This is a genomic window from Lentzea flava, assembly GCF_014648475.1.
Lineage (GTDB): Bacteria > Actinomycetota > Actinomycetes > Mycobacteriales > Pseudonocardiaceae > Lentzea > Lentzea flava.
The window spans coordinates 1-57,671 of the sequence record NZ_BMRE01000005.1 but is presented as its reverse complement, the minus strand read 5'-3'; the positions used below and the strand labels follow the sequence as shown (position 1 = coordinate 57,671).

37 protein-coding genes (1 of these 37 running past the window's edge) are annotated in these 57,671 nt (G+C 71.4%); 25 read left to right on the top strand and 12 right to left on the bottom strand.

What is annotated here, in order from left to right; translation table 11 throughout:
• The 14 genes in view from IEZ09_RS09740 to IEZ09_RS09675 are tightly spaced (at most 9 nt apart) and all read left to right on the top strand, a layout consistent with a single transcriptional unit that may run on beyond the window.
• On the top strand, positions 1–149 hold the 3' end of the coding sequence (locus tag IEZ09_RS09740; RefSeq protein ID WP_189253299.1) for an amino acid adenylation domain-containing protein. Its footprint begins 3,187 nt before the window's first position; the window shows 149 of its 3,336 coding nt (coding positions 3,188–3,336); its start codon lies off the left edge, out of view; the stop codon is at positions 147–149.
• On the top strand, positions 146–3,139 hold the full coding sequence (locus IEZ09_RS09735) for a non-ribosomal peptide synthetase (RefSeq protein WP_189253298.1): 2,994 nt from the start codon (positions 146–148) through the stop codon (positions 3,137–3,139). Before IEZ09_RS09740 ends, IEZ09_RS09735 begins: the two co-directional genes overlap by 4 nt.
• Positions 3,136–4,125 (top strand): 3-methyl-L-tyrosine peroxygenase-related protein, encoded by a 990-nt coding sequence (locus IEZ09_RS09730; protein WP_189253297.1) that lies wholly within the window; start codon positions 3,136–3,138, stop codon positions 4,123–4,125. The genes IEZ09_RS09735 and IEZ09_RS09730 overlap by 4 nt, the downstream gene beginning before the upstream one ends.
• On the top strand, positions 4,122–9,098 hold the full coding sequence (locus IEZ09_RS09725; RefSeq protein WP_189253296.1) for a non-ribosomal peptide synthetase: 4,977 nt from the start codon (positions 4,122–4,124) through the stop codon (positions 9,096–9,098). Before IEZ09_RS09730 ends, IEZ09_RS09725 begins: the two co-directional genes overlap by 4 nt.
• Entirely contained in the window at positions 9,095–17,767 is an 8,673-nt protein-coding gene (locus IEZ09_RS09720; RefSeq protein ID WP_189253295.1) for a non-ribosomal peptide synthetase, read from the top strand. Before IEZ09_RS09725 ends, IEZ09_RS09720 begins: the two co-directional genes overlap by 4 nt.
• A complete protein-coding gene (locus IEZ09_RS09715; protein WP_189253294.1) occupies positions 17,764–19,353 on the top strand; it encodes a condensation domain-containing protein in 1,590 nt (529 codons plus the stop codon). The genes IEZ09_RS09720 and IEZ09_RS09715 overlap by 4 nt, the downstream gene beginning before the upstream one ends.
• The gene (locus IEZ09_RS09710) at positions 19,350–21,938 is read left to right on the top strand and encodes a penicillin acylase family protein (protein WP_189253293.1); all 2,589 of its coding nucleotides are present in this window, start codon (positions 19,350–19,352) and stop codon (positions 21,936–21,938) included. The genes IEZ09_RS09715 and IEZ09_RS09710 overlap by 4 nt, the downstream gene beginning before the upstream one ends.
• The gene (locus IEZ09_RS09705; protein ID WP_189253292.1) at positions 21,935–22,333 is read left to right on the top strand and encodes a hypothetical protein; all 399 of its coding nucleotides are present in this window, start codon (positions 21,935–21,937) and stop codon (positions 22,331–22,333) included. Before IEZ09_RS09710 ends, IEZ09_RS09705 begins: the two co-directional genes overlap by 4 nt.
• On the top strand, positions 22,326–22,523 hold the full coding sequence (locus tag IEZ09_RS09700) for an MbtH family protein (RefSeq protein ID WP_189253291.1): 198 nt from the start codon (positions 22,326–22,328) through the stop codon (positions 22,521–22,523). The genes IEZ09_RS09705 and IEZ09_RS09700 overlap by 8 nt, the downstream gene beginning before the upstream one ends.
• A 1-nt stretch (position 22,524) precedes the next feature.
• The gene (locus IEZ09_RS09695) at positions 22,525–23,736 is read left to right on the top strand and encodes an MFS transporter (RefSeq protein WP_189253290.1); all 1,212 of its coding nucleotides are present in this window, start codon (positions 22,525–22,527) and stop codon (positions 23,734–23,736) included.
• 9 nt (positions 23,737–23,745) lie between these two features.
• Positions 23,746–25,542 carry a GNAT family N-acetyltransferase gene (locus tag IEZ09_RS09690; RefSeq protein WP_189253289.1) on the top strand — a complete coding sequence of 599 codons (1,797 nt, stop codon included), beginning with the start codon at positions 23,746–23,748 and terminating at the stop codon, positions 25,540–25,542.
• The gene (locus tag IEZ09_RS09685; RefSeq protein WP_189253288.1) at positions 25,539–26,537 is read left to right on the top strand and encodes a 3-oxoacyl-ACP synthase III family protein; all 999 of its coding nucleotides are present in this window, start codon (positions 25,539–25,541) and stop codon (positions 26,535–26,537) included. The genes IEZ09_RS09690 and IEZ09_RS09685 overlap by 4 nt, the downstream gene beginning before the upstream one ends.
• Before the next feature lie 2 nt (positions 26,538–26,539).
• The gene (locus IEZ09_RS09680) at positions 26,540–28,210 is read left to right on the top strand and encodes an HAD-IIIC family phosphatase (protein ID WP_189253287.1); all 1,671 of its coding nucleotides are present in this window, start codon (positions 26,540–26,542) and stop codon (positions 28,208–28,210) included.
• Positions 28,203–28,448 carry an acyl carrier protein gene (locus IEZ09_RS09675; RefSeq protein WP_189253286.1) on the top strand — a complete coding sequence of 82 codons (246 nt, stop codon included), beginning with the start codon at positions 28,203–28,205 and terminating at the stop codon, positions 28,446–28,448. Before IEZ09_RS09680 ends, IEZ09_RS09675 begins: the two co-directional genes overlap by 8 nt.
• Here the strand turns inward: IEZ09_RS09675 and IEZ09_RS09670 are convergent.
• Together IEZ09_RS09670 and IEZ09_RS09665 are read right to left on the bottom strand one after the other, a co-directional pair.
• A complete protein-coding gene (locus IEZ09_RS09670) occupies positions 28,435–28,947 on the bottom strand; it encodes a class I SAM-dependent methyltransferase (protein ID WP_189253285.1) in 513 nt (170 codons plus the stop codon). The genes IEZ09_RS09675 and IEZ09_RS09670 overlap by 14 nt on opposite strands.
• 4 nt (positions 28,948–28,951) lie before the next feature.
• Entirely contained in the window at positions 28,952–32,974 is a 4,023-nt protein-coding gene (locus tag IEZ09_RS09665; protein WP_189253284.1) for a non-ribosomal peptide synthetase, read from the bottom strand.
• 184 nt (positions 32,975–33,158) lie between these two features.
• Between IEZ09_RS09665 and IEZ09_RS09660 the strand changes: the two genes are divergently transcribed.
• Both IEZ09_RS09660 and IEZ09_RS09655 read left to right on the top strand, forming a co-directional pair.
• Positions 33,159–36,890 carry a non-ribosomal peptide synthetase gene (locus IEZ09_RS09660; protein ID WP_189253283.1) on the top strand — a complete coding sequence of 1,244 codons (3,732 nt, stop codon included), beginning with the start codon at positions 33,159–33,161 and terminating at the stop codon, positions 36,888–36,890.
• 191 nt (positions 36,891–37,081) lie between these two features.
• Positions 37,082–39,448 (top strand): AfsR/SARP family transcriptional regulator, encoded by a 2,367-nt coding sequence (locus tag IEZ09_RS09655; protein ID WP_189253282.1) that lies wholly within the window; start codon positions 37,082–37,084, stop codon positions 39,446–39,448.
• Position 39,449: 1 nt separating this feature from the next.
• Here the strand turns inward: IEZ09_RS09655 and IEZ09_RS09650 are convergent, their stop codons facing one another.
• Complete coding sequence (locus tag IEZ09_RS09650) at positions 39,450–39,884, bottom strand: hypothetical protein (protein ID WP_189253281.1); 435 nt, start codon at positions 39,882–39,884, stop codon at positions 39,450–39,452.
• A gap of 141 nt (positions 39,885–40,025) precedes the next feature.
• Between IEZ09_RS09650 and IEZ09_RS09645 the strand changes: the two genes are divergently transcribed.
• From IEZ09_RS09645 to IEZ09_RS09625, 5 genes are all read left to right on the top strand, one after another.
• Complete coding sequence (locus tag IEZ09_RS09645; protein WP_189253280.1) at positions 40,026–40,892, top strand: DUF4394 domain-containing protein; 867 nt, start codon at positions 40,026–40,028, stop codon at positions 40,890–40,892.
• Positions 40,893–41,022: 130 nt separating this feature from the next.
• Entirely contained in the window at positions 41,023–41,883 is an 861-nt protein-coding gene (locus IEZ09_RS09640; RefSeq protein ID WP_189253279.1) for a DUF4394 domain-containing protein, read from the top strand.
• A 77-nt stretch (positions 41,884–41,960) separates the two neighbouring features.
• Positions 41,961–42,395, top strand: coding sequence for a GNAT family N-acetyltransferase (locus IEZ09_RS09635; RefSeq protein ID WP_229812400.1), 435 nt, complete (start codon positions 41,961–41,963; stop codon positions 42,393–42,395).
• A 19-nt stretch (positions 42,396–42,414) separates the two neighbouring features.
• On the top strand, positions 42,415–43,581 hold the full coding sequence (locus IEZ09_RS09630) for a glycosyltransferase (protein ID WP_189253278.1): 1,167 nt from the start codon (positions 42,415–42,417) through the stop codon (positions 43,579–43,581).
• Positions 43,578–44,201, top strand: coding sequence for a class I SAM-dependent methyltransferase (locus IEZ09_RS09625; RefSeq protein ID WP_189253277.1), 624 nt, complete (start codon positions 43,578–43,580; stop codon positions 44,199–44,201). Before IEZ09_RS09630 ends, IEZ09_RS09625 begins: the two co-directional genes overlap by 4 nt.
• Before the next feature lie 12 nt (positions 44,202–44,213).
• On the opposite strand, the gene IEZ09_RS09620 is transcribed toward IEZ09_RS09625, so the two are convergent.
• Positions 44,214–46,073 (bottom strand): heavy metal translocating P-type ATPase, encoded by a 1,860-nt coding sequence (locus IEZ09_RS09620; protein WP_189253276.1) that lies wholly within the window; start codon positions 46,071–46,073, stop codon positions 44,214–44,216.
• A 50-nt stretch (positions 46,074–46,123) separates the two neighbouring features.
• Between IEZ09_RS09620 and IEZ09_RS09615 the strand changes: the two genes are divergently transcribed.
• Positions 46,124–46,480 carry an ArsR/SmtB family transcription factor gene (locus IEZ09_RS09615; RefSeq protein WP_189253275.1) on the top strand — a complete coding sequence of 119 codons (357 nt, stop codon included), beginning with the start codon at positions 46,124–46,126 and terminating at the stop codon, positions 46,478–46,480.
• Here IEZ09_RS09615 and IEZ09_RS09610 read toward each other — a convergent pair.
• The 3 genes from IEZ09_RS09610 to mrf all read right to left on the bottom strand — a co-directional run bounded on the left by IEZ09_RS09610 (position 46,458) and on the right by mrf (position 49,581).
• The gene (locus IEZ09_RS09610) at positions 46,458–47,276 is read right to left on the bottom strand and encodes a class I SAM-dependent methyltransferase (RefSeq protein WP_189253274.1); all 819 of its coding nucleotides are present in this window, start codon (positions 47,274–47,276) and stop codon (positions 46,458–46,460) included. The two genes, IEZ09_RS09615 and IEZ09_RS09610, sit on opposite strands and share 23 nt — an antisense overlap.
• A 95-nt stretch (positions 47,277–47,371) precedes the next feature.
• Positions 47,372–48,499, bottom strand: a complete 1,128-nt coding sequence (locus tag IEZ09_RS09605; protein WP_189253273.1) for a GTP-binding protein — start codon at positions 48,497–48,499, stop codon at positions 47,372–47,374.
• Positions 48,499–49,581 (bottom strand): ribosome hibernation factor-recruiting GTPase MRF, encoded by a 1,083-nt coding sequence (gene mrf, locus IEZ09_RS09600; protein ID WP_189253272.1) that lies wholly within the window; start codon positions 49,579–49,581, stop codon positions 48,499–48,501. Before mrf ends, IEZ09_RS09605 begins: the two co-directional genes overlap by 1 nt.
• Before the next feature lie 87 nt (positions 49,582–49,668).
• Between mrf and IEZ09_RS09595 the strand changes: the two genes are divergently transcribed.
• Positions 49,669–50,145 (top strand): winged helix-turn-helix transcriptional regulator, encoded by a 477-nt coding sequence (locus IEZ09_RS09595; protein WP_189253271.1) that lies wholly within the window; start codon positions 49,669–49,671, stop codon positions 50,143–50,145.
• Here IEZ09_RS09595 and IEZ09_RS09590 read toward each other — a convergent pair.
• From IEZ09_RS09590 to IEZ09_RS09570, 5 genes are read right to left on the bottom strand one after another with little or no spacing between them, the layout of a single operon-like run.
• Positions 50,129–50,614 carry a PaaI family thioesterase gene (locus IEZ09_RS09590; RefSeq protein WP_229812398.1) on the bottom strand — a complete coding sequence of 162 codons (486 nt, stop codon included), beginning with the start codon at positions 50,612–50,614 and terminating at the stop codon, positions 50,129–50,131. The genes IEZ09_RS09595 and IEZ09_RS09590 overlap by 17 nt on opposite strands.
• Positions 50,615–50,616: 2 nt before the next feature.
• On the bottom strand, positions 50,617–51,789 hold the full coding sequence (locus tag IEZ09_RS09585; RefSeq protein ID WP_189253270.1) for a thiolase family protein: 1,173 nt from the start codon (positions 51,787–51,789) through the stop codon (positions 50,617–50,619).
• A 48-nt stretch (positions 51,790–51,837) separates the two neighbouring features.
• The gene (locus IEZ09_RS09580; RefSeq protein WP_229812397.1) at positions 51,838–52,344 is read right to left on the bottom strand and encodes a GNAT family N-acetyltransferase; all 507 of its coding nucleotides are present in this window, start codon (positions 52,342–52,344) and stop codon (positions 51,838–51,840) included.
• Entirely contained in the window at positions 52,341–53,321 is a 981-nt protein-coding gene (locus tag IEZ09_RS09575; protein WP_189253268.1) for a hypothetical protein, read from the bottom strand. Before IEZ09_RS09575 ends, IEZ09_RS09580 begins: the two co-directional genes overlap by 4 nt.
• 34 nt (positions 53,322–53,355) lie before the next feature.
• Entirely contained in the window at positions 53,356–54,576 is a 1,221-nt protein-coding gene (locus tag IEZ09_RS09570) for a lysyl oxidase family protein (protein ID WP_189253267.1), read from the bottom strand.
• 111 nt (positions 54,577–54,687) lie between these two features.
• Between IEZ09_RS09570 and IEZ09_RS09565 the strand changes: the two genes are divergently transcribed.
• Positions 54,688–55,254 (top strand): MerR family transcriptional regulator, encoded by a 567-nt coding sequence (locus IEZ09_RS09565; RefSeq protein ID WP_229812396.1) that lies wholly within the window; start codon positions 54,688–54,690, stop codon positions 55,252–55,254.
• Positions 55,251–57,557 (top strand): VIT domain-containing protein, encoded by a 2,307-nt coding sequence (locus IEZ09_RS09560; RefSeq protein WP_189253265.1) that lies wholly within the window; start codon positions 55,251–55,253, stop codon positions 57,555–57,557. Before IEZ09_RS09565 ends, IEZ09_RS09560 begins: the two co-directional genes overlap by 4 nt.
• Positions 57,558–57,671: the final 114 nt, after the last annotated feature.

The window sequence follows — 57,671 nt, the reverse complement described above, 5'->3', positions numbered from 1 at the left end:
CGATGGACGCGGCGCACGGCTCGCGAGTGCTGGACCACCTGGTGCGCACCGGTTTCCTCCCACCGGTTGTGCGGGGAATGTGCGCCGCCGCACCAGCATTCCGCGACACGGCCCGGCGAACGGATTCGACTGGAGTGATCTCGCTATGAGCGACACCGATGCCCGGCTGCTGCACCGCTTGGTCGAGCAGCAGGCCGATCGCACCCCGCAGGCGTGCGCCGTCACCCACCTCGGTGCGGACCTGAGCTACGCGGAGCTGGACGCGTGGGCCAACCGGCTGGCGGACGCCCTGCGCGAGGCGGGCGTCGGCGTCGAGACGAAGGTCGCGGTCATCGCCGAACGCTGCACAGAGACGGTCGTGGCGCTGCTCGCGGTGCTCAAGGCCGGCGGCGTGTACGTGCCGATCGACCCGGCGAACCCGCCGCGCCGGTTCCACTACCTGATGACCGACTCCGGCGCGTCCGTGCTGGTCACGCCCGAATCGTTGCGCGGAGCCGCACCGGAGGGCGAGTGGACGACGGTCCTGTCCGACGCCGAGCATCTGGCGGACCGGCCGGCGGACCGGCCGGAGTCCGGGGTGCGGCCGGACAACGCGGCGTACGTGATCTACACGTCCGGCTCGACCGGTGAGCCCAAGGGCGTCACGGTGGCGCACCACCAGATCGTGCACACCACGCTGGCGCACAACGACTTCGACCGGCAGCCGCCGGCCTGCTTCCTGATGCCGATCTCGTTCTCGTTCGACGCCAGCGCGGTCGGCCTGTACTGGACCCTCGCGACGGGCGGGCAGGTCGTCCTGCCGTCGCCGGAGGAGCACCGCGACCCGCGCAAGCTGCGCGACCTGATCGCCAAGCACCAGGTCACCCACCTCGACTGCACGCCGTCGCTGTACTCGCTGATCCACGCCGACGACGCCGGACCGCTCGGCAGCCTGCGGTGCGTGATCGTCGGCGGTGAGGCGTGCCCGAAGTTGTTGGTGGATCGGCACTACGCGCTGCTGCCGGACTGCCAGCTGGTCAACAACTACGGCCCGACCGAGCTGACGGTGTGGGCGACCACGGCGCTGCTGGACCCGGCGGCCGACGTGGTCCCGATCGGAACGCCGATCCCCGGCTCCGGCGCACACCTGCTGGACTCGGAAGGAAATCCTGTCGCCGACGGCGAGATCGGCGAGCTGTTCGTCGGTGGCGTGAACGTGGCGCGCGGCTACCACAACCGGCCGGGGCTCACCGGTGAGCGGTTCCTGCCCGACCCGTGGACCTCCGGCGGCCGGATGTACCGCACCGGCGACCGCGCCCGCCGCCTGCCCGACGGCCAGCTGGAGTACTGCGGCCGGGTCGACCACCAGGTCAAGGTGCGCGGGTACCGGATCGAGCTGGCCGAGGTCGAGCACGCGCTCACCTCGCATCCCGGCGTGACCGAGGCCGTCGCGGACGTCCGCCAGATCGGCGAGAGCCGCAACCTCGTGGCGTGGGTCGCGGGCGAGGTGGACGCGGACGACGTGCGTGCCCACCTCGCCGAGATCGTCCCGGCGCACATGGTGCCCAGCTCGCTGGTCGTGCTGGACGTGTTGCCCCGCAACGTGGCCGGCAAGCTCGACCGCGCCCAGCTGCCAGAGCCCGCGCGGCCGACCGGCAACGGCCGCGAGATGACCGCGCTGGAGACCGAGGTCGCCGAGCTGGTAGGGGAGATCCTGGGCGTCGAACGGGCCGGTGTGCTGGAACCGTTCTTCGAGCTCGGCGCCAACTCGCTGCACCTGGCCAGGCTGGCGCTCGCGCTGTGGAGCCGGTTCGGCGTGAGCATCCCGATGCACCAGCTGTTCGAGGTCCCGCACGTGGCGGGCGTGACCAGGATGGTCGAGGCCGCCAAGCGCAGTGCCGCCGCCGAGCAGACCGGCACCCTGGAGGAGATCCTCGCGGAGACCGTGCTGGACGAGTCGATCCGGCCGGCCGCCGACCTGCCCGACGCGTCCTGGACCACCCCGTCGCACGTGCTGCTCACCGGCGCCACCGGCTACCTGGGGGCGTTCCTGGTCAAGGAACTCCTCGACCGCACCGACGCCACCGTGTGGTGCCTGGTGCGCGCGGGGTCGGCCGGCGCCGCCAAGGACCGCGTGCGCGACGTCATGCGCCAGTACCTCATCTGGGAGGACAGGTACGAGGACCGGATCGTGGCGGTCGTCGGCGATCTCGCGGAACCGCTGCTGGGCGTGGGGGAGGAGGGGTTCGCGAAGCTCGGCGAGATGATCGACTCGATCTACCACGTCGGCGCTCTGGTCAACTTCGTGTACCCGTACAGCGCGCTGAAGCCCGCGAACGTCGACTCGGTCGTCGACGTGCTGCGGCTCGCGGTGACCGGGCGGCGCAAGGCCGTGCACTACATCTCCAGCATCGACACGTTCCTCCACACCGGACTGAACCGGCCGTACCTGGAGGACGAGGAGCTGGTGCCCGCGGAGGCGCCGGAGGCGTACTCGCGCAGCAAGTGGGCGGGTGACCACCTGGTGCGGATCGGCCGCGAGCGCGGTATCCCGGTCGCGCTGTACCGGCCGGGCATGATGATCAGCCACACCGAGACGGGTGCCACGCAGACCAGCGACTACCTGTTGCTGCAGATCAAGGGCCTGCTCGAGTTCGGTGTGGTGCCGTCGATGGACTACCTCTTCGACGCCATCCCGATCGACTACGCGGCCGGGGCGATCGCGCACATCTCGTTGCAGGACAAGTCGCTCGGTCGCAACTTCCACCTGTGGAACCAGAACCCGGTGCCGCTCGTCGAGGTCTACGGCTGGGTGCGGTCGTTCGGCTACGACTTCGAGATCGTGCCGCTGGAGACCGCGGTGCAGCACCTCGTCACGCTCGGGCCGGACAACCCGCTGTTCCCGTTGCTGCCGCTGCTGTTCGAGGAGCGGTCGACGTCGGTGCTGCCCGCCTTCACCCGTGAGGTGCTCGCGGTGACGGACCTGCACGCGGAGTGCGCGAACACGCTGGACGCGTTGCGGGACATCGGGGTCGAGTGCCCGTTGATGACGGCGGAGCTGGCGCACAAGTGCTTCTCCTACATGGTCGACATCGGGTTCCTGCCGACGCCGGAGGAGCAGCGCGCCCGGCTGCGGGACAAGGCAGAGGTCGCTCGATGACGCTCATCCTGCTGCACCCCACCAGCCTGCCGCGCCGCGAGGAGCAGCTGAGCCTCGCGGTCGACGCGCCGGCCCCGTTGCGGCTGGCGCGGCGGCTGGCGGCCGGCGTGTCCGGTACCGACCTGCTGGACCGGCTGCGCGCGCTGCCGCCGCGCAGCGGGTCGGTCGCGCTGGCCGAACGCGTGGACTCCGGGGTGCCGTACACCTACGACCACCGACTGCGCGAGTTCGACGAGCACTTCGGCGTGGAGCGGGTGGACGTCGACACCGACGGCGTGTTCGCGAGGTCCCTGCTCGTGGCCTACCGGTCGTTGCTGGAGGAGGGCCTCGCGAGCGGCACCAGGATGAGCTGGGCGCGGTGGTCCGCGCTGGTGTCGATGCTGCAGACGATGATCGTGCGCTGCGCGGGGGAGACGGCCGACCTCCCCGTCGCGGTGCGGCCGCCGTTGCTGCGCTGGCACCTCGACCCGGAACGGCGCTGGCGGGTCGGCCACCACGTGTTCTTCGTGGTGACGCAGTGCCTGATCGTGGCGCTCCAGTCGTTCGTGACGGCGCTGCGCGAGGACGACGACCTCGCGGGCGCCAGGCGAGGGCTGCGGCTCGCGACGAGACTGCTCGACGCCTCCAGCGCCGCGTTCGTGTTCACCGCCGAGTTCGGCGCGAACCAGTACCACCACACGGTTCGCCCGACGATGGAACCGCCGTTCGTCTCGGCCGGGTTCAGCGGCCTGCTCTCGCCGGACCACCACTACCTCGTGCGGCTGTTCGCCGAGGTGCGGCCGACGCTGCGGGCCCTGCCCGCCGACCTGGTCGCCGACCACGCCGCGTTCGTCCGTGCGCTGGGCGCGGTCTACGAGTCGCACAAGTACGTCTGCGCCCGCTTCGGCGGTGACACCGGCGCGAGCCTGCGCACCGGCGCACTGCCCGCCGTGGAGGTCCTGCACGCGCTGAAGCTGGCCCGAACCAAGATCGTGGGGCGTCCATGAACTTCGCACACGTGCTGTGGGAGCGCGCGCAGGCCACACCCGCGCGGAAGGCCCTGACGTTCAACGACGTCGCGCTCGACTACGGCGGGCTGCACCAACGGGCGGCGGTCGTCGCCGCGCGGCTGGCCGAGGTCGCACGGCCAGGTGACCGGGCGGTGCTGCTGCTGCCGCCCGGCCTGGAGTACGTGGCGGCGTTCTTCGGCTGCCTGTACGCCGGGGTGATCGCGGTGCCGACCTACCCGCCGCTCGACGAACGGCAGATCCCGCGCCTGGTGTCCGTGCTGCGCGACGCCCGTCCGGCCGCGGTGCTCACCCTGCCGGCGCTGGCGGACGCGGCACGGGAAAGCCTGGCGCGTCAGGGGTTCGCCGAGCCGGTCGGGTGGCTGTCGGCCGAGGCCGGACCGGGTGAGGACGAGATCTCCGCCCTGGCTGACGGCGAAGTCGCGTTCCTGCAGTACACCTCGGGCTCCACCAGCACGCCCAAGGGCACGGTGGTCACGCACGACAACCTCCTGCACAACTCCCGGGCGATCCAGACCCTGTTCGGCACCACCGAGAACAGCGTCGGCGTGATCTGGCTGCCTCCGTACCACGACATGGGGCTGATCGGTGGAATCCTGCAGCCGATCCACGGCGGGTTCCCGGTCCACCTGATGTCCCCGCTGGACTTCCTGGCCGACCCGCGGAAGTGGCTGGCCGCGATCAGCGAGCACGGCGGTACCGCGAGCGGCGGCCCGAACTTCGCGTTCGACCTGTGCGTGCGCAAGATCGCGCCTTCGCAGCGCGTGGGGCTGGACCTGTCGAGCTGGGAGGTCGCGTTCTGCGGTGCCGAGCCGATCCGGCCGGCGACGCTGGAGCGGTTCGCCGAGGCGTTCGAGCCGTACGGGTTCCGGCGCGAGGCGTTCTATCCCTGCTACGGCCTGGCCGAGAGCACCCTGATCGCCACGGGCGGGCTGCGCCTGACCGGGTACCGGGTGCGGGACGGCGTGGTGTCGTGCGGCACGCCGATCGCCGGTCACTCGCTGGAAATCCGTTCCCCCGAAGGGCAGCTGCTGCCTGACGGCGAGGTCGGCGAGATCTGGCTGCGCGGGCCGAGCGTGGCGCGCGGCTACTGGGGGGACGAGGCGCTGTCCGCCGCGACGTTCACCCCGGACGGCCTGCGCACCGGCGACCTCGGTTGCCTCGTCGACGGTGAGCTGTACGTCTCCGGACGGCTCAAGGACGTCGTGATCGTGCGCGGCCGCAACCTGTTCGCCGAGGACGTCGAGCACGCGCTCACCGGGTGCCACGCCGCGATCCGGCCCGGTGCCGTCGCCGCGTTCGAGGCCGACGGTGAACTCGCTGTCCTCGCCGAGCTGGTCGGGTCCGCCGACGGGGTGGCGGACGCCGTCCAGTCGACGTTGATCGCCACCTTCGGGGTGCGGGCCGAGCACGTCCTGCTCGTGGCGCGCGGCACGATCCCCAAGACGCCGAGCGGCAAGATCCGGCGGGCGGAATGCGCCAGGATGCACCGGGACGGAGAGCTTTCGTTGCTCGTCCCTGTCGTGTCCACTGTGGAGGTTGCGGCCGATCCGCGTGCGGCCCGGATCGCCGAGCTGGCGGCGGCCGTGCTGGAGACGTCGTCGGTGGCCGTCGACGCCTCGTTGACGGCGGCCGGGCTCGACTCGTTGCGCGCGGTCGAGCTGCGGCAGGCGGTCCAGCGCGAACTGGGTGTGGAGCTGCCACTCGCGGACCTGCTCGGCGGGGCGAGCGCGCAGCGGCTGGCGGCGGCCGCCGTGGCCGCCCGGCCGGTCGAGACCGGTTCGTTCGACGGGAGCCTGCTCAGCGACGGCGAACGCGGGCTGTGGCTCGCCACGAGGCTTTCCGGCGACCCCGACCACTACGTGCTCGCCATCGGTCTGGAGGTCGTCGGCGGGATCGACGCGGAGATCGCCACCCGCACGATCGACTTCCTCGCCGAACGGCATCCCGCGCTGCGCACGTACTTCCCGGACGTGGCCGGTGTCCCGCGCCGCGAGCCGTGCCCGAAACCGCTGACATTGCGCGTGGTGGACACCGCGCCGGAGGAGTTCGACGCGGTGGTGGACCGGCACGCGGCCGAGGGCATCGACCCCGCGGGCGGGTCGCTGTGGCGGGCGGCGCTGATCCGTGCGGCCGGGCGCGACGACGTGCTCGTGCTGTGCGCGCACCACATGGCCTGTGACGTGTGGTCTCTCGACGTGCTGGCGCGGGAGTTCGGCGAGGCCTATCGCTCGCTCTCCGCAGGCGCCACTCCACAGTGGACGGAACCAGGCGATCCGGCGCGGTGCGCGGCCAGGCAGGAAGCGCTGCTGAGCGGTGACCGCGGGCGTGAGCTCGCCGAGTTCTGGCGCTCCGAGCTGGCCGAACTGCCGCCGTCCGCCGCGCTGCCGCAGGCCCGTCCGCACCGGCGAGTCGCCGCCCCGACCGGACGGCACCGGATGCGGCTCTCCCCTGAGGTTCTCGCCGCGGTGCGCTCGCTTGCCGCGCGAGCCGATACGACGCCGTATTCCGTGCTGGCCACCAGCTTCGCGTGGACGTTGCACCGCTACACCTCCGAACACCGGTTCGTGCTGGGTGTTCCCGCGCCCGGCAGGCTCGACCCGGAGTCCGTGTCCGCGGTCGGCTACTTCGTCAACCCGCTGCCGCTGGTGTGCGAGATCGACCCCGAGGCGGACTTCACCGCGCACCTGGCGGCGTTCAGCGGCCGCGTCGCGGCGGTGCAGGCCCACCAGGAGTACCCGTACCAGCGGATCGTGGAGAACTTTGTGCCGGCCGAACGCGGGTCGGACCTGATCCGCGTGTTGTTGCTGCAACAGCAGACCCCCGGCGGGCACGCTCTGTCGTTGCTGGCCGACGAAGGCGATCTCGGCGGGCTGACGGCGCGAACCCGGTTCGTCACCCAGCGGACCGCACCGTTCGAGCTGACCGTGGAGATCGTCGCGACGGCGGCCGGGCTGACGTGCTCCCTGACCTACGACAGCGAGGCGCTGCGCGAGTCCGAGGTGGCCGCGTTCGCCGGGCACTGGGCGAACGTCCTCGACGCGGTGGTGACCAACCCTTCGCTGCGGCCGCACGAGGTCGCGATGCTCACCCCCGCCGAACAGCGGGCCGCGCTGGAGCTCAACACCAGCTCACCGGTCAGCGGTGTGTCGATCCCGGAGGCGGTGCTCGCGATGTGCGCGGCACATCCGTCCGCGATCGCCGTCGTGGACGAGGAAGGCTCGCTGACCTACGCCGAACTGGCGGCTCGTTCCGCGGCGCTCGCCGTCGCACTGGGCGAGGTGCCTGCGGAAGCACCGATCGCCGTGCTGCTGCCTCGGGGACGCGACCTGGTCGCGGCGATGCTGGCGGTCCAGCGCATCGGCTCGCCGTACCTGCCGCTCGACGTCGACCACCCGGATCCCCGGCTGGCCGCGATCCTGGCCGATGCCACCCCGCCTGTGCTGGTGACCAACGCGGATCTGGCCCGTGACCGCGCGTCGTTGTTGCGCGGCCGCGTGGTGCTCGTCGAGGACGTTCCCGCAGCTGCCGAGGCACCCGCGGGTCCCACGCACCCGGACCGGTTGGCCCACCTCATTTACACGTCCGGCTCGACCGGCACCCCCAAGGGTGTCGCATGTGGACACAGGGGTGTGCTCAACCTGGTCGCCGACTACCGCGCCCGCGTGCCGCTCGGCCCCGGCGACGCGTGCGGCTGGTGGACCAGCCCCGGCTTCGACGTGTCGGTGCACGAGGTCTTCACCGCGTTGACGGCGGGCGCGACCGTGCACGTCTGCCCGGCCGGCATCCGCAACGACGCCGAGGCCGTGCTGCGCTGGCTGGCCGACCGCCGGATCGTGAGCGCCTACCTGCCGCCGCACCTCCTGCCCGCCGCGGCCGACTGGCTGGCCGCTCATCCCGTCTCGCTGCGGGCGTTGCTGGTCGGGGTCGAGCCGATCCCGCAACCGTTGCTGCGCCGGATCGCCTCGGCCGTGCCGTTGGTGATCAACGGATACGGCCCGACCGAGACCACCGTGTGGGCCACGTTCCACCACCTCGATCCCGAGGGCTCGGAGGAGGGCATCACCCCGCTCGGGTTCTCCGTGACCAACGGCCCGATCCACCTGCTCGACGCGGCGGGCAACCTCGTGCCGCCCGGCGCGGTGGGCGAGATCCACATCGGCGGCCTCGGCGTCGCCCGCGGTTACCACGGCCGCCCCGGCCTGACCGCCGAGCGGTTCGTCCCGTCGCCCTTCGTCGCGGGACAACGGCTCTACCGCACCGGTGACCGCGCCTACCACCGCGCCGACGGGCAGCTGGTGTTCCTCGGCCGGTCCGACTCCCAGGTGAAGGTGCGCGGCATGCGCGTCGAGCCGCGGGAGGTGGAGGCCGCTCTGGCAGCGCACCCGGACGTGCGGACCGCGCTCGTCATCGCCTCGGGCGCGGCGCCGGACACCAGGCTCATCGGCTACGCCCAGGTCGACGACCTGTCGCTCGCCGCGGATCTCCAGCAGCACCTGCGTTCCCGGCTGCCGGGACCGATGGTGCCGGACCAGGTGGTGTTGCTGACCGAGTGGCCGATGACGGTGAACGGCAAGATCGACAGGACTCGTCTGCCCAGTCCGGTGACCGCCGAGTACGAGCCGCCGTCCGGCGAGATCGAGTCGGTCCTCGCGTCGATCTTCGCGGAACTGCTCGACCAGCCGCGGGTGGGCCGCACCGACAACTTCTTCCACCTGGGCGGGCACTCGTTGCTCGCGGCACGGGTCTCGGCCGAGGTGGCGGCCCGCCTGGACCTGGCGGTGGAGCTGCGGCACGTCCTCGAGCACCCGACGGTCGCGTCGCTCGGCGCCGTGCTGGCACAGCAGACCGCCGCCGCACCGACCGGCATCGACCTGAGCGAGGTGCTGCTGAGCCACGTGGCGGCCCTGCCGGTGGAGGCACTGGAGCAGCTGGAGGGTGATCGGCCGTGACCACGACGTTGACCGAGGCCCAGCGCGCGCTGCTGGCCCGCATGAGCGCTCCGCCCGGCGAGCGCGAGGGACTCTTCCCGGTGACGGCGGCCCAGCGCGGCCTGTGGCTGCACGACCAGGTGCACCCCGGCGACAGCGCCTACCACATGCCCGCGTTGCTGAGGCTGCGCGGCGAGCTCGACGTCGCTCTTCTGCAGCGCCGGTTGCAGGACCTGGTGGATCGGCACGAATCGTTGCGCACGACGTTCGTCGCGATCGACGGCCAGCCGCTGCAACGGGTCGTGGCGTCGAGGACGCACTCTCTGTCCGTTGTGGACGCTGCTTCGTTCGACGAGGCGCTCGCTTCGGCCCGATCCCTCGCGATGGAGCCGTTCTCGCTGCGGTCCGGTCCGTTGTTCCGGTCCGTGTTGTGGCGGCTGAGCCCTGTCGACCACCTGCTGCTGCTCGTGGTGCACCACGTCGTGGCGGACGGTGTGGCGGTGTCGGTGCTGTTCGGCGAACTGGCGGGAGCACCGGCTGTGCCGGCGTTGCACCCGGTCGACCTGGCACTGCGCGAGGTCGCGGCCGGTTCCGACGACGGCTACTGGACATCGCTGCTGGAGGACTGGACACCTCCTGCGCTGCCGTTGATCGCAGGCTCACCGGGCTGCCGGACGTCGCACCACCACGCTCCGGACGTGTCCGGGCTCGCTCGGGAAACCACCGAGTACGCGGTGTGGCTGGCGGCCCTGGCCGCCGCGTGGGGACGGCTGACCGGCCGGACCGACGTGGTGATCGGCATGCCGTTCGCCGGCCGCGGCACCCCCGACACCCAGCACACCGTCGGGTTCCTGGTGATGACGCTGCCCGTGCGGCTGCGCTGGGACGGTGCCACGACGTTCCACGACCTGGTGGACCTCGCCGGGGCGGCGATCCGCTCGGCGGTGGGCCACGCCGCGGTGGTGCAGCGGCCGCGCCTGTTCGACGTCCTGCTGACGATCACCCCGGACCTGCCGGTGGACCGCCTCGCCGGCGCCGGCGCCACGCCGGTGCCGGTGGAAGCGGGATCGGCGAAGTTCCCGCTCACCGTGGACGTGAACTCTCAGGGGCTGACCTGCGTCCACGACACCGCCGTGCTCGATTCCGACGTCGTCGCCGGTGTCGTGACGGCGATGCGCGCGGTGATCGCGGACCCGTCACGGCCGGTGGAGGACGTCTCGCTCGCCCGGTTCACTCCTCGTGGGCCTGCGGTTCTCCAGCCCCGGGGTGACCTGACGGGCCGCGCGGACCGGTTGGCGCGCACGATCCGCAGCCACTGCGACGACGTGACGCTGGCGAGCCGCCCGGTCGCGGTGTTCGCCCCGGCGGGAACCGATCTCGCGGTGGCGTGCCTGGCGGTCGTGCGGGCGGGTGGGCATCACCTCGTGCTGAACCCCGACGACCCGGCCGATCGGATCTGGACCGCGGTGGCCGAGCACGACCCGTGCCTGGTGGTCACGGCGGGGGCGGCGTCGATGGCCGGGTTCTCCGGGGTGCCGCGGATCAGCGCGGACAGCACGGCGGACCCCGGTGGGGAGTTGCCGGTGCCGCATCCGGGTCTGCCCGCGGCGGTGCTGCCGCCCGGCGTTGTGGTGAGTCAGGGTGATCTCGCGCGGCTCGCGGGGAGTGCGCCCGCCGGAGGGTCCGCGCCGGTTGGGTCCGCTGACGCGGTGATCGAGCTGTGGCGCGGCCTGGTGGTGGACGAGGAAACGAGGTCCGGTCAGCGGTCGGTGCGGCACGACGGTGACACCGTGGTGACCGGCGAGGGGACCCGGTCGGTGCGGCACGTTGGTGATGCCGTGGTGCTGGGCGATGGGACCCGGCCTGGTCAGCGGTCGGTGCGGCATGACGGTGACGCTGTGGTGGCTGGTGACGAGACCAGGCCGGTGCGGCACGACGGTGACGCTGTGGCGACCGACGAGGAAACCCAGCCCGGCGACCGGTCGTGGTGGCACGACGGCGACACCGTCGTCCTCGACCCCCGGTTCCGCCCACAGCCACCGGGCTGGCCGGGCGAGCTGTGCGTGGCCCTGGACGGCATCGGTTTCGCCGACCTCCCGCGCCTCACCGCCGAACGACTCGTGCCCGGCGACCACACCCGTCTGCTGCGCACCGGCCTGCAAGCCGTCGCCCGCGCCGACGGCATCGAGCTCGTGTCGCTGGAACGCTGGTTGCGCGCCCAGCCCGGCATCGCCGACGCGGCGATCGTCCACCGCGACGACGCCACTGTCGCCTACCTCGTGGGCACCGCTGATCACGACGACCTGCGAGCACGCCTCGGCGGACACGCGCCGACCGCGTTCGTCACCCTCGACACCATCCCGCGCACGCCGGACGGTCAGCCGGACACCGGCCGCCTCACCCCGCCGCCCGACCGCGAGCCGCCCGCCGGTGCGCTGGAGGAGCTGGTGGCCCGGTGCTGGGCGGACGTGCTGGGGGTCGACCAGGGCAGCATTGCCAGGACCGACGACTTCTTCGCGCTCGGCGGCCACTCGCTGCTGGCCACCAGGCTGGCTGCCCGCCTGTCGCGGGAGCTGGACCGCGATGTCGGTGTGGCGGCGGTGTTCGGGCATCCGACGGTCGCGGGCACCGCGCGGGCCATCGAGCAGCAGCAGGACCGCGGGCCGTTGCGGCGCGCGGAAAGCGCGGAGTCGCCGCTGTCGTTCGCCCAGGAGCGCCTGTGGTTCACGCAGCAGTACGACCCCGGCTCGCCGCGCTTCACCATTCCACTGGCGGTGCGGCTGGAAGGTGACCTCGACCTCGCGGCACTGCGCCAGGCGCTCGCGGTCGTGGTCGAGCGGCACGAGCCGTTGCGGTCGCTCGTCGGCGACGGAATCCTGCGCGTGTCGGAGAAGGTCGTTCCGGCACTGTCCGTTGTGGACTCCGATCCCGAAGGTGCGCTGGGACTGTTGGAGGAGGCGGCGCGCACGCCGTTCGACCTCACCACCGAGCATCCGTTGCGCGCGCTCGTCGTGCGGCTGGCGGACGCCGAGCACATCCTGTTGCTCACGGTGCACCACATCGCCTGCGACGGCTGGTCGGTCGGTGTGCTGGCCGGCGAGTTGTCCGCCGCGTACGGCGCGATCAGGGAGAACCGCACGCCCGGCCTGCCCGAGTTGCCCATCGCGTACGGCGACTTCGCCCGGTGGCAACGCGAGCTGCCGCACGACGACCTGCTCCGCCACTGGGGGCACCGGCTCGCCGGAGCGCCGCTCGTCCTCGACCTGCCCACCGACAAGCCGCGTCCCGCCGTGTTCCGCGGGCGGGGCGGCACGGTGCCGATCGGGCTGGAGGCCGGTGGCACCGCCGCCGTGCGCAAGGTCGCGGCCGCGCACGACGTCACGCCGTTCATGGTGCTGCTGGCTGGGCTCGCGATCGTGCTGCGCCGGTGTGCCGGGCAGGACGACCTGGTCATCGGCACGCCGATCGCCGGGCGGGAGCGGCCGGAGGTCGAGCACCTGATCGGCTGCTTCATCGACGTGGCACCGCTGCGGCTGGACCTGACCGGGGATCCGTCGGTCGGCGAGGTGCTGCGCAGGGTGCGGGACACCTGCCTGGACGCCTACGCGCACCAGGGCCTGCCGTTCGAACGGCTCGTCGAGCACCTGAAGCCGGAACGCGACCTGTCCAGAACGCCGGTGTTCCAGGTGATGCTGGCGCTGGAGAGCGGACCGGTGCCGACGCCCGCGTTTCCCGGTGTGGCCGCCACGCCGATCCGGGTCGACAACGGCACCGCGCAGCACGACCTCACGTTCTGGCTGCGTGACCAGCCCCACGAGATCGGCGGTCACGTCGAGTTCAACCTCGACGTGTTCTCCGAGTGCGGGGTCGAACGGCTCGTCGAACGCCTCGGCACCGTGCTCGAGCGGCTCGCCGACACCTCCGACGACACGCCGGTGTCCGAAGTGGACGTCATGTCCGACGGTGAGCGGCGCTGGCTGCGCAGCCTCGGCCAGGGCGTCACCGTGCCCGTTCCGCCCGGCACGACGGCGGGGGCCGTGCACGCGCGGGCGGTCGTGGCGGACGACGACGTCGAGCTGACCGCGAGCCAGGTTCTGCGGCGTGCCACCGAGATCGCCACCTCGCTCGCGCACAAGGGTGTGCGCAGGGGTGACGTCGTCGGGGTGTTGCTGCCCCGGTCCGCGCACGTGGTGGAGGCGTTGCTGGGCGTCTGGCTGGCCGGCGCGGCCTATCTGCCGCTCGATCCCGCGTTCCCCGAACAGCGGTTGCGCGCGATGGTGGCCGACTCCCACGCGAAGCTCGTCATCCACACGACCGACGACCTGACCGGGGAACAACATCCGCTGCCGGAGGTCACCGGCGACGACCGCGCGTACGTGATGTACACGTCCGGCTCGACCGGGCGGCCCAAGGGCGTGCTCGTGCCGCACGGCGCGGTGCTCAACCTGCTCGGCTCCATGACCGAGGCCTGGGGACTCACACCCGAGGACACCGTGGTCGCGGTGACGACGCTGTCGTTCGACATCTCGGTGCTGGAGCTGTTCGGCCCGCTGCTCACCGGCTCCCGGCTGGTGGTGGCGTCGGCGGACCAGGCGACCGACCCGGTGCTGCTGGCGGACCTCATCGCCCGCACGAAGGCCACCGTCGTGCAGGCCACGCCGTCCACCTGGCGGATGCTCATCGACTCCGGCGCACACCTGCCCACCGGTCTCCGGGCGTGGTGCGGTGGCGAGGCGCTTCCTGCCGACGTGGCCGCGGCGCTCCTTCAGGCCGGTCTGGTGGTGGGCAACCAGTACGGGCCCACCGAGACGACGATCTGGTCCACAGTGGACAGCGTCACGGACCCGGACGCGATCGGGCTCGGCCGGCCGATCGCCAACACCGACGTGATGATCCTCGACGACGCGTTGCGGCCGGTTCCGGTGGGCGTGCTCGGCGAGGTGTGCCTGGGCGGTGCCGGTGTCGCGCACGGCTACCACGGTCGTCCCGGCCTGACCGCCGAACGGTTCGTCCCGTCGCCCTGGGCCGCGGGCCGGCGGATGTACCGCACGGGCGACCTCGCCAGGTTCACCCAGGACGGCGTGCTGCGGTTCGAGGGCAGGCGCGACGCCCAGGTGAAGATCCGCGGGCACCGGATCGAGCCCGGCGAGGTCGAGGCACGGCTGGCCGACCACCCCGGCGTGACCGAGGCGGTCGTGGTCGCGCGCGACGAACGGCTCGTCGCCTACGTCGTGGGCCCGGCCCCGGCGGAGGAGCTGCGGGCACACCTGCGGGAGTCCCTGCCCGAGTACATGGTCCCGTCGGTGTTCGTGGAGCTGGCGCACGTCCCGCACACGCCCAACGGCAAGGTCGACCGCGCGGCGCTGCCCGATCCGGCCGCGGCGACGGCCACCACGCACCACGTCGCCCCGCGCACACCCGAGGAACGGACTCTTCAGCGGATCTGGGCGGACGTGCTGGACGTGAGCGAGCAGGACATCTCGGTCCACGACTCGTTCTTCGACCTCGGCGGCCACTCGATGCTGGCCACCCGCATGGTGACCAGGCTGGGCCACCGGATCGCGCTGCGCGAGGTGTTCGAACACCCGACCATCGCCGAGCTGGCGCCACGGCTGGCCGACGAGACGGTCCGGTCACCGATCGAACCGTCGACGAGAGACGAGTTGTCATCGGCGCAGGAGCGGCTCTGGTTCCTGCACCGCCTCGACGGCCCGAACCCCGTCTACAACATGCCTTTCGCGCTGCGGCTGACCGGTGTGCTCGACGTACCGGCGTTGTCCGAAGCTCTGATCGACCTCCAGGCACGGCACGACGTGCTGCGCACGGTGTTCTCCGAACGTGGCGGCGTGCCACGGCCGGTCGTGCGGGAACCCGCGGACGTCCTGACAGTCCACCGCACCACCGAGGCCGAACTGGACGCCCAGGTCGTCACCGCCGCGGCGCACGCGTTCGACCTGACCACCGCCGCACCTCTGCGCGCCTGGCTGTTCGAGCTCGGCGAGCAGGACCACGTGCTGCTGATCGTGCTGCACCACATCGCGGGCGACGAGTCGTCGATGCGGCCGCTGCTCATCGATCTCACCACCGCGTACACGGCCCGCACCGCCGGAAACGCCCCTGGCTGGGCACCGTTGCGCGTGCAGTACGCCGACTACGCGGCCTGGCAACGGCGTCAGCACGACGACTCGCTGCCGTTCTGGCGCGACCGCCTCGCGGACCTGCCCGCACGGCTGAGCCTGCCCGGTGAACGACGCGGGCCGGCCCACCCCACCCACCGCGGTGACACCGTCCACTTCGGACTCGGTGACGACCTGCGCCAGGCACTGCTGGACCTCGCGGCACGGCACAACGCGACGCCGTTCATGGTCTGGCAGGCCGCCGTCGCGGTGCTGCTGCACCGGATGGGCGCGGGCGCGGACATCCCGCTCGGCACCCCGGCGGACACCCGCGGCCACTCCGAGCTGGACGACCTGGTCGGCCTCTTCCTCAACGCGGTGGTGCTGCGCACCGACGTCTCCGGTGATCCGGGCTTCGCCGCACTGCTGGCACGGGTGCGGGACGCGGACCTCGAAGCCTTCGAGCACGCCGACCTGCCGTTCGACCGGCTGGTCGAGGCGCTCAACCCGGCTCGCGCACCCGGCTCACACCCGTTGTTCGGCGTGTACGTCGCCTACCGCGACAAGCCCGTCGCGACACCCGCCCTGCCGGGACTGACCGCCCGCCCGCACCCCGTGCCGGAGCTGTCCGCCAAGGCCGACCTCGCGTTCGCGCTCGATCACACGGGCCAGGCCTCGATCATCTACGCCACCGACAGGTTCGGCAGGACCACCGTCGAGGGCCTCGGCGCACGCCTGCACGAGGTGCTGCGCCAGGTCGCCGCCGATCCGGACCGCCCGATCAGCGGCATCGAGGTGCTGGCGAACGACGAGCGGACCAGGCTGCTGACCGGCTGGAACGACACGGCCTGCGCGATGCCGGACGCCTGCTTCGCCGACCTGTTCGAGGCACGCGCGAAGGTCCGCCCGGACCACCCGGCGGTCGTGTTCGGCGGCACCGCACTGACCTACCGCCGGCTCGACGAGGCCGCGAACCGGTTGGCGCACAAGCTGATCGAGCACGGCGCGGCGCCGGACCGGCTGGTCGGGATCATGCTGCCGCGATCGCTGGAGATGATCGTCGCGATGGTCGCCGTGCTGAAGTCCGGCGCCGGTTACCTGCCGCTGGACCCCGCCTACCCGGCGCACCGCGTGGAGCTCATGAGAGCCGACGCGAAGCCGGTGTTCGTCATCGGACCGGACGACCTCGACACCACCGGCTACCCGGACCACGCGCCCGAACGGAACGCGCTGCCCACCTGTCTGGCGTACGTGATCTACACGTCCGGTTCCACGGGCACGCCGAAGGGTGTTGCGGTCACGCACGCGGGCGTACCAGGGCTGATCGCGACCGCGACCGAACGCTGCGGCGTGACCGAGGACAGCCGTGTGGTGGGGTTCGCCTCGATCAGCTTCGACGTGGCGTTCTGGGAGCTGTGCATGTCGTTGCTGGTCGGCGGCACGCTGGTGGTCGCGCCGAGCGAGGTCCGCCTGCCCGACCGGGCGCTGACGGACTTCCTGGCGCGCAACGAGATCACGCACATGGCGTTGCCGCCCTCGCTGCTCGCGGTGCTGCCGGAGGACTGCGAACTGCCCGCGAACGGCACGGTGCTGACCGGCTCGGAAACGGTGCCGGCCGAGGTCGTCGGCCGGCACGGGCCGGGCCGGACGCTGTTCAACGCCTACGGCCCAACGGAAGCCACGGTCAACTCGACGTTGTGGCGCGCCACCGACGGGCCGATCACGGCGGTGCCGATCGGCGTGCCGGACCCGGACACCACCGTGTACGTGCTCGACGGCCTCGACCTGGTGCCACCCGGCGTGATCGGCGAGCTGTGCATCGCCGGCCGAGGCCTGGCCCGCGGCTACCTGAACAGGCCGGGTGTGACGGCGGCGGCCTTCGTGCCCAACCCGTTCGGCCCGCCCGGCAGCCGGATGTACCGGACCGGTGACCTCGTGCGGTGGACCGACGACGGCGAGCTGGAGTTCTTCGGCCGCAAGGACCACCAGGTGCAGGTGCGCGGGTTCCGGGTGGAACCGGGCGAGGTCGAGGAGGCCCTCAGAAGGCATCCGTCCGTGCGCGAGGCCGTGGTCCTGGCCGACACACCGGGCCCTGGCCAGACCCGGCTGGTGGCCTACGTGGTCACCGACGACGTGGAGCCGTTGCGGGACCACCTGCGTGAGCTGCTGCCTGGGCACATGGTGCCGTCGCTGTTCGTGCCGATGGACCGGATTCCCCGTGCCACCAACGGAAAGCTCGACCGCGTGAACCTGCCTCGGCCCGGCGTGACGGCCGCGGGCGTGCAGGAACCACCGGTCACGGACCAGGAGAGGGCGGTCGCCGCGGTGGTGTGCGAGGTGCTCGGCATCGGGGACATCGGACTGCACGACGACTTCTTCGAACTCGGCGGGCATTCCCTGCAGATACCGCGGATCGCGGTGGGCGTGCGGGAACGCACCGGAACGGACGTCTCGGTGAAGGACGTGTTCCTCGCGCCGACCGTGGCGGGAGTGGTGGCCGCGCTCGGCCGGGGCACGCGGACCGCCCCGATCATCGCGGTCGACCGCGCCGCACGCCGGCGGGTGGCGCCATGACCGAGTACACGTTCCCGCTGTCGTTCCAGCAGCACAGGTTCTGGTACCTGGAGCAGCTCAGCCCCGGCGGCGCCTACCACCTGCCGATCGTGCTGCGGTTGACCGGCGAGCTGCGGGTGGACCTGCTGCACGAGGCGTTGCAACTGGTCGTCGACCGGCACGAGGTGCTGCGCACCCGCTACCAGCCCGACGCCCAGGTGCAGGTCGTCGCCGAGGAGTGGGCGGTACCGCTCACGATCGTCGAAGGTGATCTCGACCGGATCAGGGCCGAGACGCTGGCGGAGCCGTTCGACCTGTGGTCGGCGCCGCCACTGCGGGTGGTGCTGGTCAGGATCGCCCCGGACGAGCACGTCCTGCTGATGGTCGTGCACCACATCGCGTGCGACGGCTGGTCGTTGGGCGTGCTGGGCCGCGAACTGTCGATCGCCTACACGGCGCTGCACGACGGCCGTGAGCCGGAGCTGCCGGAGTTGCCCGTCCAGTACGGGGACTACGCGCTGTGGCAACGGGACCGGATGTCCGGCGACGTGCTGGCCGCCGGCCTCGCGCACTGGGCGAACGTGCTCGTCGGCGCACCCGCCACGCTGGAGCTGCCGACCGTCCGGCCGCGTCCCGCCACGCCGACCCTGGCGGGCGACCGCGTCCAGCTGGCCGTGCCGGAACCGCTGACCCGGCGGGTGGCAGAGCTGGCGCACCGGCACGGCGCCAGCGTGTTCATGGTCGTGCTCGTCGCCTACGCGACCGTCCTGACCCGGTTGTCCGGCCAGGACGAGGTCGTCATCGGCACGGCGATCGCCGGACGGGAACGGCCGGAGGTGGTCGGGCTCGTCGGCTGCTTCATCGACGTGGTCCCGTTGCGGCTGTCCACGGCGAAGACCTCGGCCGAGGAGCTGCTCGCCGCCGCGCGCCGGGTCTGCCTGGACGCCTACGCCCACCAGGACGTGCCGTTCGAGCGGATCGTCGACCACCTCCGACCGCCGCGCGACCCTGCCCGCGCACCGCTGTTCCAGGTGATGTGCAACGGCCAGGACACACCACGGCACGACGTGAGCTGGCCCGGTGTCGAGGTGACCGGTGAGCAGCCGGAGCCGGGGGTGTCGAAGTACGACCTCACCCTCGACGTGCACCAGCGGTCCGGTGGGCTGCTGCTGGACCTGGAGTTCAACCGGGACGTCTTCGACGAGCCGCAGATGACCGGCTTGCTGGACCGGGTCGTCGTGGTGCTCGACTGGCTGACCGACGACACCCGGCCGCTGTTCGGTGACGAACCACCACGGCCCGCACCCCAGGTCGAGCGGATCACCGCACCGAAAACGCACCGGCCGGCGGGAGTCGAGCCGCGCGACGAGCTGGAAGCGCTGGTGCTCGGCCACCTTCGCGCCGCCCTGGGGGACGAGCGGCTCGGCGTGACCGACGACTTCTTCGACCACGGCGGATCGTCGCTCGCCGCGATGACCGCGCTCGTCCGGATCCAGCAGGACACCGGGCACCGCCTCGGTCCCGCCGACCTCTTCGGCGAGGCGACCGCGGCGGCGTTCGCGGCACGGATGCACGAGAGCGACCACGAAAGCGAGCGGAACCGATGAAACGTGTCTCCTTCCGGCGGCTGCTGGACGTGCTGGGCGGCCTGGTGCTCGCGTCGCTCGTGCTCGTGCCGTCGGCCACCGGCCTCGGCGCGCTGCCGGCACTCGGCACCGCGCTCAACCCCGGCACCGGCGTGTGGCGCCTGTCCGCCGACGCGGGCACCGCCCGGTCCGGCGAGATGGCGTTGCCAGGCCTGAAGAACCCGGCGACGGTGTCGTTCGAGGACAACGGCATCGCCCACGTCAGGACCGGCGACGACCAGGACCTGTTCCGCGTGATCGGCTACCTGCACGCCCGCTTCCGGCTGGTGCAGATGGACCTCACGCGCAGGCAGGCCAACGGCACGCTGTCGGAGGTGATCGGCGCGGCGACGCTGGAGGTCGACAGGTTCCAGCGCGACCTCGGCCTGCGCAGGGCCGCCGAACGCGACTGGGCGGCGCTGGGGGACGACAACCCGGCGAAGGCGACCCTGCAGTCCTACAGCGACGGCGTCAACGCGGCGCTGCGCGAGCTGCGGTCGGGCAACCGGATGCCCACCCAGTTCGCGGTGCTCGGCTACGAACCGGCCGACTGGTCACCCGTGGACAGCCTTGCCGTGCAACGACTCGTGGGCCAGAAGATCAGCTTCGACTCGCAGGCGCCGTTGTTCTCCTACGCCGAGAAGGCGATGGGGACGGAGGCCTTCAAGGCGTGGTTCCCGGACGTGCCGGAGAACAAGCAGCACCCGTACGACAAGGGGCCGTTCAAGAAGCTCCCGCTGACGCCGTTGCCGCAACGGTCGTTCCCGGATCCGGGCAACGGCACCACGAAGGCGAGCGCGGCCGGCCAGACCAAGCCGGACGGGCCGCTCGCTCTCGGCGCGGGCTCGGAGCTCGCACCGCTGCTGGAACGGCTGGGCGAACTGCCGAACAGCGGCATGGGCACCATGGGCCACAGCAACAGCTGGGTCGTCTCCGGCAGCCGCACCGAGTCCGGCAAGCCGATCCTCTCGGCCGACCCGCACCTGCCGCACAGCCTGCCGTCGATCTGGTACCAGCTCGAAGGACGCAGCCCCGGCTACCACTTCAGCGGCGTCACCACGCCCGGCCTGCCGGTGCCGCTGCTGGGCAAGACCGACGACTTCAGCTGGGGCCTCACCGCCTCGCAGCGCCCGACCACGCTGTACTACCTGGAGAAGACCGAGCAGGGACGGCCGGACGAGTTCTTCTCGAAGGGATCGTGGCAGCCGATGACGCTGCTGCGCGAGAAGATCGCCGTGCGCGGCCAGTCCGATGTGGACCACACGATCAAACTCACCTCGCACGGCCCGGTGATGGAGGTCGAAGGTCTCACCGCGGCCGTGTGGTGGGCGGGCACGCTGCCCAACGACAACCTGCACAGCATGCTGAAGATGTTGCGCGCCAGGAACATCCAGGAGTTCCGCGACAGCCTCAGCAACTGGGTCACCCCGGCGCTGAACTTCTCCTACGCCGACCGGCACGGCGACATCGCGATGTTCAACGCGGGCGTCGCGCCCCAGGTCGACGGGCATCCGCCGACGCTGCCGCTGCCCGGTGACGGCACGGCGGAGATCACCGGCTCGATCCCGTTCGAGGCGCTGCCGTCGTCGGTCAACCCGCCGGAGGGCTACATCGTCTCGGCGAACCAGCGCGAGGTCACCGGCGACTACCCGTACCAGTACTCGACGTCGTACAACTGGGTGCTGCACGGCTGGCGCGACGGCGAGATCGTCGACCGGATCACCTCCGCGGGCAAGCTGTCGTTCGCCGAGACGGCGGCGATGCAGAGCGACTGGCACGACAACAACGCCCGCCAGCTCGTCCCGCTGCTGCTGGAGGCTTTGAACGGCGAGCAGCTGTCGGGCTCCGAGCAGCAGGTCGTGGACATGTTGCGGGGCTGGGACTTCACCGCGGGACCCGAGTCGCTGGCGCCCGCCTTCTTCGACTCGTTCAAGAACCGGGTCTCGTGGGTGACGTTCGAGCCGTGGTGGAAGCACTACGGCGTCAAGCAGAACCCCGGCGAGTACCTGCTGCCCAAGGGACCGGACGCCGGAGCGTGGGCGCAGGAGACGTTGCGCGGCACCGTGCTCGGCTGGATCCAGCACGACCCGGACAACAAGTACTTCAGCCTGCCCGACGGCACCAAGCGCACGACCACCCAGGTGCTGCGCGAGGCGTTCCACCAGTCGGTCAAGCGGACCGTCGAGAAGTTCGGCGCGGACCTCAACGGCTGGCGGTACGACAGGTACCAGCGGGTGCTCTTCCCGTCGCTGCTGGGCATCTCGGCGCTCGACGTCGGCCCGATGCCGTGGGGCGGCAACCCGCGCACGATCAACACCTCGGTCGGCACGCGGGACGACGACGCGGGCAACCCGCTGTCCAACCTGTCCACCGCCGGTCCGACGTGGCGGCTGAACGTCGACTGGGGCACCGGCGAGGCCAACTCGATCTTCCCGGCGGGACAGAGCGAGAACCCGATGTCCCCCTGGTACGCCAACGGGGTCCCGGTGTGGATGAAGGGGCAGTTCTGGCCCGTGCTGGAAGGTGACGCGGTCAAGGGGACCTCGGAATGGAGGTTGCGGCCATGAGGGTCGTGCTGATCATCGCAGCGGTCGCGGCGCTGGACGCCGCGGCACTGCTGGTGGGCTGGTGGTGGGTGACGATCCTCGTGGCCGCGCTGACCGTGTTCCGCTTCGCGGGCACGAGGGTGCTGCTCGCGGTGCTCGCGGGCACGGTGGTCGCCTGGGGCGCGTCGATGGCGGCGCAGGCGGGTTCGCAGCTGGGCGCGGTCGCGGATCTCGTGGCCGCCATGGCGTTGAACAACCGCGGTCTCGGCTGGGTCGTGATCGTGGTGTCCCTGGTGTACGCGCTGCTGCTGGCGCTCGCCGGGAGCTGGATCGGTGGCGCGGCGAGGAGACTGCGCCGCACGGAACCGGAAGTCGTTGCCGAGCAGGAAGAAACCTTGGAGGCACAGCATGTCTGAGCAGTACACGGTCGTGATCAACGACGAGGAGCAGTACTCGATCTGGCCGGTGGGCCGCGAGGTGCCGCAGGGCTGGCGCGAGGCCGGCGTGAGCGGCGACAAGCAGACCTGCCTCGCCCACATCGACGAGGTGTGGACCGACATGCGGCCGCTGAGCCTGCGCAGGCACATGGCGGAAGCGGGGCTGTGACGTGACGCGGGCGAACCCCGAGGTGTCCGTGCGCGGAGTCTTCCTGCCGCTGCGGCACGCCGAGTTCCGGTGGCTGGTCGGTGGTCAGATGCTGTCCACGTTCGGCGACATGCTGCTCGTCGTGGCACTGCCGTTCGTGGTGCTGCGGCACGGCGACGCGGCCGACCTCACCGCGATGCTCACCGCACTGGGGATCGCCCGCATGGCAGGGTCCCCGCTCGGCGGGTGGCTCGCCGACCGCTGGCAGCCGCGCACGGTCATGCTCTGCACCGACGTGGCCCGCGCCGCGGTGCTCGCCGCGCTCGCGGTGATGGTCGCGGGGGAGCGGTTCGAGCTGCTGCACTTCGGGATCGGCGTGGTGCTGCTCGGTGCGCTGGACGGCGTGTTCCTGCCCGCGTACTGGGCGGTGCTGCCCGCGCTCGTGCAGGAGGACGAGCTCGCGGCCGGCAACGCGATCGGCGAGGGGCTCCTGGTGTTCACCGTCATGGTGGGCACGTTCGTCGGCGGGCTGGCCAGCGCGGTGCTCACGCCTGCGGCCGTCCTCACCATCGACGCGGCCACGTTCGCCCTCTCCGCCTGCGCGCTGCTGTTCCTGCGCTCCCGGCCGGGAGTCCGCACGGACGAGGGCAACGGCGGGTTCTGGACGTTCGTGCGGGGATCGCGGCTCTTCCTGTCGATCACGCTGATCGCGGGTGTGCTGCACCTCGCGTCGGCGGGCACGCTGAACGTCGCCCTGCCGGTGCTCGCGGACGAGCGGTCGGCCGACGGCCAGCGGATGTTCGGTGTGCTGCTCGGCGCCCAGGGTGCCGGGCTGCTCGCCGGGACGCTGATCGCGGGCCTGCTGTGGGGGTTCGGGCGGCGCGGCCTGGCCGCGGTGGCACTGCTGGTCGTCCACGGCGCCGTGCTGATCGTGTTCCCGCAGCTGCCCGGTCCGGTCGCGCCGATGGCCGCGATGTTCGTGCTCGGCGCGGTCGCCGGGGTGCTGAGCATCCTCGCCGTGACGATCCTGCAGCAGATCTCGCCGCCGGACGTGCGGGGCCGCGTGATGGCGGCGTTCTCCGCGGTGACGCTCGGCGCCTACCCGCTGTCGGCCGTGCTCGTCGGCACGGTGGTGGTCGGTGCGGGCGCTCCGGCGGCGTTCCTGGTGAGCGGACTGGGTGTGCTGGTGACGGCGGCGATCGGGTTCGGCCAACGCGCGTTGCGCGAAGCCTGAGGAGTGGTGATGACGTATCCCGAGGTAGATGCACCGCCGTTGCCCGTGCTGCCACCGCCGTGGAGCGTCCGGCCGCTGAGCCAGGACGACGCGGACCTGGTGGCGGGCTGGATGAACACCCCGCACGTGGCCGCCGCGTGGGACCAGGCCTGGCCGCGGCAGAAGTGGGCGGACGAACTGGCGCGGCAGCTCGCGGGCGATCACTCGCTGCCGTGCCTGGCCAGCTACGACGGACGCCCGGTGGCGTACCTGGAGATCTACCGCGTGGTGCGGGACCGGCTCGCCGCGCACTATCCGGCCGGATCGCACGATCTCGGTGTGCACGTGGCGATCGGCGACCCCCAGGACGTCGGACGCGGTCTGGGCAGCGCCCTGCTGCGCGCGGTGGCGGACGGGCTGCTGGCAGCCGACCCCGAGTGCGAGCAGGTCGTGGCGGAACCGAACGTGCTGAACCTGGCTTCGCAGCGGGCTTTCCGCAACGCCGGGTTCCGGCACGCGGGGGAAGTGGTGTTCCCGCACAAGAAGGCGGCACTGCTGATCAGGTCGCGGGCGGAGGAGAGCGCCGACGTCGTGGGCATCGGCTTCGGGCCGGCGAACCTGGCGCTCGCGGTCGCGCTCGCCGAGCACCCCGGGGTGACCGCGCGGTTCCTCGAACGCCAGGACGGGTTCGCCTGGCACCGGGACATGCTGCTGGACGGCGCGACCGTGCAGGTGTCGTTCCTCAAGGACCTCGTGACCATGCGCAACCCGACGAGCGAGTACGGGTTCCTGTCGTACCTCGCGGCCAAGGACAGGCTGGTGGAGTTCATCAACCACAAGACCCTGTTCCCGTCGCGGGTCGAGTTCAACGACTACATGTCGTGGGTGGCGAGCCGGTTCGCCGCGCAGGTCGACTACGGCGCTGAGGTCGTCGGCGTCCGGCCGGTCGTGGGCGCGTCGGGCGTCGACGAGGTGGAGGTCGTCACGAGGCTCGGCCGCCGGGTGCGGTGCCGGGACCTCGTGATCGCGACCGGGCTGCGGCCCGTGCTGCCCGCCGGGATCGAGCCGTCGGACCGGGTGTGGCACAGCGACGAGCTGCTGTCGCGCCTGGAGAAGGTGGACTCCGACCCGCGCAGGGTCGTCGTGCTTGGTGCCGGGCAGAGCGCCGCCGAGGTCGTCGAGTACGTGCACCGGCGCTATCCGCACGCCGAGGTGTGCGCGGTGTTCGGCCGGTACGGGTACTCACCGGCCGACGACAGCCCGTTCGCGAACAGGGTGTTCGACCCGGCCGCGGTCGACACGTTCTACGGCGCGCCGGACGCGGTGAAGGAACGGGTGCTCGCGTACCACCGCAACACCAACTACTCGGTGGTGGACCTGGAGCTGATCCAGGAACTGTACCGGCGTGGCTACCAGGAGCTGGTGACCGGTGAGCGGCGCCTGAAGGTGCTGAACCTGTCCACTGTGGACCACGTGCGGACCGGGCCGGACGGTGTGCTGCTCGACGTCGTGTCGCTGGCGACCGGAGAACGTGCGGAGCTGGAGGCTGACTTCCTCGTGTGCGCCACTGGGTACCGCGAGGCGGACGTGTTCGGGATGCTGGGCGAGCTGGGACAGTACTGCCTGCGGGACGATCACGGACGGCCGCTGGTGGACCGGGACTACCGGGTGCGCACCGTGCCGGACGTGTCGTGCCGCATCTATCTGCAGGGGCCCACCGAGCACTCGCACGGCATCAGTTCCGGATTGTTGTCCACGGTTGCTGTGCGAGCGGGGGAGATCGCCCGGTCCATTGTGGAGTGTGGCAGGGTGGCGGTGCTGTCATGAGCTTCGGCGTGGCCGGGTTCGGGGCCTTTCTGGGCGAACCGGTGTCCGTGGCCGCGGTTGCCGCCGATTACGTCACCGACCAGCGGCAACTGTCCCGGTGGGGGTATCGGACGTTCCACCGGGCCACCTCGGAAGGCATCACCGATCTGGCCGTGGCGGCGGGGCAGCGGGCCCTGGACGCCGCCGGGGTCTGCGCGGACGAGGTGGACGTGGTGGTGCTGGCGATCTCCGACATCGCCGAGCACCTCTACTGGGACCCTGCCGCCGCGTGCCAGCACCGGCTCGGCGCGCGTCGGGCGGAGGCGATCCTGGTCAACCAGGCCTGTGGCGGGTCGGTGACCGCGTTCGACACCGTTGCCGGGCGGTTCGCGACCCATCCCGAGCACCGGGTCGCGTTGATCATCGGCGCGAACCGCGTGTGCGAGACGTACGTGAACCGGATGGCGGTCAACACCTGCGTGAACGGCGACGGTGCCGCCGCTGCCGTGGTGCGCAGGGACTTTCCCGGCCGGCGATGGCTCGTGACCGAGACGCTGACCGACGGCCGGTACGCGGACTACTTCCGGCTGGACGGCGGCACGGCCCGGCCGTTCGGCACCGGTGAGCCGCCGCGGGTGCGCGACCCGTTCACGCGGCTCGCGGAGTTCTTCGACGGTGACGTGGCCGCGATGGTCGAGTTCGGGCGGATGACCGTGGACCGCACCCGCGAGGTCGTCGAGCGTGCCTGCAAACGAGCCGGGGCGCCGGCCGTGTCACGGGTCGTGCACCTCAACGACAACGCGACCGCTCTGAGCGACCTGGCGCTGGCGCTCGGGCTGCCGTTGTCCGCGCTGAACGCCGATGTCGCCGCCGCGCACGGGCATCTCGGCTGCGCGGATCAGATCTTGGGACTGTCGTGGCTGGTGGAGCGCGATCTCGTGGCGCGGGGAGATGTCGTCGCGCTCACCAGCACGGGCAGCGGAATGCACTGGACCTGCACGTTGATCGAGGTGTGAGGATGACCCGAGTGGCAGTGGTGGCCACGTTCACGGCCGACGGGGTGCTGCGGCTGCTGCGGTCGGCGCTGGAGCAGGCGGGGATCGAGCCGGAGCTGCACCTGTGCCCGTTCGGCCAGGTCGAGACCGAGCTGACCGCACCGGACTCCGGGCTCGCCCGGTTCGCTCCCGACGTCACGCTGGTGTTGCTGCACGACGGCGCGTTCCTCCCGGCGGCCTGGGATCCGACGCGGCTCGACGCGGTGGAGGACGCCGTCCGCGCTCGGCTGGAATCGCTGGAGTCGGCGATCGCTGGACGGGGAACCGTCCTGCTGCACACAGTTCCGCTGTCACGGGTCGAGCAGCGCACCGTCGTGTCGTACCGGGGGCGTGCCGCGCTCGGCCGGCTGTGGCGGCGGCTGAACTCGGCGCTGTTGGAACTGCCGGACCGCCATCCGTCGGTGCACGTGCTCGACCTCGAGGCCGTCCTGGTGGACGAGCCGGGGCCGGTGCGGGACGCGCGGCTGTACCGCTACGCCTCGATGGCGTGGAGCGCCCCGGCCGAGCGGGCGTACGCGAGGGAGGCGGCGGCGTTCTGCCGTGCCGTGGCAGGGCTTTCGGCGAAGGTGCTCGTGCTCGACGGCGACAACACGTTGTGGGGCGGGGTTGTGGGCGACGACGGCCTCGCGGGGATCGAGCTGGGGCCGCTCTACCCCGGCAACGCGCACGTGGATCTGCAGCGGAGGGCGCTCGCGTTGCGGCGCCAGGGAGTGCTGCTCGCGCTGGCCAGCAAGAACTCCGCGGGCGTGGTCGACGAGCTGCTGGCTGAGCACCCCGGCATGGTGCTGCGCGCGGCCGACTTCGTGGCGAAGGCGGTGAACTGGCAGCCCAAGGACGGCAACCTCCGCGAGCTGGCGAGCGAGCTGAACGTCGGGCTCGACTCGTTCGTCTTCGCGGACGACAGCAGGTTCGAACGCGAACTGGTGCGGGAGGCCCTGCCGTCGGTGCGGGTGGTGCCGCTGGACGGAGACCCGGCCGGATTCAGCGACCTGGTGCTCGCGGGCGACCACTTCGCGGTGCTCGACACGACCGAGACCGACCGGTCCCGCACCGACCTCTACCGGGCCCGGCGCGAGCGGAACTCCTCGGCGGCGTTCAGCTCGCCGGAGGAGTACCTGCACGGGCTGGAGCTCGTGGTGTCCGTGCGCGAGGCCACTCGGTACGACCTGCCGCGGTTGGTGCAGTTGTCGTTGCGCACCAACCAGTTCGTGATGGTGCGCGGCGCGCATTCCGAAGCCGAGACCCAGGAGTACGCGGTGTCTCCTGACCGGCTGCTGCTCGTGATCTCCGTGTCCGACCGGTTCGGCGACGAGGGCGTGGTCGGCGGCATGTGGGTCAGCCGTGGCGAGCGGGCGTGGACCGTGGACAACTTCGTCCTCAGCTGCCGGGTCTTCTCGCGAGGGGTCGAGCACACCGCGCTGCAAGCCCTGGTGGACAGAGCTTTCGCCGCTGGTGCCGAACGGCTCGACGCCGCTTTCTTCGGGTCAGAACGCAACCAGCCCGCTGCGGCTTTCTACCCGTCCGTCGGGTTCAGCACCCGTGAGCCGTCCGGCTACACGCTGCCGTTGCGTCCACCGCCCGTCGTGCGGCCGGCGTGGGCGACGTTGATCGAGGGGGAGACCGCTGATGTCTGACGTGCTGACCGACCTCGTCGGGCTGGTCGCGGAGGTGTCGCGCACCCGGCCGCACGAGGTCACCGGGGCGTCCCGGTTCGAACAGCTGGCCGAGTGGGGGAGCATGGCCGCGTTGCGGTTGCTCGCGGAGGTCGAGCCGCGCTGGAACGTGCGGCTCGACCTGCGGCGCTACCTGGCCACCGAGACGGTGGCGGAACTGGCCGACGTGATCGCGCAGGAGCGGCTCAGGTCGGCGTGACCTTGGACGCCACGGTCAGCACGATGTCCTTGCGCACCAACGTGGACTCGTCGCACACGAGACCTGCTGTCGTGACGAGGACACGCATCTCCTCCGGCGAGCGGAAAGCGGGCAGGCGGAAGAACACGCGCTGGAACAGCCGCGCCGGCCTGAGCTCGGCGAGGTGACAGCGGCCGCCGTCGGCGAGCACGCGCGCCACCTCCCGCAGGCCCGTGACCTGATCCGCCCAGTGGCCGAAGGACGTCGTGCTGACCACGAGATCGATCGCGCCCGCGTTGATCGGCAGCTCCTCGGCGCAGGCGTGGTGCAGGATCGCGGACGGCACCGCGGTGCTCGCCGCGTCGAGCACGCCGAGGCCGGGGTCGACGCCGATCAGCTTCGCGTCCGGCCACCGGCGAGCGGCCCTGGCCAGCAGAGCTCCTGTGCCGCAGCCGATGTCGAGCACGGTGGCCGGTGCGAGGCCGTCGCACCGGCTGAGCACGGCGTCGTGCAGGTCCACGGAGTCACGCCGCATCGGGGTGCGGCAGATAGCCGGACTCGACCAGATAGGTGAGGATCCGGAAGCCGAGGTCGCGGTCGACCGGTGGGCAGGTGATGCCCGAGCCGGCCAGCCCGGCGTCGGTGTTGGTGGTGTCGATCCGCGGCCGGGTCTCCTCGGGGTAGCGGTCGGGATCGGCGGCGTGCTCACCGGTCAGCAGCGGCACCACGGGGTAGAGCGCGTTGTCCGCGTCGACTCCGGCGATCCGCCGCTGCCAGTCGTGGTAGGTGAAGTCCTCGACCGGATAACCGAACTCGCGCACCCACTGCCAGACGTCGCGCAGCTCGGCGGTGCGGTGGTTGGAGAAGTGGAAGACCTTGCCGAACGACTCGGGCTGACGAGAGAGGTGCGCGATGGCCGAGCTGACGTAGTCGACGGGCATGAAGTTGACCACCATGTCGTGGTCGAGCCCGGCACCGAGCTGGATGCATCCCTTGAGCACCACGCACGTGTAGTCGGTGGTGTGCGAGACACCGGTCTCGGTGTGGCCGAGGACCACCCACGGGCGGTAGATCGCAACGGGGAGGCCTCGGTCGCGCAGGGTGCACATCATCTTCTCCGCGACCCACTTGCTCTGGATGTAGCCACCCGCCGCGACGCTGGCGTCGGGTGCCTCGTTCTCCCTGATGAGCCTGTCCTCGCCGCGCACGAACACGTCGATGGCGGAGATGTGGTGCACCGCCTTCGCCCGGCCGCGGCACGCCAGTTCGAGCACGGTCCGCGTGCCGTCGACGTTGGCGGGCTTGAGCACGTGGTAGGGGTAGACGAAGTTGACCTGCGCGCCGCTGTGGTAGATCACGTCGATCCTGGCGGCGAGCGCGTCGAAGTCGCCGGGGGACAGGCCGAACTCCGGCTTCTCCAGGTCGCCGGGCACGGCGACGATCCGGTGCGCGTCCGTCTCGGACCAGATCCCGAAGCCGCTCAAGGTGGCCCGCACGCGCCGGGCGGCCTCGTCGGCGGTGGACGCGCGGACGAGGCAGTGGAAGGTCGCGCCGGTCCGCTGGAGCAGGGCGTGCAGCAGGAACGCGCCGAGGAACCCGGTCACGCCGGTCAGGAGAACGTGCCGGGGCTGCTCGATGTCCGCGAGCGGCAGGCCTTCCGGCGTGAGTTCGGGTGGAAGCTCGGCCTCGGCGTGCAGGTCGGGGCGGTCGGCCGACGCGATGGCCGCCTCCCTGCCGTCTGCCTGGTACACCTCGATGAGCCGGGCCAGCCCCGCCACGCTCGCCCTGCGGAAGAACAGCTCGATCGGGAGGTCGAGCGAGTACCTCGCGGACAACCGGGCGGACAGCCTGGCCAGCAGCAGGGAGTGCCCGCCGAGGTCGAAGAAGTCGTCACGGCGGCCGATGCCCTGCAGGCCGAGGACCTCGGCGACTTCGGTCATCAGTTCGGCTTCCAGGCCGGTCAACGGTTCGTCGCCGATGTGTGAGCCCGCGGTGGGAGCGGGCAGCCGGTCGCGGTCGACCTTTCCGTTGTGCGTCAACGGGAACTCGTCGAGCAGCACATAGGCGCTCGGTGCCATGTAGGAGGGCAGGAACTCGCGGACGTGCTCGGCGAGGTCCGTCGTCGGTCCCGCCGGCACGACGTACGCGACGAGCCGGACGTCGCCGGGGACGTCCTCCCTGGCGAGCACCGTCGCCGACCGGACGCCGGGGTGCCGCTCCAGGCACGCCTCGACCTCGCCCGGTTCGATCCGGTGGCCGCGGACCTTGACCTGGTGGTCGGTGCGGCCGAGGTACTCCAGGTCGCCGTTCGCGCGGTACCGCACCACATCACCCGTGCGGTACAGGCGCTCGCCGGTGCCGCTGAACGGATCCGGCACGTAGCGTTCGGCGGTGAGCGCGGGCTGCCCGAGGTAGCCCCTCGTCACCCCGGCACCGCCGATGAACAGCTCGCCGGGGACACCGATCGGCACCGGCCGGAGCTGGTCGTCGAGCACGCGCAGCCGGGTGTTGTGGATCGGCCTGCCGATCGGCACCGGGCCGGGTTCCGCGTCGCGTGCCTTCACGGTGTGCGTGCAACATCCCACGACCGTTTCCGTGGGGCCGTACTCGTTGACGATCAGGGTGTCCGGTGCCTTCTCCGCCCACTGGCGCAGGGTGGAGCCGAACAGCGCCTCGCCACCGACGACGAGCCGTGGTGCCGAGGCCGTTGCCTGGGCGGAGAGCAGGTCGAGGTGGGCGGGGGTGAGTTTGACGACGCTGTGCTGTGCGCCGCGCAGTGCCGCGGCCAGCTCACCGACGTCCTCCGGCAGGATCGCCACCGTCGCACCGGCGACGAAGGCGGGGAAGATCGACGTCACGGACAGGTCGAACGTGACGGGGGAGTGCAGGGGAACGCGACCGCCCTCGGTGAAGCCGTACTCGTCGACGGCCCAGCGCACGTAGTTGGAAAGTCCGCGGTGGGGCACCAGCACACCTTTCGGCCGCCCGGTCGAGCCCGAGGTGTAGAGCACGTAGGCCGCGTTGTCCGGATGAGGCCGTCCGGTCGCGGCCTTCCCAGTGCCGACGGTCGCGAGGTCGATGATGTCGCCGTTGTACCCGGCGGGTGCGTTCCCGTCGGTGATCAGCACCTGGGTGTCGCTGTCGGCGAGCATGAACGCCAGCCGTTCCGCCGGATGTGAGGGATCGAGCGGCAGGTAGGCGGCGCCGGACTTCAGCACGCCCAGCAGTGTCGCCGGGACGTCGAGGCCGCGGCGGAGCAGGACACCGACGATCGTCTCGGGACCGGCGCCGCGAGCCTGCAGCGCGGCCGCGATGCCGTTACTGCGCTCGTCGAGTTCGCGGAAGGTCATGGTGCTGGTGCCGAACGACACGGCGATGCCGTGCGGGTCGGACTCGGCCCGCCGGGCGATCAGCTCGTGCACGAGATCGTCGGTCGGGTCTGTTCTCGGGCCGGATGACCACGAGTCGAGTTGCTCGTGTTCGGCGGCGGGAATGCAGTCCGCTGTGGACAGTGGCGCGTCCGGGGAGACCGTCAGCAGTTGCGCGAGCCTGGTGGCCCAGCGGTCCGGTGCGTTGTCGAGGACCGCGGTCCAGCCGTCGCGGGTGCGCATCAGGTGGAGCGTCACGGGCTCGCCGGGATCGGTCGTGCCGGACGGGAGCCGGGTGACGGCCGGTGGTTGTGCGACGGCGTCGACGACCAGCTGGGCGTGGCGCACGTCGCCGCCCATCCGGCGGGTGATCACCTCGGCCGGGATGTGGCTGTCCTCCAACGCGTCCCGCACCGCCTCGCTGACCCGGTCGCTCAGCTCGCGGAACGTGGGGTCGCCGGAGAGGCCGATCCGGACCGGCACGCGGTCGGCCGTCGCGTCGGACAGGCCGATGACGACGTCGGACCTGCCGGTGAGGCGGTGGAGCAGCGCGGCCAGTGCGGTGAGCGCGGGGACGGCCGGGTCGTCGAGCGGATCGAGCCGCAGGGCGGTGGTGGCGGAGGTCGGCTGTTCCTCGGACGTCCGGGGTGGGCAGTCCGCCAGCCGCGCTGCCCACCGCTCGACGGCGGCCCTGCCCGCGGCGCTGTCGAGGAGGTCCTGCTCGGCGGCGACGTCCGGCCCGGCGACCGAGGGCGTGGCGCCGAACAGTTCGCTGACCAGCACGCTCGGGGTCGTGTCGCCGGCGATCGCGCGGTGCATCACGGCCAGCAGAACGTGGTGGTTCTCGGCGACGCGGCACAGCGACAGGCGGCACAGCGGCGCGGTGGTCACGTCGATGCCGGCGGCGGCGTTCTCGGCCAGCCACGTCTCCGGATCCCCTTCGGTCACCGCGATCGGCAGCTCCGCGTCGCGGGACACCAGCCGCACGGGCCGGTCCTCGACGGAACGGAAGAACGTGCGCAGCGCCTCGCTCCGGCCGACCAAGGCCGCCGCTTTCCGGTGCAGATCTTCGACATCCAGTGCCCCCGTGATGTCGAACGCTGCGTGCACAGTGGACTGTTCGAGCCCGGAACCGGTAAGCAGCAGGCTTTGCTGACGCGCGGACAGATTGGTCTTCATCGCCGAGTCCCCCTGAAATCGCCGTCATCAGGCAATCGGCGAGGAACGTAACGGCCGTTGCGGAACGCGGTCAAGGTTGTGGCACAAGGGAAGTGCGCCGCATGTGCGTGGCATGTGCGGGCCTGCGGACAATGGTCATTCGAAAGGCTGATTCTGCCGCCTGCGGAAGGGGATGGGGGTCCCGATGGGCGAGGAGTACGTGTTCCCGCTGTCCTTTCAGCAGACCCGGCTGTGGTTGCTGGAGCAGCTGGAAACCGGGAATCCGGCGTACCACGTCCCGATCGCCCTGCGCATCGGCGGACCGCTGGACGTGGAGGCGTTGCGGCGCGCCCTGACCACGCTCACGCGACGGCACGAGATCCTGCGCACCAGACTCGACCGCAACGCCCCGGTGCAGATCGTCACCGCGCACGCGGATCCCGAGCTGAAGCTGGTGATCTTGAGCGGTACCGACGAGCTGGAGACAACGGTCAGGGACCTGGCGCGGCGCCCGTTCGACCTGTGGGCCACGGCTCCCGTGCGCCACACCGTCCTGCGCATCGACCCGCGGACGCACGTGCTGCTCATCGTGCTGCACCACGCGATCTGCGACGGCTGGTCGACGGCCGTGCTGGCACAGGAGATCATCGCGCTGTACCGCGCCGAGGTCGAGGGCGCGCCACCGGACCTGCCGGTGCTCACCGCCCAGTACGGCGACTTCGCGCTGTGGCAACGGGAACAGCTCTCCGGCGAACGGCTCGAAGCCGAGCTCCGGCACTGGTGCGACGTCCTCGCCGCCGCACCGCCCGCGCTGGAGCTGCCCGCCGACCGGCCTCGTCCCCGCGTGCAGACCTACCGGGGCGCCCGCGTCCAGCGGCAGCTGGACGGCACCACGACGATGGCGCTGCGGGAACGCTGCCGACGGCTCGGCATCAGCCGGTTCATGATGCTGCTGGCCGCGTACTCGGCCGTGCTGGGCAGACTCGCGGACCAGGCCGATCTGGTGATCGGCACGCCGACGGCCGGACGGACAGCGCCCGAGACACATCCGCTGGTGGGCTGCTTCGTCGACGTGCTGCCGCTGCGCGTCGACCTGTCCGGCGACCCCGCGATCACCGAGCTGCTCGGCCGGATGCGCCACGTCTGCCTGGACGCCTACGCGCACCAGGAAGCGCCGTTCGAGCGCGTCGTCGAGCGCCTCGCGCCCGGACGCGACCTGTCCCGCCCGCCGGTGTTCCAGGCCATGCTGGCGTTGCAGGACGTCGAGCAGCCGAAGCTGACCTGTCCCGGCCTGGAGATCACCGAGTGGCGGCTCGACACCGGCGTCGCCAAGTACGACCTGACCCTCGACGCCGAGGAGACGGCCGGCGAGATGCGGCTCGACCTCGAGTACAACGCCGACCTCTTCGACCACTCCACCGCCCGATCCCTGCTGGACCGGGTGGTGCGGGCCCTGCACTGGCTCACCGAGGCACCCGGCACCGCCCCTCTGTCCGAATTGGACATCATGCTGCCCGGCGAGGTGAGCCTGCTGCGCGGCAGGGAGATGCCGATCCCGAACGCCACGGTCGCCGATCTCGTCAGGCAGCAGGTGATCGCCCACCCGGACCGCACCGCGGTGGCCGATCAGTCCCGCGTGCTCACCTATCGGCAGCTGTGGGACAAGGCGTCGGACATCGCGGCACTGCTGGCGTACAAGGGTGTGCGCCGTGGTGACGTGGTCGGAGTGCAGTTGCCCCGCACGGCCGAACTGCCCGCCGCGCTGCTCGGCGTCTGGCTCGCCGGTGCCGCCTACCTCCCGCTCGACCACCGCCTGCCGCCCGACCGCAGGCAGCGGATGATCGACGACGCGGGCGCGCGAGTGGTGCTGACCGGCACCGCCACCAGCACGGCGCGCACGGCTGGAGTTCGTTGCGGTGGCGAGGATCCCGCCTACGTCATGTTCACCTCGGGCTCGACCGGCCACCCCAAGGGCGTCGTCGTGCCGCACCGCGCCGTCGTCAACCTGCTCCTGTCGATCATCGCCGAACCGGGGCTGACGCCGTCCGACCGGCTGGTCGCCGTCACCACCACGTCGTTCGACATCTCGGTGCTGGAACTGTTCGCACCACTGGTGGCCGGCGCGCAGGTGGTGATCGCGTCCGACGACCAGATCAGCGAACCGGAACTGCTCGGTGAGCTGATCGGCACCGCGACGGTCGTCCAGGCCACCCCGTCGACGTGGCGCTGGCTGCTGGACTCCGGCTGGACCGCCACCCGCCCGCTGCGCGTGCTCTGCGGCGGAGAAGCCCTGCCCGCCGCACTGGCCGACCGCCTGACCACGGACCACGAGGTGTGGAACCTCTACGGCCCCACGGAGACGACCATCTGGTCGGCGATCAGCCGGGTCGACGGCGAGGTCACCCTGGGCCACCCGCTCGCCAACACCACCGTGCGAGTCCTGGACCGGAACCTGCGACCGGTTCCTCCCGGCGTCCTGGGCGAGATCCACCTGGGCGGATCCGGCGTGGCCCACGGCTACCTGAACCAACCCGCCCTGACCGCGGACCGCTTCGTCCCGGACCCGGACGGCGGGCGGATGTACCGCACCGGCGACCTCGGCCGCCTGCGTCCCGACGGCACCCTGGTCTTCGCGGGCCGCAACGACCACCAGGTCAAGGTCCTGGGCCACCGCGTGGAACCGGGCGAGGTCGAGGCACACCTGGCCACCCACCCCGCCGTCGCCGCCTGCGCTGTCGTGGCCCGCTCCGACCACCTGGTGGCCTGCGTCGTCCCCGACGGCCCCGCGCCCACGCTGACCGCGCTGAAAGACCACCTCTCCAGGTCACTGCCCGCCTACCTGATCCCCGCCGCCCTCACGGTCCTCGACGAGCTCCCGACCACCGCCAACGGCAAACTCGACCGCGCGGCCCTGTCCAGCCTGGCCGCACGCCCGAACACCGCGGATCACGTCCCTCCCGCCGACGAGCTGGAACGGGCGGTGCTCGACTGCTTCCGCCAGGTGCTGGACGTGCCCGGCCTGGGCATGACCGACGACTTCTTTCAGCACGGCGGCAGTTCGCTGACGGCGGTGCAACTGGTGGCCGCCGTCGAGGAGGCCACCGGCACCCGCCTCGAACTGCGCAGGGTGTTCGAGTCCCCGACCGCCTTCGGGCTCGTCGCGGCGGTGCGATCCACCCCAGAGGTGACGGGCTCTGCCGACCACGACCTGATCCGCGAGGTGGGACGCGCCGCGACTCTTCCCGCCGACATCGTGGTGGGACAACCACATCCCGACGGCTGGCACCCGCGGCACGTCCTGCTGCTCGGTGCCGCCGAACCACTCGGTGCCGCCGTGCTGCACAGCGTGCTCGCCGAGCAGGACGTCGTCGTCAGCTGCCTGCTCGGCGAAGGCGGTGCGGTGCCGCAAGCCTCCGATCGCGTTCGTCTCGTGATCGGACACCTCGACCAGGTCCACTTCGGACTCGACGCGGACAGCTACGCCCGTCTGGTGAGCGAGGTGTCCGCCGTGTTCCACGTGGCCGACGTCTTCGCGCCGCCCGCTGAGTTGCACCGGGCATCGGCGACCACGGTCGAGGCGATCAGGTTCGCGGCCACCGGTAAAGCCAAGCCGCTGCACCACGTCTCGATCGCGGACGTGTCCGTGACCGAAGGCGAGCCCCTGGAAGAACGCCTGTACCCGTTGACCGTGCGACCGGATTCCCTGCCGTCGCTGGTGCCCAGGGTCGGGGAAACGCTGGTGTACGAGGCGGCACTGCGCGGCCTGCCCACCTGCATCCTGCGAACGCACCCGCAGGCGTCACCGGCCCGTGCCGCGGACACGATCGTCGCGCTGGCACACCAGCCCGCCGCCAATGGTCACGTCGTCCACCTCCCACCTGGCTCGATCACCACCGCGATCCGCGCAGAACGGGCGGCGGCCCTGCTCCGCTGTTAGCCGCGGTTGGTGTTCGGCCGGCGGGGAAGGCTCCTGATCCGCACATCAAGCCGGAGGCGCGCAACACGATTCACGCCGGCCTTCGCATTTGCCGCGCCCATTGATTTTGTTCGTCGAATTGGCTGTGTGAGTGATGGTCTGAGCGGACCTTGTGACGGGCCGGTCGGTTAATTACGTTCAGACCAGTGGCAATGAGGTCTGTGCGAATCCAGGTGCTGGGTTCGATGCGGGCGTGGAAAGACGGCGCGGAACTCGAACTCGGTCCACCGGCCCGGCGCGCCGTGCTGGGGTTGCTGGTGCTCGCCGAGGGCGAGACCGTGCCGAGCGGAAGCCTCGTCGACGCGCTCTGGGGTGAACGGCCGCCGCGCAGCGCCGTGAACGTCCTGCAGACCCACGTCAAACACCTGCGCCGGTTGCTGGAACCCGGCCGGTCGTCGCGGTCGAGCAGCGAGGTCCTGCCGTACGTCAACGGCGGCTACGCCGTGAACCAGGCGGCGGTGACCGTCGACCTGACGGCGTTCCGCCTGCTCGTCGCGGAGGCGAACGAGGCCTACCGCAACGACGAGTGGGACCGCGCCGCCGCCGGTCTGGGCGAGGCGCTCGCGTTGTGGCACGGCCGGCCGGTCGCGGACATCCCGCTGCTCGCGACGCATCCCAAGGTCGTGTCGCTGATCGCGAAGCACCGGGAGGTGGTCGCCCGCCACGGTGACGCGATGATCGCGATCGGTGCCGCGGCGGAGGTGCTGCCGGAGATGGCGGAGGCCGCGGCCGAACAGCCGCTGGACGAGTCCGCGCAGGCGCGCCTGATCCGCGCGTACCACGCGGCAGGGCACCGGGCCAAGGCCTTCCAGACCTACCACGAGGTGCGGGACAGGCTCGTCGAGGAACTCGGCATCGACCCGGGGCCGGAGCTCCGCGCCGCCCACGCGACTCTGCTCCACGACGACGGCAGCACGAGCACGGCGCAGCCGCGCGCTGTTCCGGCGGTGCCGCGGCAACTGCCCGCGCAGCCGTCCGGCTTCACCGGCCGCACGGCCCAGTTGTCCACATTGGACGAGCTGGCGGCGGAACGTCCCGGCGGGGCGATGACGATCGCCGCGATCTCCGGCACCGCGGGGGTCGGCAAGACGGCGCTGGCCGTGCACTGGGGACACAGCGTCAGCGACCGGTTCCCCGACGGGCAGCTCTACGCGAACCTGCGCGGGCACACCAGTGCGGGGGCGGCGGCACCGATCGAGGTGCTCGCCGGGTTCCTGTCCGCGCTGGACGTTCCCGCCGAACGGGTGCCGGTGGACGTGGAGACGGCGTCGGCCATGTTCCGGACGCTGACGACCGACCGGAAGATGCTGGTGCTGCTGGACAACGCCGCGGGCCCGGACCAGGTCCGGCCGCTGCTCCCCGCCGGTCGGGGCTGCCTGGTCGTGGTGACCGGCCGCGATCGGATGACCGGTCTCGTCGCGATGCACGGGGCCCGGCAGATCACGCTCGACGTGCTGAGCCCCGACGACGCGCTGGAGTTGCTCCGCTGCGTGCTGGGGCCGCGCAGGGTCCGCGCCGAACCGGCGGCGGCCGCGGAGTTCGCCAAGCTGTGCGCGTACCTGCCGCTGGCGTTGCGGATCGCGGCCGCCAACCTCTCTGACCGCCCCGGCCACGGGATCGAGGACTACGTCGCGGAACTGAGGGAGGGCAACGTGCTGACCGCCCTCGAGGTGCCGGGCGACGAGCAGGCCGCGGTGCGAGCCGCCTTCGACCTCTCCTACGCGGCACTGCCGCACGAGGCGCGGCGGCTGTTCCGCCTGCTGAGCCTCATCCCCGGCCTCGACGCGAGCACGGAGGCGATCGCGGCCCTCACCGGCACGGACCCGGAACGCTCGCTCGACCGGCTCGCCGGTGCCCATCTCGTCGAACTGCAGACGCCCGGCCGCTACAGCTTCCACGACCTGCTTCGCCGGTACGCGGCCGAACAGGCGGAGCCGGACCGCGAGGCCGCTCTCCACCGCCTGTACGACTGGTACCTGAACGCGGTCGACGGCGCCGCCCGGTTGCTCTACCCGCACATGCTGCGGCTGCCGGTTCCCGATCTCGACGCGCGGACGCCTTCCGGCGTCACCGGACCGGCGGAGGCCGCGAGCTGGCTGGACACCGAACGGGGCAACCTCGTCGCGGCGGTCCGATCGGGCCCGCGTCCCGCGGCCTGGCTGATCGCCGACGCCCTGCGCGGCTACTTCTGGATGTCCACGCGCAGGGTCGAATGGCAGGCCACGGCGGAAGCGGGACTGGCCGCGGCCGAGGAGGCGGGCGAACCCCGCGCGCGGGCCACCGCCCGGCTCAGCCTCGCCGACCTGTACTTCCGGCAGAGCCGGTACCGCGAAGCCGTGCGGCACTACACGCACGCACACCTCCTCGCGCGACAGGCCGGCTGGGTCGAGGCGCAGGCGGCCGTGCTCGGCAACCTCGGGAGGGACCACGCGCTGCGCGCCCTCGCCATCCACCGGGAGACCGGCCATCGGACCGCGGAAGCGCTCACACTGGCCGTGCTGGAACGGGCAGGTCGCTGAGCTACTCCTCGATCTCGTCACCGATTCCCTTGCGCGGCACCGAACTGCTGCCGTTCGGACGGACGGTGATGACCGCCCAGGGGTTCACGCTGCCCGGCTTGCCCGCGGCGTCCTTGCAGGAGAACTCGGACATGTTGAACGCGTTCCAGGCTCCGCTGCCGTCCGTTACCGGCGTCATGGCCTCTTCGGCGCTGCCCACCCAGACGCACCACCTGCTGTCCTCCTCGTGCGTGATGTGCGGCGTGATCGTGGTGACCTTCCCGTCCTCCACGCACCAGGAGACGTAGTAGGTGTAACTCCATTTGCCGGGATCGGCCAGCCGCACCGACTCGGACTTCTTCTCCGTCGTCGGGCACGTCGCCTCCGCGGCCTGGGCCGTGCTCACCGGCAGCCCTGCCATGAGCACCACCGCACATCCGATGATCGTCGCTTTCATCCTGTTCCCCCTCGACATCGTGTGTTCCCAATGTGGTGCCTGCACCAGGTCGTTCGCAAGGCACGTCCAACCCGCGTCCAATCGACGTCCAGTCGTGCCGAATAGCTTGTGCCGCAGTGCTTTCCTACAGGGGAGGGAATGATGAAGGCGCGAATCAGGAAGGGCGTCGCCGCGCTGGCCGTGGCGTTGTCGGTGGCGGCGGCCGTCGTCGGCGGTGGCGGGACCAGCGCCGCTGCGCCGTCCGGTCTGCGGGCGTTCGGGATTTCGGCGGACGGCACGCTGATGGCGACGTTCACCACCGACCGGCCGCAGGTGCTGGACTGGGTGCGGACGATCCAGGGCTTCTCCGGCGACACGGCGGCGATCGGCCTGGACTTCCGGGTCCAGGACGGCCTGATGTACCTGGTGGGCAACAAGGGCGGCATCTACACGGTGAGCCTGCCGTACCCGCCGCAGTACCCCGAGCCGGTGATCAAGAAGGTCTCGCAGCTGACCGTCGGGTTGCAGGGCACGAACTTCGGCGTCGACTTCAACCCGGCCGCCGACCGGCTGCGCGTGATCAGCGACACCGGGCAGAACCTGCGCCACGACCTCAACGCGCACAGCACCATCGCGGACACGATGCTGACGACCCCGCCGACGACCGGTGCCACCAAGGGCGTCTCGGCGGCGGCCTACACGAACAACGACCTGAACCCGGACACCGCGACCACGTTGTTCGACATCGGCACGCTGACCGACCAGGTGCTGATCCAGTCACCGGCGAACAACGGGACGCTGGCACCGACCGGCAGCCTCACGGTGAACGCCGGTCCGAACGCGGGCTTCGACATCTACAGCACGCTGAGCAACGGGAAAGCGGTGTCAGCGGCGGGGTTCGCCACCCTCGTCGGACCTGACGGCACGGCGACGTTATACAGCATCAACCTGCTCACCGGCGAAGCGACCGCCATCGGCAAGTTCCCACTGGCCATCACGGACCTCGCGATCTCGCTGACCGGCAGCTGAACCCCGACCCCGGCAGCGAGCCCCGCCCCGGAGCCTTCGGTGCCCCGGGGCGGGGTGCTGCCGTCCAGTCGACGTCCAGACCCCTCGAATAGCTTGTGCCACAAGGACTTCTGGCACAGGGAGTGGGCTGATGAGGGCACGGGTCAAGAAGGGTGCCGCCGCGGTGGCCGTGGCGTTGTCGGTGGCGGCGGCCGTCGCCGGCGGCGGGCAGAGCAGTGTCGCGCAGACGTCCGGCCTGCGGGCGTTCGGGATCACGGCGGACGGCACGCTGATGGCGACGTTCACCACGGACAAGCCGCAGGAGCTGAACTGGGTGAGACTCATCGGCGGGTTCTCCGGCGACACGGCGGCGATCGGCCTGGACTTCCGGGTCCAGGACGGCCTGATGTACCTGGTGGGCAACAAGGGCGGCGTCTACACGGTCAAGACCCCGCCGCAGGTCACTGACGTGACGGTCACGAAGGTCTCGCAGCTGACGGTTCCGCTGTACGGCACGAACTTCGGCGTCGACTTCAACCCGGCGGCCGACCGGCTGCGGATCGTCAGCGACACCGGCCAGAGCCTGCGGCACAACCTCGGCGACCACACCACGACGGAGGACGCCGTCCTGTCCACCCCGCCCGCGCTCGGGCCGACCAGGGGCGTCACCGCGGCGGCCTACACGAACAACGACCTGAACCCGGACACCGCGACCACGTTGTTCGACATCGGCACGGCCACCGACGAGGTGCTGATCCAGTCGCCCGCCAACAACGGCCTGCTCACCGCCACCGGCAAGCTCACCGTCGACGCCGGTGCCAACGCGGGTTTCGACATCTACAGCACGTTGAGCAACGGCAAGGCCGTGTCGTCGACGGGATTCGCGTCTCTCGTCGCAGCGAACGGCACGGCGTCGTTGTACAGCGTCAACCTGCTCAACGGCACGGCCACCAGCCTCGGCCAGTTCCCGCTGGCCGTCACGGACCTCGCGATCTCGCTGACCGGTAGCTGACCGCCGCGAAGTGGCCTTTCGGGATACCTGCGGAATGGGTATCCCGAAAGGCCACTTTCTCGCCGACGATCACCGGTGTGACCGAACAACACACCATCACCGAGCTCGACGACGAGAACACCGCGCTGGCCTACGAGGCGATGCGGGAGCTCCGCCCGCACCTGACGTCCGAGGACGACTTCGTGTCGGCGGTGCGGGTCCAGCGCAAGGAGGGCTACCGGCTCATCGCCTCCCTCGACTCCGCAGGCCGTGTCGCCGCGGTCGCGGGATTCCGGCACATGACGAACCTCTACGCCGGATCGCACCTGTACATCGACGACGTGAGCACGCTCCCGTCCGCGCGAAAGCAGGGTCACGCGGGCGCCCTGCTCAGGTGGGTCGACGAGGAGGCGCGCCGCCTCGACTGCGCGGGAGTTCATCTCGACTCGGGAACCCACCGGCACGACGCTCACCGGCTTTACCTGAGTTCCGGTTACGTCATCCCGGCGTTGCACTTCAGCAAGACGTTCTGAGCAGGGCAGACTGGCCGGTGTGCGGGTAGCTGTCGTCTCAGGGGGCGATCCGGGCCACGTGGTGCCGGCGATGGCGCTGTGCCTGAGGTTCGCCGCGGCAGGGGACACGCCGGTCCTGCTCACCGGAGGCCGGTGGGTCGACGCAGCCTCACGCGAGGGGATCGAGGCGTCCCGCGTCCCCGGTCTGGCGCTGGCCGATCTGCGCGACGCCGCGGACATCGGCCAGGCTCTGCACGACCAGGCCGCGGTGCTCGCGACGGCGCTCACTCCGCAGCTCGCGGCTCTCGCCCCGGATCTGGTGGTGTGCGACGTCCTCGCGCTGGGCGCGAGCATGGCGGCCGAACTGCTCGGCGTGCCGTGGGCGCAGCTGTCACCCCATCCGCTCTATGAGCCGTCGAAAGCGCTGCCGCCCATGGGCAGCGGGCTCGCTGCAGGAACCGGTGTGCGAGGCAGGCTGCGCGATGCCTTGCTGCGGGCGATGACAGCGCGGTCGATCCGCCAGGGCGAACGGCAACGCGCCGTGGTGCGGCAGCGGATCGGCCTGAGCGCGCGAGGACCGGGCCCGGTGGTGCGGCTGATCGCGACGTTGCCCGCTCTGGAGGTGCCGCGCCCGGACTGGCCGGACAACGCCCACGTCGTCGGCCCGCTGCTGTGGGAGGCGAGCCGGGAGCGGATGATCCCGCCGCCGGGCACCGCTCCGCTGGTGATGATCGCCCCGTCGACGGCGTGGACCGGCGCGGCCGACCTGGCGGGGATGACGCTCGAAGCGTTGGACGGCATGGGAGTGCGGGCCGTGGTGTCGACGTTCGCACCGCCACCGGCGCAGCTGCCGGAGTGGGCGCGGTCGGGCCCTGGCAGGCAGGACGAGCTGCTGCGCGAGTCGTCCGTGCTGGTCTGCGGCGGCGGGCACGGGATGCTGGTCAAGGCGTTGCGGGCGGAGGTGCCCGTCGTGGTGGTGCCGGGCGGCGGAGACCAGTGGGAGATGGCGAACCGGGTGGCGCGTCAGGGCAGCGGGCTCGTCGTGCGACCGTCCACAGTGGATGGCCTGCGGGCTGCCGTGGGGCGCGTGCTGCGCGATCCGGGTTTCGCTGCCGCCGCGGCCAGGGCGGCGGCGACCGCGGCCGATGTGCGCGACCCCGTCGAGGTGTGCCATGCGGCCCTGCTGTGGGAAGGGACGGCGAGATGAGCAAGACGTTCGACACCGATGGTCTTCGCGAGGTGTGGAACCGCTACGCGCCGCGTTATGACCGCGACATCGGCTTCTTCGAACGCGTTCAGTTCGCCGGTGGCCGCGAGTGGGTGTGCTCGCAGGCGACCGGCGCGGTGCTCGAGGTCGCGATCGGCACGGGCCGCAACCTCGAGCACTATCCGGCGGACGTCACGCTCACCGGACTCGACCTCAGCCCGGCGATGCTCGCCATCGCCCGTGACCGCGCCGCCTCCCTCGGCCGTGCCGTCGACCTGAGGGAGGGCGACGCCCAGGCGCTGCCGTTCCCCGGCGCCTCGTTCGACACCGTCGTGTGCACGCTCGGCCTGTGCGGTGTGCCGGACGATCGGGCGGCGATCGCGGAGATGCACCGCGTGTTGCGTCCCGGCGGGAAGCTGCTGCTGCTCGACCACGTCGGCAGCCACCACCGCATTGTCCACTTCGGACAGTCGCTGCTGGAGAAGCTGAGCGTGCGGTTGTGCGGCGACTACCAGACCCGCCGGCCGCTGCCGCTGGTGGAGCAGGCCGGGTTCGTGGTCCAGCGGCAGGAACGGCTCAAGCTCGGCACGGTCGAGCGGGTGGCCGCGGTCAAGGCCTGACCCGGACGACGATCAGCGAGACGCACTGATCTGGCGCCGGGTCAGCAACCGCATGCCGTTGAGCGCCACCAGCACCGTGGAGCCCTCGTGGCCCGCGACGCCGAGGGGGAGCGGCAGCGTGCCGACGAGGTCCCAGACCGACAACACGACGATGAACGCGCCCGCGATCGCGAGGTTCGCGATCACCACCCTCCGCGCGCGCCTGGCCAGCGCCACCACCTCGGGCACCACGGTGAGGTCGTCGCCGACCACCACCGCGTCGGCGGTGTCCACAGTGAGATCGGAACCCTTGCGTCCCAACGCGATGCCGGCGTGTGCGGTCGCGAGCGCGGGTGCGTCGTTCACGCCGTCGCCGACGAACAGCACGTTGCCGTTCATCTCCCGCACGGCGCGGACCTTGTCCTGCGGCAGCAGTCCCGAGCGCACGTCGGTGATGCCGACCTCAGCGGCAACCCGTTGCGCCGCAGCGTGGTTGTCACCGGTCAGCAGCACCGGGCTCCGTCCGGTCAGGACGGTGAGCTCTCCCACGGCGGCCGCGCTGGACGACCGCACCCGGTCGGCGAGCTCAATCACGCCGACCCGCACGTCGTCGGCGACGACCTCGACGGCGGTGGTGTCCGCGGAGTCGTGCCGGCGCACCGCGACCACCCGTCCCGACACGCGCGCGGTCACCCCGACGCCGGGAGTGGCGACGAAATCCGCCGCCGGAGGAATCGGCAGCCCTCGTTCGCGTGCGGCGGCGACGATCGCGCGGCCGATCGGGTGTTCGCTGAACTGCTCGGCCGCGGCGGCCAGGGTGAGGGCGTCGTCGTCGCCGGTGACGACGTGGGGTGTGCCCTCGGTGAGCGTGCCGGTCTTGTCGAGGGCGACCGCGTCGACGGTGCCGAGCTGTTCCATCGCGACCGCGGACTTCACCAGCACGCCGCGCTTTCCGGCGTTGGCGATGGCCGCCAGCAGCGGCGGCATCGTCGCGAGCACCAACGCGCACGGCGATGCCACGATCATGAACGTCATCGCGCGCAGCAGCGTGGGTTCGAACGCGGCCCCGAAGAGCAACGGCACCGTGAACAACGCGAGCGTCACGGCGACCATCGCGACGGAGTAGCGCTGCTCGACCTTCTCGATGAACAGCTGCGTCCTCGCCTTCGTGGCCGACGCCTGCTCGACCAGCGCGACGATCCGGGCGATCACGGAGTCCCGCGGCTCGCGGATGACCCGCACGCGCAGCGCCCCGGTGCCGTTGAGCGATCCGGCGAACACCTCGCTGCCGGGGCTCTTCGGCACGGGCAGCGGCTCACCGGTGATCGAGGCCTCGTCCGCCTCGCTGCGCCCGCCGATCACCTCGCCGTCCGCGCCGATCCGCTCACCCGGCCGCACCAGGATCTCGTCGCCGACCGCCAGTGACGCCGCGTCGACGTCCCGCTCGCCGCCGTCCACGAGCAGGCAGGCCCGTTGTGGCGCGAGGTCGAGCAACCCGCGCACGGAGTCGGCGGTCCGTTGCGTCAGCACGGCTTCGAGCGCACCGGACGTCGCGAAGATGACGATCAGCAGCCCGCCGTCGACGACCTGCCCGATCGACGCCGCGCCGATCGCCGCGACGATCATCAGCAGGTCCACGTCCAGCGTGCGTTCGCGCAGCGCGGTGATCCCGGAGAGCGCGGGTTCCCAGCCTCCGGCGGCGTAGCAGGCGAGCAGCAGCGCCCACCACGTCCACGGCGGGGCGCCCGCGAGCTTCGCCCCGAGTCCCAGCAGGAACAGGGCTGTCGCGGCGATCGCCCACCGGACCTCGGTGATCGAGAACGGTGAACGCCGGGCGGCGGGTGCCCGGTGCGGATCGTCGAGCAGCAGGGTGGCAGTCACGCGGCACACCATACAGGAACATCTGAAGAGGTCTTCATGTGTTCACTGAGTAGGATGTTCCCATGGGTCACGGGATCGAGGGCAGAACCACCCCTCCTGCGCAGCTGGACGCCGAGTCGGCGGCGACGGTCGCGGCGACCCTCCAGGCGCTCGCGACACCGAGCCGCCTGCGGATCCTGACCCGGCTCCGGCACGGCGCCTGCTCGGTCGGCGAGCTCGCCGACGCCGTCGAGATGGAGCAGTCAGCCGTGTCGCACCAGCTGCGTTTGCTGCGCGCGCTCGGGCTCGTCACCGGCACCCGGCAAGGCCGAAGCATCGTCTACGCCCTGTACGACAACCACGTCGCGATGCTGCTCGACGAAGCCGTCTACCACATCGAACACCTGGGGCTGGGCGTCACGGACGACGCCGTGGGCTGACGCCGGTGCCGATCAGCGTCGTCGCGTCGAGCTCGGGCTCGCCGTCGTCCAGCAACGACGCCAGGTAGATCTCGCGCACCGCGTCCCGCCGGTCGGCGGGCACCTTCTCCAGCCCGCCGCGGAACCCGGATCCGACGATCACCAGCCACGCCACCTCGGGCGTCATCGTCAGCGCGTGCTCGTGCACGGTCACGTCGACGTCGTCGAGCCCCCGCTCGGTCAGCCACGCCGCGAACGTGCCGGCCTGGTTGACCTGGTCGATGAGGTGCGGCGGACGTGGCGGGGCCGGTGGGGTGTTCGTGGCCTCGGCGATGGCACGGCCGAGGCGCCGCCCCGCCGCCGCCATCGCGTCGCCGCGCCAGATCGTGAACACGACCCGGCCGCCAGGACGCGCGAGGCCGATCAGGTGGTCGGTTCCCGCGGTCATGTCCGGGAAGAAGAAGATCCCCAGCGCCGACTGCACCACGTCGTAATCGCCGGTGGTCCACGCCGTCACGTCCGACCGGTGTGCGTGCAGCTGGGGCAGATCGCCGGACCGCCGGCGCAGCTCGTCGACCATCGGGCCGGACAGGTCCACGGCGTCGACGTGACCGGACGGTCCGACCACCCGCGCGGCCGGGATCGCGGAAGCGCCCGTGCCGCAACAGGCGTCGAGAACGCGGTCACCAGGCTGGAGGCCGGCGATGGCGACCGTGGCCGATCCGATGGGTTCCCAGAGGTGCTCGCCCAGGGCGGTGAAGTCCGCCGCGGCGGCGTCGAAGGCGCCGCGCATCTCGGTCTGCCGGTCCTCGGCCATGCTTCCTCCCGGGGTGGACGGTCCGTGTCGCGCAGAGCGTTCCACGAGCAGTGATCGGTCTCTGTGAGGAAGGCCCGCGCCCGGCCGCCGGTCCGTCAGGCGTGCCCGTGCAGCTCGGCGGTGTCCCACTCCGGCAACGGGTCGGAGAACGTCCGCCACACCTCGGGCCCCGCCGCCAGCTCGGAGTCGGTGAGCAGCGCCGGATCGAGTCGCCGCCGAGGCTCGGTGACGTCGAGATCCACCCCGATGAACACCAGTTCCTGCCTGGCCATCGGCGTGGTGAGCAGCTGACCCGGCTCCAGCGTCAGGTTCGGCCCGGCCTGCGACCACACGGCGAGCACGTCCGGGCGGCTCGCGACGTGGCAGAAACCCTTGCTGCGCAACACACCTTCCCAGTCGGCGAGCGCCGCCACGAGCCGGGCGGGGTGGAACGGCCGGGACGCGCGGTAGGTGACCGACCTGATCCCGTACTCCTCGGTCTCGGGCGTGTGCGTGCCCGCCAGTTCCTGGGCCCAGCCCGGCGCCTGCGCGGCGGTGATCGGGTCGTAGCGGCCGGTGTCGAGCACCTCGGCCAGGTCGACGACGCCGTGCCGCGTGCGCAGCAGCCGGGCAGTCGGGTTGAGTCGGCGCAGCACGGCTTCGAGGGTGGCCAGTTCCTCCTCGCTGACGAGGTCGGTCTTGTTCACCACGAGCAGGTCGGCGAACTCGGCCTGGTCCACGAGCAGGTCCGAGATCGTGCGCTCGTCGGAGTCCGCGGCGGCCAGGTCGCGTTCGTCCAGGCGGTCGCCCGCGGTCAGTTCACGCAGGAACCCGGCCGCGTCGATCAGCGTCACCATCGTGTCGAGGCGGGCGTGGTCGGAGAGGCTCGTGCCGTCGGAGAAAGTCCAGTCGAACGTCGCCACCACCGGCATGGGCTCGGAGATGCCGGTGGACTCGATGAGGATCGTGTCGAACCGGCCCGACCGCGCCAGTTCGCCGACGCTGTCGAGGAGGTCTTCCCGCAACGTGCAGCAGATGCAGCCGTTGGTCAGCTCGACCAGCCGCTCGGTGGTGCGGTCGAGCGTGCCCTGGCCCGCGACCAGGGCGGCGTCGATGTTGACCTCGCTCATGTCGTTGACGATGACCGCGACCCGCCTGCCCTCGCGGTTGGCGAGCACGTGGTTGAGCAGCGTCGTCTTGCCGGAGCCGAGGAATCCGGAGAGGACGGTCACGGGCGTGCGCATCAGATTTCCATCTCCTCGTGCCAGTCGGCGAACGGGTCGGCGAAGTCGAGCTCGCTGATCAGGGCCAGTTCCTCGTCGGTCACCAGCGCCTCGCGCAGTGCCGCGGTGATCTCGTCCGGGGAGGACCGCGTGATCACGACCAGCTCCTGCGAACGGTCGCCGTAGTAGGGGTCCCACTGCAGGGATGCGGCCGCACGGCGCTCCGCGTCGGCCTCGGACCAGTCGTCCGCCGCGGCGAGCCACTCGCCGAGGTTGCCGACGCGCAGCCCGCCGCCCGCGGACTCGAGCCACAGCGCCAGGTCGGGCTGGCTCGCCACCCACACCCGGCCGCGGGTGCGCACGACACCCTCCAGGAGCACGTCGAGTGCGTTGTGCAGCCGCATCGGGTGGAACGGGCGCCGCTCGGTGAAGTGGACGACGGACACCCCGTGCGCCGGCTCCAGCGGAGGCCGTCCGTACAGCAGGGAACCGAAGCCGTCGTCGAAACCGCCGCGCCGGGCGTCGTCGGGGATCGCGGCGAGCAACGCTGTCACGTCCAACGAGTCGAGCCGTTGCCGCGGCGCGAGCGGGACCAGCCTGTCCAGCACGGCGTTCAGCACCGGGTCGTCGCCGGTCAGCACGATCGCGTCGGCGAACTCCGCCTGGCCGACCACGACCTGCGCGACGGTGCGCTCGTCGCCCTCCGCGGCCCGCATGCCCCGGTCGGCGAGCGTGTCGCCGCCGGTCGCGTCGTCCAGCCAGGTCGCGCTGTCGACGACCGTGATCACGGCCTCGACCTCGACCTCGGTCTCCCCGAGCGCGAAGCAGACGGCCTCCGGTTCCAGCACCGGGTCCAGGTGCACGATCACGCGGCCGTCGAGGCTTTCGAGCAGCGGGATGAGATCGAGGCGCAGGGTGCACGACACGCAGCCGTGTGCGAGTTCGAGCACGGTCAGCCGACCGTCGACCCACCGCCGGACCACGCCTTCGGCGAGGCCGCTGAGGTCGTGCCGGACCAGCACCGAGTCCGGTGACGCGCGCCAGAGCTCGTCGGCGACGTCGTGGTGGGTGAACCCGGCTACCAATACGACCTGTGCTGCCATGCCGTGCACCGTACATGACAATGGTTATCGTTACGCACAACGGGTGGCTGAGTATGCTCAACACAAGTCAGGTGTAGGCTCTGAGCCATGCCCATGCAGATGAGCGGGCCGCTGGCCGCGTTGGACAAATGGCAGCCGGACCGGTGTTCGATGGCCATGGCGCTCGACATCATCGGCACCAAGTCGGCGATGCTCATCCTGCGAGAGGCGTTCTACGGCACCACGCGGTTCGACGGCTTCGTGCGCCGCGTCGGCATCACCGAGGCGGTCGCCGCCAAGCGGCTCAAGGAGCTCGTCGAGGCGGGCCTGCTGGAGAAGCGGCCGTACCGGGAGCCGGGGGCGCGGACGCGGTACGAGTACGTCCTCACCGAGATGGGCAACGCGCTGCTGCCGGTGATCGTCGCGCTGATGCAGTGGGGCGACACCTACCTGCGCGACGGCGACGGGCCGCTGCGGGTCGTGTCGGCGGAGACGGGGGAGCCCGTGAGCGTGCGGGTCGCCCCGTCCGGCGCCGAGTCGCTCGGGCCGGAGGGGCTGGCCGTCCGGATCAACCGGAAGGGATGAGCAGGCAGGTCGTCACGGCGTGCGCGATCACGCGTCCCGAGCCGTCGGTGATGCTGGCCTCGGCGGTGGCGGTGCGACGGCCGATGGTGACCACGGTGCCCTCGCAGGTGAGCAGACCACTGTCCACAGTGGCCGCTCGGGTGAACTTGATCGTCAGGTCCAGCGACGTGTAGCCGGTGCCCGCCGGGAGCTTCGTGTGGACGGCGCAGCCGAGCGCGGTGTCGGCGAGGGTGGACAGGATGCCGCCGTGCACCGTGCCGAGCGGGTTGTAGTGCCACTCCGCGGGTTCCAGCTCGAACCGCGCCCACCCGTCACCGATCTCCACCGGCACGATGCCGGTGGTCTGCGCGGCCGGAGGGGGCGGCAGGTCGCCGGTGCCGATCCGTTTGAGGAACTCGATCCCGTCCATCCCGGTGACGGCGTCCGCGAGGATCCGCGGGTCGCTCCACTCGTAACTGCGCTGCCGCACCGTCAGAGCCTCTCGATGATGGTCGCGTTGGCGAGCCCGCCCGCCTCGCACATCACCTGGAGCCCGTAGCGGCCGCCCGTCTGCTCGAGGTTGTTGACCAGCGTGGTCATCAGGCGCGCGCCCGAGCCGCCGAGCGGGTGGCCGATGGCGATGGCGCCGCCGTTGATGTTGACCTTGGCGAGATCCGCGCCTGTTTCGGCCTGCCACGCCAGCACGACGGACGCGAACGCCTCGTTGACCTCGAAGGCGTCGATGTCGTGGATGGTGAGGCCGGCGCGGGCGAGAACTTTCTGCGTGGCCGGGATGATGCCGGTCAGCATGAGCACCGGGTCGTCGCCGGCGACGGCGAACGAGTGGACGCGGGCGCGCGGGCGGAGTCCCAGCCGGGCGGCCGCCTCCTCGCTCGTCACGAGCACCGCGGCGGCACCGTCGTTGACCGGCGAGCTGTTGCCCGCGGTGACACGCCAGTCCAGGCCGGGGAACCGCTGCTCCCAGTGCTCATTGCGGAACGCGGGCCGCAGTCCGGCGAGGACCTCGGCGGTCGTGTCCGGCCGGATCGTCTCGTCGGTCCGCAGCTCGTTCACGAACGTCACCTGCGCGTCGAAGAACCCGTTCTTCCACGCCGTGGCGGCGCGCTGGTGCGACTCGGCGGAGAACTCGTCGAGCCGCGCGCGGGAGAGCTTCCAGCGGTCGGCGATGAGCTCGGCGCTGATGCCCTGCGGAACGAGGTCGTAGCGCTCCAGCACCTTCGTGCCGGCGAAGTTCTGGCCGAGGGCCTGCGAGCCGATCGGGATGCGGCTCATCGACTCGACACCGGAGGCGATCACGACGTCGTAGGCGCCCGCGATCACGCCCTGCGCGGCGAAGTGCAGCGCCTGCTGGCTGGACCCGCACTGGCGGTCGACGGTCACGCCGGGCACCGACTCCGGGAAGCCCGCGGCGAGCGCGGCCCAGCGCGCGGTGTTGCCGGACTGCTCGCCGACCTGGCCGACGGCACCGCTGATGACGTCGTCGACCACGGCCGGGTCGATGCCGGTGCGGTCCACGAGCGCGGCGAGGACCGTGCTGTGCAGGTCGACGGGGTGGATCTCGGAGTACGCGCCGCCGGGCTTGCCCTTGGCGAGCGGCGTGCGGACGGCGTCGACGATGACGGCAGTCTGACTAGTGGTAGCCATAGTCAGCACGCTAGCCCCTGACTATGAAAAAGCAAAGTTAGACGTGCGTCACAAGTCCTTGTGAAAGACGAGGAAGTCGCACGGACAGGCGAGGCGCGGCACCAGCGCCGGGTAGTCCTCGCCGAGGTCGCCCGTGCGCACCACGCGGTAACCGATGCGCGTGTACCAGCCTCGCAGGAACTCCTTGACCGGGTGTTTCCACGTCTGCGGCACGAGCAGTTCCAGCTGCATGTGCGAGAGGCCGCGGTCGCGCCCCCACTGCTCGGCGAACGCCACGAGCTTCCTGCCGACACCGGTGCCGCGCTCCTGCGGGGCGGCGACCAGCATCCCGAACTCGCCCAGGGAGTCGCTGAGCTGCTGGATGCGAACGGCGCCCACGACGCGTTCGTCCGACCGGACCACCGCGATCTGTCCGGCCTCGATGAGGTCCGCCACCTCGGCCTCGCTGGTCCGCGCGGCGCCGTCGAGCCAGAGCCCTTCCTCCGCCTCGGCGTACACGTGGTTCACCAGGGCGGCGATCTCCGCCGCGAGCCCGGTGTCGCCGGTGAAGGTCACCACGGCGACGGCTGGGTGGTCTCGGCGAGCTTGTGCGCGTGCTGGAGCACGCCGAGTTCGCGCAGCATCCGGTCCCGCTGGACCGGGTCGTGCGCGACGTGCGAGGCGTGCAGGGCCTTGCGCAGGCGCCTGGTCCGGAACGGGGTCCACCGGCTGGCCAGCGCGAGCCTCGCCGCCCGCAACGCCGCCCGGTCGCGGGTGCGGGCGAGGGCGTCGCGGTGGTCGTCGCCGAGGCCCAGCAACGACAGCAGGCGTTCCCGCAGCTCGCGGCCCACCCGTGCCCAGGTGGTCGTGCGCTGCCGCGTCGCGCGGATCTCGATGCCGAGCGCGAGGTGCAGCATCACCAGGCCGAGCACCGGTCCGAGCAGGACGCGGGCCGTACCCGCGACCGGGCCGGACAGGCTGAGGGCGGCGAACGCGGCGAACGCCGTCAGCGCCCACGCCACGAGCCGCGCGGGGCCGGGACGGCCGTCACGGCGCACACCCGCGCGCATCGCCCAGCCGCACGCGATCAGCGCCGCCTCCATGACGGAGAACAGGACGACCCGTTCCACCACGTCGGTGATTCCCAGGCGCTGCGCGAAAAACCGCCACGACGTGTCCACGCTGACACCGATGCTCAGCACCGCGACGGCGTAGAAACCCTTGGCACCAGCGGGTTTCACCGGTTCGGCCGGCGTCTCGCCGTCCGCGGAGTCGAGCTGCGCGATCAGTTCCGGGGTCAGCGGCACGTGGCCGCTCGTGTCGGTCACGCCGTTGCGGGCGCGCCACTCGTTCACGATCGGCGCGGTGTACGGCCGGCTGGGCACCGGTTGCCCGTGGTCGCCCAGCCAGCTGCGCACGTCCTCGACGGTGCTCCCGCGCGGCATGTGCTCCACCGCGTACAGGATCTGCTGCTTCTTGGTTTTGAGCCGGCCCAACGCGGCCCTGTGGGTGTTGCTGTGCAGGGTGTTGTGGCCGACCTTGTCCGTGGTCACCCGCGGCACCCTACCGCGTCACGAGGTGTGATCCTCAGCAGGTTTTCGGCGTGCTCCCGAGAACGGCCTTCGGTGTGGCGGTGGCCAGGCCGGACAACGTGATCGGGACCCGGACGCAGTTGTTGCGCTCACCGGACTCGAGGATCTTGTTCGCCGGGTCGACGCGCGTGACCAGCGTGTAGGTGCCGTCGGTCAGCGCGCTGACCTCGATCATCTGGTCGGGCAGCGCCCACCAGTACTCGTCGGCCCACCCACGGGAAATGCCGTTCTTGAACGCGTCGACACCGGGCGGTGACGCCGGTTCCGGGTCGAGGCAGCGCGGCGCCGGGTAGCTCTGCGGCGCGTTGCCCTTGCGCGCCCACCACGGCATTTCGGTGTCCGCCATGCAGAAACCGTTCTTCTTGCCCGTGGCCACCACGGTTCCGGCGGCGTTTTCCAGCGTGGAGACCGAGAAGTCCTCGAAGTGGTAGTGCTGATGGATCGCGTGGTAATGCATGACACCCACGGACGGCACGTCGCGATACGTCCCGTCGGCGCGGTGGATGCGTTGCGAGCCGGGAACTTCCGGCGGGCGCTGACCGGCTGGAGTGGAGTACCGCACATCGACCGGGCCGTCCCCGACGTTCGCCATCGCCTGGCCGAAGCGCAGGCACTTGCGGGCGTTCTGCTCCTCCACCTCGCTGCGGAAGCACGACGATCCCGGCGCCGCCACGTCGTCGAAGAACGGCGGTGGCGTCTCGAACGTCGCGTACCGCTGGGGGAGTGCCTCCAGGTCCGGCAGCAGTTCCGCGGAGGACCGCCGGGGCGAGTTCTCGTTCTCCAGCAGGCCTTCGTACTTCACGACGTCCGATCCCAGCTCGGGCACGAACGGGTTGTAGAAGACGTAGACCGTGTAGCGCGCGGAGGTCTTGGGCAGCCACACCGACCGCGCGGGGCCGATCTGCGCGTCGGCGAGCGCGACGCGCCGGGAGCCCTGGTAGACGGCGAACCCGAGACTGTCGTCCGGGGTGGCGCCGACCGCGCGGATCGCCAGCTCGACGCCACCGGGTTTCGCCCGCAGGCCGGCGGGCAGCCGGACGGAGACGACCGCGCGGTCGCACCCGTTCTTGCGGCATTCGGGCACGTCACGCACACGCGGGTCGGACTTGCGGACCTCGCCCTGCCAGAACGACGGGCGGTGGGAGTTGACGACGGTCGGTGCCGAAGCGACGGCGGACGGGGACGACAGCAGCAACAGCGTCGCCAGTAATGCCAAGCCTCTCATTCCATGCCCCCTCAGTGCAGGTTTGGTCACGCTCAGCAGTTGGCCACGCTACTCCCGGCTGCAACGTTGACACTGTCACGATTGCAGTGTCAGTATCGGGGTGTGTGGACGCTCGACGAGTTGCTGGACCGTGTCTCCGCCGCACTCACCGCGGAGTACTCGGGCGCGCCCAACGGCCGCGTGCGGGACGTGCCCGACCGGCGGGCCGTCCGCTGGTACGCGACGACGGGGCTGGTCGACCGGCCTTCCGCGATGCGCGGCCGCACAGCGTTGTACGAGAAGCGCCACCTGCTCCAGCTCGTGGCCGTGAAGAGACTGCAGTCGGAGGGGAGGACGCTGGCCGAGATCCAGGCCGAGCTCGCGGGTGCCACGGACACGACCCTGGCGGCCATCGCCCGCGTGCCCGACGGGCTGCTCGACTCCGGTGATCCGCCACCGCGATCCGAGGTCCGTCCCCGGTTCTGGGCCGAACCCGTTGCCACACCCGCACCAGCCCCTCAGGCGAAGGCGGCTCCGCTGAACGGCGTCGCGCTCGGGGGAGGTGCCGTTCTCCTGGTGCCGGGCGCGCCCACCGCCGCCGACTGCGCGGACATCGCGGCCGCCGCCCGGCCGTTGCTCGACCTGCTCGCCGCCCGTGGTCTGCTCACGAACGAAAGGGAACCGTCATGACCTTCACCGTCGCCCCGATGAAGTCCGCCGAGGAGGACAGGATCGGCAGGACGACCGAGGACGCGGGTGTCGGCGCGCTGCTCACCGACCGCGGCAACCTGCCGCTGGAAAGCCTCGACGTGCGGGCGACGATCACCGGGCTGATCGGCAGGGTCGTGCTGACGACCGGCTTCGTGAACGCCCACGACACCGCCCTCGAAGCGACGTACGTGTTCCCGCTGCCGGACCGCGCCGCCGTCACCGGCATGAAGATGACCGCGGGCGACCGCACGGTCGAGGCGGAGCTCCAGGAACGCGGTGCCGCGCGTCAGGCCTACGACGACGCGATCGCGGCAGGCCGAAGAGCGTCCATTGTGGAGGAAGAGCGGCCGGACGTGTTCACCATGCGGGTGGGCAACATTCCAGCGGGCGAGCACGTGACGGTCGAGCTGAGCCTGGTCGGGCCGCTGGTGTACGAGGACGGCGCGGCCACGTTCCGGTTCCCGCTCGTGGTGGCGCCGAGGTACGTGCCGGGCACGCCGCTGCCGGGCCCGTCCGTCGGCGACGGGTACGCCGAGGACACCGACGTCGTGCCGGACGCCTCCCGGATCACGCCGCCGGTGCTGCTGCCGGGCTTCCCGAACCCGGTGCGGCTCGGCATCGGCGTCGAGATCGACCCGGCCGGTCTGGAACTCGGCGAGGTGCGGTCGAGCCTGCACACCGTGTCGACCGAGGGCACCACCGTGACGGTCGCGCCGGGAGAGCGCGTCGACCGGGACTTCGTGCTGCGCCTGGCGTACGCGGGGAACAGCACCGCGGCCGTCTGCGTGCCCGACCCGGACGACAGCGACGAGGGCACCTACCAGCTGACGGTCCTGCCACCGGACCTCGCCACCCCGGTCCGGCCGCGGGACGTGGTGCTGCTGCTCGACCGTTCCGGCAGCATGTCGGGCTGGAAGATGGTCGCGGCCAGGCGAGCAGCCGCCCGCATCATCGACACGCTGACGAACGACGACACGTTCGCCGTGCTGACCTTCGACCACCAGGTGGAACGCCCGGCCGAGCTCGGAACGGGACTCGTCGCGGCCACCGACCGCCACCGCTTCCGCGCCGTCGAACACCTCGCGGCGGTGCAGGCGCGCGGCGGGACCGAGCTGTTCGAACCGCTGCGCGAGGGCCTGACCCTCCTCGCTCGCGCGAGCGAGGAGCGCGACCCCGTCCTGGTCCTCGTGACCGACGGCCAGGTGGGCAACGAGGACCAGCTCCTGCGCGACATCGCGCCGGTGATCAACCGGACGAGGGTGCACGCCGTCGGCATCGACACCGCCGTCAACGCGGGCTTCCTCGGCAGGCTGGCGGCGCAGGGCGCGGGGCGGTGCGAGCTGGTCGAGAGCGAGGACCGCCTGGACGAGGCGATGACGCACATCCAGCGCCGCATCGGCGCGCCGGTGATCACGGACCTGGTGGTGACACCGGAGTCTTCGGTGCCGCGGCAGCCGTCGGCCATCTACCCCGGTGTGCCGCTGGTCGCCTTCGGCCGGTACCGCGGGCCGGTGCCGGAGTCGCTGACCGTGCGCGGCCGCACGCGGGACGGTGCGGACTGGCAGGAGAACGTCGTGGTACGACAGCTGAGTGAGCCCGCGGTCCGGGCGCAGTGGGCTCGCGCGGCACTGCGTGATCTGGAGGACCGGTACGCGGTCGGCGAGAAGGCGGTGGAGCCGGAGATCGTGCGGATCTCGTTGCGGTTCGGTGTGTTGTGCCGTTTCACCGCGTTCGTCGCGGTGGACGAGCGAGTCGTGTCCGACGGCACCGTGCACCGGGTGGTGCAGCCGGTGGAGCTGCCGTCGGGATGGGAGATGCCGGCTCCCGGGTTCGCCGCACCGATGGCGGTCGCGGGTGGCGGCTACGGCGGGCCTCCGCCACTTGCTCCGGCCGCTCCCGCGCGGTTCGACGCGGCCGTGCCCCTCTCCGCGCGCTACACGGTCACGCGTGGTTTCCAGCCTGCCGCGCCGAGCCTGAAGGTGAGTGGCACCGCCACGCCCGGCCGTCCGGCGGATCTGCGTGAGATCACCGCGCTGGAGGTTCAGCGGCTGGAGAAGGAAGCGGGACGGCCGACCTGGGAGCGCCGGGACCTGCTCGCCGACCTCGCCAGCAGGCTCGGCGTCCTGGTCGCCTCCAGGCAGGGCCCGGAGTACGAGCCGTTGCGCCGCCTGGTGGCCGACCTCACCGCGGGCGGTGACGTGGACCAGTTGTGGGCACGGGCGCTGCAGGTGCTGCGGGAGTTCGCCGCCGGGAAAGAACGCCGTCGGAGTTTCTGGCGCTGAACGGACCCAAGGGCGCGCTCCCGCGGCCAGCTCGCCGTCGATGAAGGGCTCCTTACTCCACCTCTTGGGTTCTAGGGATCGTTGCAACACCTGAGTTGTGCAGGGGTTGCAGTG

What these genes read in the sequence shown, in the direction of transcription:
- IEZ09_RS09735 (WP_189253298.1), top strand. Translation starts at nt 146, where the DNA reads ATGAGCGACACCGATGCCCGGCTGCTGCACCGCTTGGTCGAGCAGCAG.
- IEZ09_RS09730 (WP_189253297.1), top strand. Translation starts at nt 3,136, where the DNA reads ATGACGCTCATCCTGCTGCACCCCACCAGCCTGCCGCGCCGCGAGGAG.
- IEZ09_RS09725 (WP_189253296.1), top strand. Translation starts at nt 4,122, where the DNA reads ATGAACTTCGCACACGTGCTGTGGGAGCGCGCGCAGGCCACACCCGCG.
- IEZ09_RS09715 (WP_189253294.1), top strand. Translation starts at nt 17,764, where the DNA reads ATGACCGAGTACACGTTCCCGCTGTCGTTCCAGCAGCACAGGTTCTGG.
- IEZ09_RS09710 (WP_189253293.1), top strand. Translation starts at nt 19,350, where the DNA reads ATGAAACGTGTCTCCTTCCGGCGGCTGCTGGACGTGCTGGGCGGCCTG.
- IEZ09_RS09705 (WP_189253292.1), top strand. Translation starts at nt 21,935, where the DNA reads ATGAGGGTCGTGCTGATCATCGCAGCGGTCGCGGCGCTGGACGCCGCG.
- IEZ09_RS09700 (WP_189253291.1), top strand. Translation starts at nt 22,326, where the DNA reads ATGTCTGAGCAGTACACGGTCGTGATCAACGACGAGGAGCAGTACTCG.
- IEZ09_RS09690 (WP_189253289.1), top strand. Translation starts at nt 23,746, where the DNA reads ATGACGTATCCCGAGGTAGATGCACCGCCGTTGCCCGTGCTGCCACCG.
- IEZ09_RS09685 (WP_189253288.1), top strand. Translation starts at nt 25,539, where the DNA reads ATGAGCTTCGGCGTGGCCGGGTTCGGGGCCTTTCTGGGCGAACCGGTG.
- IEZ09_RS09680 (WP_189253287.1), top strand. Translation starts at nt 26,540, where the DNA reads ATGACCCGAGTGGCAGTGGTGGCCACGTTCACGGCCGACGGGGTGCTG.
- IEZ09_RS09675 (WP_189253286.1), top strand. Translation starts at nt 28,203, where the DNA reads ATGTCTGACGTGCTGACCGACCTCGTCGGGCTGGTCGCGGAGGTGTCG.
- IEZ09_RS09665 (WP_189253284.1), bottom strand. Translation starts at nt 32,974, where the DNA reads ATGAAGACCAATCTGTCCGCGCGTCAGCAAAGCCTGCTGCTTACCGGT.
- IEZ09_RS09660 (WP_189253283.1), top strand. Translation starts at nt 33,159, where the DNA reads ATGGGCGAGGAGTACGTGTTCCCGCTGTCCTTTCAGCAGACCCGGCTG.
- IEZ09_RS09655 (WP_189253282.1), top strand. Translation starts at nt 37,082, where the DNA reads ATGAGGTCTGTGCGAATCCAGGTGCTGGGTTCGATGCGGGCGTGGAAA.
- IEZ09_RS09650 (WP_189253281.1), bottom strand. Translation starts at nt 39,884, where the DNA reads ATGAAAGCGACGATCATCGGATGTGCGGTGGTGCTCATGGCAGGGCTG.
- IEZ09_RS09645 (WP_189253280.1), top strand. Translation starts at nt 40,026, where the DNA reads ATGAAGGCGCGAATCAGGAAGGGCGTCGCCGCGCTGGCCGTGGCGTTG.
- IEZ09_RS09640 (WP_189253279.1), top strand. Translation starts at nt 41,023, where the DNA reads ATGAGGGCACGGGTCAAGAAGGGTGCCGCCGCGGTGGCCGTGGCGTTG.
- IEZ09_RS09625 (WP_189253277.1), top strand. Translation starts at nt 43,578, where the DNA reads ATGAGCAAGACGTTCGACACCGATGGTCTTCGCGAGGTGTGGAACCGC.
- IEZ09_RS09620 (WP_189253276.1), bottom strand. Translation starts at nt 46,073, where the DNA reads ATGGTGTGCCGCGTGACTGCCACCCTGCTGCTCGACGATCCGCACCGG.
- IEZ09_RS09615 (WP_189253275.1), top strand. Translation starts at nt 46,124, where the DNA reads ATGGGTCACGGGATCGAGGGCAGAACCACCCCTCCTGCGCAGCTGGAC.
- IEZ09_RS09610 (WP_189253274.1), bottom strand. Translation starts at nt 47,276, where the DNA reads ATGGCCGAGGACCGGCAGACCGAGATGCGCGGCGCCTTCGACGCCGCC.
- IEZ09_RS09605 (WP_189253273.1), bottom strand. Translation starts at nt 48,499, where the DNA reads ATGCGCACGCCCGTGACCGTCCTCTCCGGATTCCTCGGCTCCGGCAAG.
- mrf (WP_189253272.1), bottom strand. Translation starts at nt 49,581, where the DNA reads ATGGCAGCACAGGTCGTATTGGTAGCCGGGTTCACCCACCACGACGTC.
- IEZ09_RS09595 (WP_189253271.1), top strand. Translation starts at nt 49,669, where the DNA reads ATGCCCATGCAGATGAGCGGGCCGCTGGCCGCGTTGGACAAATGGCAG.
- IEZ09_RS09585 (WP_189253270.1), bottom strand. Translation starts at nt 51,789, where the DNA reads ATGGCTACCACTAGTCAGACTGCCGTCATCGTCGACGCCGTCCGCACG.
- IEZ09_RS09560 (WP_189253265.1), top strand. Translation starts at nt 55,251, where the DNA reads ATGACCTTCACCGTCGCCCCGATGAAGTCCGCCGAGGAGGACAGGATC.